This window comes from Monashia sp. HAY1-2A (assembly GCF_056755315.1).
On sequence record NZ_JBNDHY010000014.1, the window covers coordinates 1 to 46,946 of the forward strand.

44 protein-coding genes are annotated in these 46,946 nt (G+C 72.3%); 15 read left to right on the forward strand and 29 right to left on the reverse strand.

Translation table 11 applies throughout. The annotated features are described in order from the left end of the window. Positions 1–344 (reverse strand): radical SAM protein (locus tag ACPYOM_RS03530; RefSeq protein ID WP_481344902.1); only part of this gene is annotated, 344 nt, incomplete at its 3' end. Between the two features lie 33 nt (positions 345–377). Here ACPYOM_RS03530 and ACPYOM_RS03535 point away from each other — a divergent pair. After that, on the forward strand, positions 378–1,322 hold the full coding sequence (locus ACPYOM_RS03535) for an SURF1 family cytochrome oxidase biogenesis protein (protein ID WP_481344903.1): 945 nt from the start codon (positions 378–380) through the stop codon (positions 1,320–1,322). Between the two features lie 34 nt (positions 1,323–1,356). Here ACPYOM_RS03535 and ACPYOM_RS03540 read toward each other — a convergent pair whose 3' ends face one another. The 6 genes from ACPYOM_RS03540 to ACPYOM_RS03565 all read right to left on the reverse strand — a co-directional run bounded on the left by ACPYOM_RS03540 (position 1,357) and on the right by ACPYOM_RS03565 (position 7,333). Next, entirely contained in the window at positions 1,357–3,228 is a 1,872-nt protein-coding gene (locus tag ACPYOM_RS03540) for an ABC transporter ATP-binding protein (RefSeq protein ID WP_481344932.1), read from the reverse strand. Positions 3,229–3,408: 180 nt separating this feature from the next. Continuing rightward, the gene (locus ACPYOM_RS03545) at positions 3,409–4,221 is read right to left on the reverse strand and encodes an enoyl-CoA hydratase/isomerase family protein (RefSeq protein WP_481344904.1); all 813 of its coding nucleotides are present in this window, start codon (positions 4,219–4,221) and stop codon (positions 3,409–3,411) included. A gap of 29 nt (positions 4,222–4,250) precedes the next feature. Further along, complete coding sequence (locus tag ACPYOM_RS03550) at positions 4,251–4,445, reverse strand: hypothetical protein (protein WP_481344905.1); 195 nt, start codon at positions 4,443–4,445, stop codon at positions 4,251–4,253. A gap of 75 nt (positions 4,446–4,520) precedes the next feature. Then, the gene (locus ACPYOM_RS03555) at positions 4,521–6,119 is read right to left on the reverse strand and encodes an ABC-F family ATP-binding cassette domain-containing protein (RefSeq protein ID WP_481344906.1); all 1,599 of its coding nucleotides are present in this window, start codon (positions 6,117–6,119) and stop codon (positions 4,521–4,523) included. A 101-nt stretch (positions 6,120–6,220) separates the two neighbouring features. Beyond that, entirely contained in the window at positions 6,221–6,628 is a 408-nt protein-coding gene (locus ACPYOM_RS03560; RefSeq protein ID WP_481344907.1) for a hypothetical protein, read from the reverse strand. Between the two features lie 69 nt (positions 6,629–6,697). Further along, complete coding sequence (locus ACPYOM_RS03565; protein WP_481344908.1) at positions 6,698–7,333, reverse strand: MFS transporter; 636 nt, start codon at positions 7,331–7,333, stop codon at positions 6,698–6,700. Between the two features lie 152 nt (positions 7,334–7,485). On the opposite strand from ACPYOM_RS03565, the gene ACPYOM_RS03570 reads away from it, so the two are divergent. The 3 genes from ACPYOM_RS03570 to ypfJ all read left to right on the forward strand — a co-directional run bounded on the left by ACPYOM_RS03570 (position 7,486) and on the right by ypfJ (position 10,733). Next, positions 7,486–8,604: a lipid II:glycine glycyltransferase FemX gene (locus ACPYOM_RS03570; RefSeq protein WP_481344909.1), complete on the forward strand. Its 1,119-nt coding sequence runs from the start codon at positions 7,486–7,488 to the stop codon at positions 8,602–8,604. Between the two features lie 6 nt (positions 8,605–8,610). Further along, positions 8,611–9,627 (forward strand): alanine racemase, encoded by a 1,017-nt coding sequence (locus ACPYOM_RS03575; protein WP_481344910.1) that lies wholly within the window; start codon positions 8,611–8,613, stop codon positions 9,625–9,627. A 146-nt stretch (positions 9,628–9,773) separates the two neighbouring features. Next, the gene (ypfJ, locus tag ACPYOM_RS03580; RefSeq protein WP_481344911.1) at positions 9,774–10,733 is read left to right on the forward strand and encodes a KPN_02809 family neutral zinc metallopeptidase; all 960 of its coding nucleotides are present in this window, start codon (positions 9,774–9,776) and stop codon (positions 10,731–10,733) included. Positions 10,734–10,746: 13 nt separating this feature from the next. Here the strand turns inward: ypfJ and ACPYOM_RS03585 are convergent, their stop codons facing one another. The 10 genes from ACPYOM_RS03585 to ACPYOM_RS03630 all read right to left on the reverse strand — a co-directional run bounded on the left by ACPYOM_RS03585 (position 10,747) and on the right by ACPYOM_RS03630 (position 19,704). Continuing rightward, positions 10,747–11,364 (reverse strand): acVLRF1 family peptidyl-tRNA hydrolase, encoded by a 618-nt coding sequence (locus tag ACPYOM_RS03585; protein ID WP_481340724.1) that lies wholly within the window; start codon positions 11,362–11,364, stop codon positions 10,747–10,749. Between the two features lie 25 nt (positions 11,365–11,389). Then, positions 11,390–11,716, reverse strand: coding sequence for a metal-sulfur cluster assembly factor (locus tag ACPYOM_RS03590; protein WP_481340725.1), 327 nt, complete (start codon positions 11,714–11,716; stop codon positions 11,390–11,392). Further along, on the reverse strand, positions 11,713–12,234 hold the full coding sequence (gene sufU / locus ACPYOM_RS03595) for a Fe-S cluster assembly sulfur transfer protein SufU (RefSeq protein ID WP_481344912.1): 522 nt from the start codon (positions 12,232–12,234) through the stop codon (positions 11,713–11,715). The genes ACPYOM_RS03590 and sufU overlap by 4 nt, the downstream gene beginning before the upstream one ends. Further along, a complete protein-coding gene (locus tag ACPYOM_RS03600; protein ID WP_481344913.1) occupies positions 12,234–13,622 on the reverse strand; it encodes a SufS family cysteine desulfurase in 1,389 nt (462 codons plus the stop codon). Before ACPYOM_RS03600 ends, sufU begins: the two co-directional genes overlap by 1 nt. A gap of 5 nt (positions 13,623–13,627) precedes the next feature. Next, positions 13,628–14,401 carry a Fe-S cluster assembly ATPase SufC gene (gene sufC, locus ACPYOM_RS03605; RefSeq protein ID WP_481344914.1) on the reverse strand — a complete coding sequence of 258 codons (774 nt, stop codon included), beginning with the start codon at positions 14,399–14,401 and terminating at the stop codon, positions 13,628–13,630. A 5-nt stretch (positions 14,402–14,406) separates the two neighbouring features. After that, positions 14,407–15,663 (reverse strand): Fe-S cluster assembly protein SufD, encoded by a 1,257-nt coding sequence (sufD, locus tag ACPYOM_RS03610; RefSeq protein WP_481344915.1) that lies wholly within the window; start codon positions 15,661–15,663, stop codon positions 14,407–14,409. Continuing rightward, on the reverse strand, positions 15,663–17,084 hold the full coding sequence (sufB, locus tag ACPYOM_RS03615) for a Fe-S cluster assembly protein SufB (RefSeq protein ID WP_481344916.1): 1,422 nt from the start codon (positions 17,082–17,084) through the stop codon (positions 15,663–15,665). Before sufB ends, sufD begins: the two co-directional genes overlap by 1 nt. Beyond that, on the reverse strand, positions 17,081–17,959 hold the full coding sequence (locus ACPYOM_RS03620; RefSeq protein ID WP_481344917.1) for a helix-turn-helix transcriptional regulator: 879 nt from the start codon (positions 17,957–17,959) through the stop codon (positions 17,081–17,083). The genes sufB and ACPYOM_RS03620 overlap by 4 nt, the downstream gene beginning before the upstream one ends. A gap of 78 nt (positions 17,960–18,037) precedes the next feature. After that, complete coding sequence (locus ACPYOM_RS03625; protein WP_481340732.1) at positions 18,038–19,042, reverse strand: CDP-alcohol phosphatidyltransferase family protein; 1,005 nt, start codon at positions 19,040–19,042, stop codon at positions 18,038–18,040. After that, complete coding sequence (locus tag ACPYOM_RS03630; protein ID WP_481340733.1) at positions 19,039–19,704, reverse strand: phosphatidylserine decarboxylase; 666 nt, start codon at positions 19,702–19,704, stop codon at positions 19,039–19,041. The genes ACPYOM_RS03625 and ACPYOM_RS03630 overlap by 4 nt, the downstream gene beginning before the upstream one ends. Before the next feature lie 147 nt (positions 19,705–19,851). Between ACPYOM_RS03630 and ACPYOM_RS03635 the strand changes: the two genes are divergently transcribed. The 5 genes from ACPYOM_RS03635 (at position 19,852) to ACPYOM_RS03655 (ending at position 24,016) form a co-directional block, all read left to right on the forward strand. Then, the gene (locus tag ACPYOM_RS03635) at positions 19,852–20,562 is read left to right on the forward strand and encodes an ABC transporter ATP-binding protein (protein ID WP_481344918.1); all 711 of its coding nucleotides are present in this window, start codon (positions 19,852–19,854) and stop codon (positions 20,560–20,562) included. Further along, entirely contained in the window at positions 20,559–21,359 is an 801-nt protein-coding gene (locus ACPYOM_RS03640; RefSeq protein ID WP_481344919.1) for an ABC transporter permease, read from the forward strand. The genes ACPYOM_RS03635 and ACPYOM_RS03640 overlap by 4 nt, the downstream gene beginning before the upstream one ends. 86 nt (positions 21,360–21,445) lie before the next feature. Next, complete coding sequence (locus ACPYOM_RS03645; RefSeq protein WP_481340736.1) at positions 21,446–21,928, forward strand: DUF2231 domain-containing protein; 483 nt, start codon at positions 21,446–21,448, stop codon at positions 21,926–21,928. 103 nt (positions 21,929–22,031) lie between these two features. Next, a complete protein-coding gene (locus tag ACPYOM_RS03650; RefSeq protein WP_481344920.1) occupies positions 22,032–22,940 on the forward strand; it encodes a COX15/CtaA family protein in 909 nt (302 codons plus the stop codon). Between the two features lie 32 nt (positions 22,941–22,972). Next, the gene (locus ACPYOM_RS03655) at positions 22,973–24,016 is read left to right on the forward strand and encodes an NUDIX hydrolase (RefSeq protein ID WP_481344921.1); all 1,044 of its coding nucleotides are present in this window, start codon (positions 22,973–22,975) and stop codon (positions 24,014–24,016) included. A gap of 51 nt (positions 24,017–24,067) precedes the next feature. Here the strand turns inward: ACPYOM_RS03655 and ACPYOM_RS03660 are convergent, their stop codons facing one another. Beyond that, a complete protein-coding gene (locus tag ACPYOM_RS03660) occupies positions 24,068–25,042 on the reverse strand; it encodes a heme o synthase (RefSeq protein ID WP_481340739.1) in 975 nt (324 codons plus the stop codon). Positions 25,043–25,346: 304 nt separating this feature from the next. Between ACPYOM_RS03660 and tkt the strand changes: the two genes are divergently transcribed. Genes tkt through pgl form a run of 6 tightly spaced genes read left to right on the forward strand, consistent with a single transcriptional unit; the run spans position 25,347 to position 33,978 of the window. Next, on the forward strand, positions 25,347–27,677 hold the full coding sequence (gene tkt / locus ACPYOM_RS03665; protein ID WP_481344922.1) for a transketolase: 2,331 nt from the start codon (positions 25,347–25,349) through the stop codon (positions 27,675–27,677). A gap of 32 nt (positions 27,678–27,709) precedes the next feature. After that, positions 27,710–28,822 carry a transaldolase gene (tal, locus tag ACPYOM_RS03670; protein WP_481344923.1) on the forward strand — a complete coding sequence of 371 codons (1,113 nt, stop codon included), beginning with the start codon at positions 27,710–27,712 and terminating at the stop codon, positions 28,820–28,822. Continuing rightward, a complete protein-coding gene (locus ACPYOM_RS03675; protein WP_481340742.1) occupies positions 28,819–30,483 on the forward strand; it encodes a glucose-6-phosphate isomerase in 1,665 nt (554 codons plus the stop codon). The genes tal and ACPYOM_RS03675 overlap by 4 nt, the downstream gene beginning before the upstream one ends. Further along, positions 30,480–32,021, forward strand: coding sequence for a glucose-6-phosphate dehydrogenase (gene zwf / locus ACPYOM_RS03680; protein ID WP_481344924.1), 1,542 nt, complete (start codon positions 30,480–30,482; stop codon positions 32,019–32,021). The genes ACPYOM_RS03675 and zwf overlap by 4 nt, the downstream gene beginning before the upstream one ends. Then, positions 32,018–33,250: a glucose-6-phosphate dehydrogenase assembly protein OpcA gene (gene opcA, locus ACPYOM_RS03685; RefSeq protein ID WP_481343776.1), complete on the forward strand. Its 1,233-nt coding sequence runs from the start codon at positions 32,018–32,020 to the stop codon at positions 33,248–33,250. The genes zwf and opcA overlap by 4 nt, the downstream gene beginning before the upstream one ends. Further along, positions 33,247–33,978: a 6-phosphogluconolactonase gene (gene pgl / locus ACPYOM_RS03690; protein ID WP_481344925.1), complete on the forward strand. Its 732-nt coding sequence runs from the start codon at positions 33,247–33,249 to the stop codon at positions 33,976–33,978. Before opcA ends, pgl begins: the two co-directional genes overlap by 4 nt. A gap of 79 nt (positions 33,979–34,057) precedes the next feature. Here the strand turns inward: pgl and ACPYOM_RS03695 are convergent, their stop codons facing one another. The 11 genes from ACPYOM_RS03695 to uvrA form a co-directional block, all read right to left on the reverse strand. Next, on the reverse strand, positions 34,058–34,408 hold the full coding sequence (locus tag ACPYOM_RS03695; RefSeq protein WP_481343778.1) for an RNA polymerase-binding protein RbpA: 351 nt from the start codon (positions 34,406–34,408) through the stop codon (positions 34,058–34,060). Positions 34,409–34,420: 12 nt separating this feature from the next. Next, positions 34,421–34,666 carry a preprotein translocase subunit SecG gene (gene secG / locus ACPYOM_RS03700; protein WP_481343781.1) on the reverse strand — a complete coding sequence of 82 codons (246 nt, stop codon included), beginning with the start codon at positions 34,664–34,666 and terminating at the stop codon, positions 34,421–34,423. Between the two features lie 150 nt (positions 34,667–34,816). Beyond that, entirely contained in the window at positions 34,817–35,629 is an 813-nt protein-coding gene (tpiA, locus tag ACPYOM_RS03705; protein WP_481344926.1) for a triose-phosphate isomerase, read from the reverse strand. After that, positions 35,629–36,837 carry a phosphoglycerate kinase gene (locus ACPYOM_RS03710; protein ID WP_481344927.1) on the reverse strand — a complete coding sequence of 403 codons (1,209 nt, stop codon included), beginning with the start codon at positions 36,835–36,837 and terminating at the stop codon, positions 35,629–35,631. The genes tpiA and ACPYOM_RS03710 overlap by 1 nt, the downstream gene beginning before the upstream one ends. A gap of 94 nt (positions 36,838–36,931) precedes the next feature. Continuing rightward, on the reverse strand, positions 36,932–37,936 hold the full coding sequence (gap, locus tag ACPYOM_RS03715) for a type I glyceraldehyde-3-phosphate dehydrogenase (protein ID WP_481344928.1): 1,005 nt from the start codon (positions 37,934–37,936) through the stop codon (positions 36,932–36,934). A 200-nt stretch (positions 37,937–38,136) separates the two neighbouring features. After that, positions 38,137–39,117, reverse strand: coding sequence for a DNA-binding protein WhiA (gene whiA / locus ACPYOM_RS03720; protein ID WP_481343453.1), 981 nt, complete (start codon positions 39,115–39,117; stop codon positions 38,137–38,139). 139 nt (positions 39,118–39,256) lie between these two features. Beyond that, on the reverse strand, positions 39,257–40,231 hold the full coding sequence (locus ACPYOM_RS03725) for a gluconeogenesis factor YvcK family protein (protein WP_481343454.1): 975 nt from the start codon (positions 40,229–40,231) through the stop codon (positions 39,257–39,259). An 11-nt stretch (positions 40,232–40,242) separates the two neighbouring features. After that, the gene (gene rapZ / locus ACPYOM_RS03730; protein WP_481343455.1) at positions 40,243–41,160 is read right to left on the reverse strand and encodes an RNase adapter RapZ; all 918 of its coding nucleotides are present in this window, start codon (positions 41,158–41,160) and stop codon (positions 40,243–40,245) included. Further along, positions 41,157–43,205 carry an excinuclease ABC subunit UvrC gene (uvrC, locus tag ACPYOM_RS03735; protein WP_481344929.1) on the reverse strand — a complete coding sequence of 683 codons (2,049 nt, stop codon included), beginning with the start codon at positions 43,203–43,205 and terminating at the stop codon, positions 41,157–41,159. The genes rapZ and uvrC overlap by 4 nt, the downstream gene beginning before the upstream one ends. Before the next feature lie 112 nt (positions 43,206–43,317). After that, complete coding sequence (locus tag ACPYOM_RS03740) at positions 43,318–43,788, reverse strand: Rieske (2Fe-2S) protein (protein ID WP_481344930.1); 471 nt, start codon at positions 43,786–43,788, stop codon at positions 43,318–43,320. After that, a partial coding sequence (gene uvrA / locus ACPYOM_RS03745; protein ID WP_481344931.1) for an excinuclease ABC subunit UvrA occupies positions 43,785–46,946 on the reverse strand: 3,162 nt, incomplete at its 5' end. The genes uvrA and ACPYOM_RS03740, both read right to left, overlap by 4 nt.

Genomic DNA, 46,946 nt, shown 5'->3' on the forward strand with positions numbered 1-46,946 from the left:
AGGCCGACGCCGTTGGTCGTCATGGCGATGCGGGGCCGAGGCTCGAGCGCGGCGATGCCGGCGACGAGGTCCACGAGGGAGCGACGCAGGAGGGGCTCGCCACCGGTGAGGCGCACCTGGGTGACGCCGTCGCGGACGAACAGGCCGATGACGCGCAGCATCTCCGCGTCGGTGAGCATCTCGGCGCGCGGCATCCACGGCAGACCCTCCGCCGGCATGCAGTACGTGCAGCGCAGGTTGCACCGGTCGGTGACCGACACCCGCAGGTCGCGCGCCACCCGCCCGAACCGGTCGGCGAGGCCGGTGCCGACGGGCAGCACCGTGGGGTCGGGAAGGCTGGTCATGGCCTCCACTCTAGGCCGGGGTACCGTCAAGACGTGCTCAGACTGTGGTTGACCCGGCGCTGGCTGGTCGGGACCCTCCTCGCGGTCCTCTTCGGCGTCGCGTGCTTCTACCTCGGCCTGTGGCAGTGGCACCGCCACGAGGACAAGCAGGTCAAGGTCGACGCCATCGCCCGCCACTACGACGCCTCGCCGGTCCCGCTGGAGCAGGCCCTCGCGGCAGGCCCGCTCACGCCCGAGCGGCAGTGGACGCGCGTCACCCTGAGGGGCACGTACGCGTCGGGCAGCGACCTGCTCGTGCGCAACCGCACCCTCGACCAGACGGTCGGGTTCGAGGTGCTGACCCCCTTGTCGACCGACGGACACGTCGTCCTCGTCGACCGGGGCTGGGTGCCCAACGCGCAGGACGCCGAGACGACGCCCCCGGCCGACCCCGCCCCCGCGGGCGAGGTCGCCGTGACGGGATGGCTGCGCACCGACGAGCCGAGCCTGGGCCGCGACCTGCCGCACCCCCAGCTGGCGAGCATCGACCTCACCGACGCCCGAGCCCAGGTGCCCGCGCTGAGCCCCCTCGACTGGTACGTCGTCCTCGGCTCCCAGCAGCCCGCCGCGTCGCCGGGCGCCCACCCGGTGCGGCCGCTGCCCCGCCCCGAGGAGGACCTCGGACCGCACCAGGCCTACGCCTACCAGTGGTGGCTGTTCATGCCCGGCGGCGTGGTCTTCGTCTGGTGGGCGATGCGCCGCGAGCTCCTGCTGGCCGACAGCGAGACCGAGGACGGGACCGAGGGCGACATCGAGGGCGACATCGAGGGCGACGGCACATGGCGGCCGGCGCCGGGTGAGGGGTCGGTCGGGCACGTGCCGGTCGGCGTCGACCGCGCCGCCGCTCCCGCCGCCTCGGACCGTCCGTCACGGCCAGCACGTCCGGCCAAGCCGGCCAGACCCAGGAAGGTGCGCATCTGGGACGAGGAGGACGCGTAACCGTCCTCGGGCGCAGATCGCGGGGCGGTGCCGCTCAGACCGCGCGCTCGACGGCCTTCTCGTCGAACTGGGTGGCGTGCAGGTCGGCGTAGAGCCCGCCCCGGGCGAGCAGCTCGGCGTGTCGGCCCGTCTCGACGACACGGCCGTGGTCGAGCACCACGATGAGGTCGGCCTGCCGGATCGTCGAGAGCCGGTGGGCGATGACGATCGACGTGCGGCCCTCGAGGGCGGCGTCGAGCGCGCGCTGGACGGCCACCTCCGACTCGGAGTCGAGGTGGGCCGTCGCCTCGTCGAGCACGACGACGTCCGGCGCCTTGAGCAGCAGCCGTGCGATGGCGAAGCGCTGCTTCTCGCCGCCGCTGAGCCGGTGACCACGGTCACCCACCACCGTGTCGAGCCCCTCGGGCAGCTCCTCGACGAGGTCGCTGATCTGGGCCGCGCGCAGCGCCGTCGCGACCTGCGCCTCGGTGGCATCGGGACGGGCGTAGAGGAGGTTGGCGCGGATCGTGTCGTGGAACAGGTGCGCCTCCTGGGTCACGACCCCGACGCGCTGGCGCAGCGACTCCATCGTCACGTCGCGCAGGTCGAGCCCGCCGATGCGGACGCTCCCGGCACTCGGGTCGTAGAGCCGGGCGACGAGCGCGGTGAGCGTCGTCTTGCCGGCGCCCGAAGGACCGACGAGCGCCACGAGGGACCCCGCGGGCACGTCGAGGTCGATGTCGTGCAGGACGAGACCGCTGCCCCGGCGGTCGCCGGACGCGACCGACTCGAGCGAGGCCAGCGACACCTCGTCGGCGGAGGGGTAGCGGAACGACACGCCGTCGAGCGCGACGCCGAGCGGACCCCTGGGCAGGGCCACGGCGTCGGGTCGCTCCCGGACGAGGGGCTCGAGGTCGAGCACCTCGAAGACGCGTTCGAAGGAGATGAGGGCGGTCATGATGTCCACGCGCACGTTGGACAGCGACGTCAGGGGGCCGTAGAGGCGGGCGAGGAGGGCGGCCAGTGCGAGGAGGGTGCCGACCGAGAGCGTCCCGCCGACGGCCATGACCCCGCCGAAGCCGTAGACCATCGCGGTGGCGAGGGCCGCCACCAAGGTGAGTCCCGCCATGAAGACCGTGCGGTTGACCGCGATCTCGATGCCGATGTCGCGGACGCGTCCGGCGCGCTCGGCGTACTCGGCCTCCTCGCGCGCGGGCGAGCCGAAGAGCTTGACGAGGAGGGCACCGGCGACGTTGAACCGCTCGGTCATCCGGGTGCCCATGTCGGCGTTGACGGTCATCTGGCGGTGGGCGAGCGTCGCGAGACGGCGCCCCATGAGCCGCGCCGGGACGAGGAAGAGCGGCACGAGCAGCAGCGAACCCAGCGTCAGCGGCCAGGAGAGGGCGAACATCGCGCCGACGACGAGCACGACCGACACGACGTTGCTGACGACGTTCGACAGCACCGAGGTGAAGGCCTGCTGGGCGCCGACGACGTCGCTGTTGAGACGCGAGACGAGCGAGCCGGTCTGGGCGCGCGTGAAGAAGGCGATCGGCTGGCGCAGGACGTGGCCGAAGACCTCGGTGCGCAGGTCGTTGATGAGGCCCTCGCCGATGCGCGCGGAGTACCAGCGTGAGACGACCGTGAGCAGCACGTCCACCACCGCGATGGCGGCAACGACCAGGGAGAGCCGGACGACGAGCCCGGAGTCCCTCGGTACGACGCCGTCGTCGACGATCGCCTTGAGCAGGAGCGGGACGGCGACGACGAGGAGCGAGTCGAGGACGACGACGAGGAGGAAGGCCGCGATGGCGCCCTTGTAGGGGCGCGCGTAGCCGAGCACCCGACGCCGGGTGCCGGGCGCGAGGCTCCGCTCGGCGACGGACGAGTCGCGCGACATCGACCGCATCGCCATCCACGGCTGCATCCCCACGGCGACTCCTCCTTGCTCCGCGTCGGCCCTCTCGGACCGGCTGCTCCTCTCCATCCAACCCGCGACCACCGACACCGATTCCCGACACGGGTTCCCGACACCGATTCCCGACACCGTTCACAGCACCCGGCGACGTGCCCCCGCGTCGGAAAGCCCCCGGAGGCCTCGGGGGTGTCAGGACGCGTCGGGAGCGTCGGGACGCATGCGCCCCACCATGCCGAGGAGGAGCCCGGTCTGGGCCTGACGCTCGGCGCGCAGCTGGGTCTCGGCGTCGTTGGTCACGGCGGCGCGCAGCAACGGCTTGAGGGCACGCACCGCCTCGGCGGGGGCCTCGAGGAGGGCCGCGACGAGGGAGGCCGTGGCCTCGTCGAGATCGGCCGCCGGCGCGATCGAGGTCAGCAGGCCCATGGCGTGGGCCTCGGGCGCCGACACCGGTCGGCCCGTGGCACACATCTCCAGAGCCCGGGCGTACCCGACGAGGTGGACGAGCGGACCCGTGCCGCCGAGGTCCGGGACGAGGCCGAGGCTCACCTCACGCATGGCGAACCACGAGTCGAGCGCCGCGACGCGCAGGTCCGCGGCGAGCGCGAGCTGGAGTCCCGCCCCGATCGCGTAGCCGTGCACCTGGGCGACGACGACGGCCGGACACTGCGCCCAGGCCGTGAAGCCCTCCTGGAAGCGCGCGATGCCGTCCTGGACGGACGCGGGGCCGCCGGAGACGAGCGCGAGGACGCTCTCCTCCCCCGGCACGCCCTCGGGCGTGAACATCGCGGTGTCGATGCCCGCCGAGAACGCCGCGCCCTCCCCGCGCAGGACGACGACGCGCACCTCCTCGGGCACCGAGCGGGCCTGGTCGGCGAGCGCCGCCCACAGCGAGGGCGTCTGGGCGTTGCGCCGGTCCGGGTGGTCGAGGACGAGGGTGCGAACGGGGCCGGCCGTCTCGACACGCAGGTGCGGATGGGGCCGGTCGTGCTGCGTCGCGGTCATGCCTCGCAGGCTACCGGCGGGTCACCTCGTCAGGCGGCCGCGGGCAGCCGGGCCGGCAGCACGGCCCGGAGCACGCCCCACCCGGCGACGGACGCCGGCTGGACGACCTCGACCCGGAAGACGCGTGCACAGTCCAGGCACGACCAGGCGGCGGTCGGGTCGGGGAAGGGCGTCACGTCCTCGCCCGCGCAGAACGGGCAGCTGAGGGTGTGGTCGGTCGGCATGTCGAGAAGTGTCACGCCGCCGGGGACGAAAGACAATAACGGTCCATGATGTGACCCATCACAGGCACTTATGAGTCAGGCGAGCGCGATGAGGTCCCGGTAGTCCGGCCCCCAGAGGTCCTCGACACCGTCGGGCAGCAGGAGGATGCGCTCGGGCTCGAGGGCCTCGACCGCGCCCTCGTCGTGGGTGACGAGGACGACGGCGCCTTCGTACGTCTTGAGCGCGCCGAGGATCTCCTCGCGCGAGGCGGGGTCGAGGTTGTTCGTGGGCTCGTCGAGGAGGAGGACGTTGGCGGCCGAGACCACCAGCATCGCCAGCGACAGGCGCGTCTTCTCACCGCCGGACAGCACGCCCGCGGGCTTGTGGACGTCGTCGCCGGAGAAGAGGAAGGACCCGAGCACCTTGCGGACCTCGGTCTCGCCGAGGTCCGGGGCACTCGACTTCATGTTCTCCAGGACGGTCCGCTCGACGTCGAGGTTCTCGTGCTCCTGGGCGTAGTAGCCGAGGCGCAGGCCGTGGCCCGGCTCGACCTCGCCCGTGTCCGGGGCGTCGACGCCGGCGAGCATCCGCAGCAGGGTCGTCTTGCCGGCGCCGTTGAGGCCGAGCACGACGACCTTGCTCCCCCGGTCGATGGCGAGGTCGACGTCGGTGAACACCTCGAGCGACCCGTACGAGCGCGACAGCCCTGAGGCGCGCAACGGCGTCCTGCCGCAGGCAGCCGGTTTCGGGAAGCGCAGCTTGGCCACCTTGTCCTGGACGCGCTCGCCCTCGACGCCGGCGAGGAGGCGCTCGGCACGCTTGGCCATGTTCTGGGCGGCCACGGCCTTCGTGGCCTTGGCACGCATCTTGTCCGCCTGGGCCAGCAGTGCGCCGGCCTTCTTCTGCGCGTTCTGCAGCTCGCGGCGTCGGCGTCGCTCGTCGGTCTCGCGCTGCTGGAGGTAGGTCTTCCAGCTGACGTTGTAGACGTCGAGGGCCGAGCGGTTGGCGTCGAGGTGGTAGACCTTGTTGACCACCGCGTCGAGCATGTCGGCATCGTGGCTGATGACGATGAGCCCGCCCTTGTACGCGCGCAGGTACTCGCGCAGCCACACGATCGAGTCGGCGTCGAGGTGGTTGGTCGGCTCGTCGAGCAACAGGGTCTCGTTGCCGGAGAAGAGGATCCGCGACAGCTCGACGCGTCGCCGCTGGCCACCGGAGAGCGTGCGAAGGGGCTGGGAGAGGATGCGCTCGTCGAGCCCGAGGGCGCTCGCGATCGAGGCTGCCTCGGACTCGGAGGCGTAGCCGCCCTGGGCCTCGAACTCGACCTCGAGGCGCGCGTACTTGCGCATGGCCTTGTCGCGGACCTTCTCGTCGTCGCTGCCCATCCTCACCTCGGCCGCGGCGCGGTCGCGGACGATCGTGTCGAGGCCGCGGGCCGACAGGATGCGGTCCCGGGCGAGGATCTCGAGGTCGCCCGTGCGTGGGTCCTGGGGCAGGTAGCCGACCGCGCCGGTGCGAGTCACGGTGCCCGCGGCGGGCAGCCCCTCCCCGGCGAGGACCTTGGTCAGGGTCGTCTTGCCGGCCCCGTTGCGACCGACAAGGCCGATGCGATCGCCGGAGTCGACGCGGAAGCTGGCGTCCTCCAGCAGCAGGCGCGCCCCAGCACGCAGCTCGATCCCGGTGGCGACGATCACGGCGTTCCTCCTCGATGTGCCGCACTTCGTCAGCGGCCGGACAACCCCACCATTCTAGGAGCGTCGCGAGGGTGCCGCCGACGGGTCGTCCCGCCGCCGGCTCACGTCGTTGCGGAACCAGGCCGGTTGGACGCCGGCGAGGCGGCCGTCGAGGGTGCCCCCGCCGCCCCTGCGGTGCGGTCCCGCACCACGAGCACGATGCCGGCGCCGACGAACGAGAAGGCGGCGCTGACGAGCGCCGCGACGTTCCAGCCGTCGACGAGCCCGGGGCCCGGCGGCCGCGTCGCGTGGCCCGCGGCGAGCACGGAGACGATGGTCACGCCCACGGCCGACCCGATGTAGCGCGCCGTGTTGTTGGCGCCGCTGCCCATGCCGCCCCGGTCCGAGGGGACGCTCTCGACCGCCTCGCGGCCCAGGACCGCGTTGACGAGCCCGCCCCCGGCCCCCGAGACGACGAGCCCCGGCAGCAGACGCGGCCACGTCGTGTCGGTACCGAGGCCGCCGAGCATGAGCAGACCGACGCCGACGCCGCCGAGACCAGCGGCCAGCCGGAGCCGGCCGTCGTACCGAGCCGGCAGTCACCGGGCGAGCAGGGCCGCGGCGACGCTGAACGCCGCCCACACCAGGAACAGCTGGGAGGCGTCCGTGACCCGCATGCAGAGGGCCAGCCCCAGGAAGGCAGGCAGGAAGAACATGAGTCCGATGAGGCCGACGCCGGAGGTGAAGGCCCCGGCGGTTGCACCGAGGAACCGCGGGCTGCGGAAGACCGCGGGCTCCACCATCGGCGCCCGGCCACGGCGCTCGGCGGCGACCACCCCGGCACCACTGAGGACGACCACACCGGCGAGCACCCCGACGGCGGGTCGGGTCCACCCCTGACGGCCGATGACGAGGGCCGCGAGGAGGGCCGTCGATGCCGTCGCGAGGAGCACGGCCCCGAGCGGGTCGAGCCCGCGGGGCGCGGACGCCCGCACCTCCTCGAGCCGGAGCCGTGCCCAGACGGCCAGCCCCAGGCCGGTGAGCGCGAGGAGCCAGAAGACGTCTCGCCAGGACGCCAACGCCTGCAGGTAGGCCGACAGCACGGGGCCCAGGGCGATCCCGGCACCGACGCTCGCCCCCCAGACACCGCTCACCCTGGCTCGGGCCGGACCAACGGGGTGCCAGCGCGCGATGAGGCCGAGGCTCGTCGCGACGACGGCCGCGCACGTGCTCACGACCCGCTCCTGTGTCGGCCGGCCTCACCGCCGGGCCGGGAGGTCCGACGACAGGCCGTCGGACCACTTTACGACCGGGGGCACGGGCGCTCAGTCCTTTCGGCCGAGAGCACCACCGGCCGCATCGATGCGCTCGGGTAGCGTGAGCCCCCGTGACAGCCCCCATCACCGCCCGTGACATCACCGCAGCCGAGCACTTAGCCTGGCTGCGCACGCAGCCGTCCGCGAGCTTCCTGCAGACCCCGGCGTGGGGAGAGGTCAAGCGGGACTGGCGACACGGGTCGGTGGGCTTCTTCGAGGGCGACCGGATGGTCGGCGCGGCGCTCGTGCTCCATCGGTCCCTGCCGCGCATCGGGCGGTCGCTCGCCTACGTCCCGGAGGGTCCGGTCATCGACTGGACCTCCCCGCGTCTCGTCGAGCTGCTCCGCGCACTGCGGGACCACCTCCACGGCAAGGGGGCCTTCGCGCTGCGTCTCGGGCCACCCGTGCCCACGCACCGCTGGCACGCCGCCACCATCAAGGCGGCCATCGCCGACGACGACGTGCGCCGCTACGACGAGGCGACCCCCGACGTCGTCGAGCCCGTCGGCACCGCGGTCGTCGCCGAGCTGGAGCGACTCGGCTTCCGGCACCTCTCGCCCGAGGACGGGTTCGCGGCCGGGCAGCCCGAGTACGTCTTCCAGGTGCCTCTCGCGGGGCGCACCGAGGCCGACGTCCTCGCCGGCATGAACCAGCTCTGGCGCCGCAACGTCAAGAAGACCACCAAGAACGGCGTCACGGTCCGCGTCGGCGACGCGGCCGACCTCGGGACGTTCCACCGCCTCTACGTGGAGACGGCAGAGCGGGACCGATTCACCCCACGGGGACGTGAGTACTTCGAGCACATGTACGCGACGATGTCGGCCGAGGACGCCCAGCGCATCCGGGTGTACCTCGCCGAGCACGAGGGCGATGCCCTCGCCGCGACGATCTGGATCCGCGTCGGTGAGCATGCCTGGTACTCCTACGGCGCCTCGACCGCCGCCAAGCGCGAGCTGCAGGCGTCCACGGCGATCCAGTGGCAGATGATCCGCGACTCCATCGCCGCGGGCGCGACCGTCTACGACCTGCGCGGGATCACCAACACCGTCGCGGCCGACAACCCCCACATCGGGCTCATCCGGTTCAAGGTCGGGACCGGTGGTGAGGCGGTGCGTCTTGCCGGTGAGTGGGATCTGCCGCTGAACCGCTTGCTGTACAAGGCTTTCGACCTCTACATGAAGCGGCGGTGACGGTTCGTGTCCCTGGTGCTGCACGTCGACGGTGAGCGCTGGCGCTCGGCCCACGACCGGTTCGTCGCCGACCGCCCGGGCCTCGTGCCCGTCGTCAAGGGCAACGGCTACGGGTTCGGGCGCGAGCTGCTGTGCGCGGAGGCCGGCCGCCTCGGCGTGCCCATGGTGGCCATCGGCACCTACGCCGAGCTGCCCGAGACCCTCGGCTGGTTCGGCGGCGACGTCCTCGTCATGGAGCCGTACCGGGCGGCCGTCCACGACGGTGTGCCGGAGCTCGCCCACGACCGTGCCGTACACACGGTCACGGCGCGCGAGGACCTCGCGGACCTGCGTGCCGCGAACGCCCGCGCGCGGGTCGTCATCGAGGGACTGACCTCGATGAACCGGTTCGGAACCCCGATGACCGAGGTCGCGGCCCTCGTCGGCGAGGCGGATGCCGTCGGCGTCACGCTGCACCTGCCGCTCGGCAGCGGCCACGTCGAGGAGATCAGCCGGTTCGTCGCCGCCGTCCCCGGCGAGCTGACGTGGTACGTCTCGCACGTCAGCGCGGCGGAGCTCGCCGAGCTGCACCGGCGCCACCCCGGGCTCGAGTTCCGCCCCCGCATCGGCACCGACCTCTGGTACGCCGACAAGGGCTCCTACGAGGTCCGGGCCCACGTCCTCGACGTACGCCGCGTCGGCCGCGGCGCCCGCGCCGGCTACCGGCAGCGTCCGGTGGCGGCCGGCCACCTCGTGGTGGTCAGCGGCGGCACGTCGCACGGCGTCGCCATGGAGAGTCCCGCCTCGGCCGCCACGGCCCGGTCGCGCGCCGTGGCGGTCGCCGAGGGAGTGCTCGAGGCTGCGCACCGCGTCCGGTCGCCCTTCACCGTCTCGGGCACGATGCCTCGCTTCGCGGAGCCGCCCCACATGCAGTGCAGCATCCTCACCCTCCCCGACGGCGTCACTCCGCCGCAGGTGGGCGACGAGGTGACGGTCCGGATGCGCCTGACGACGACGACCCCCGACGCCGTCGTCGTGTCCTGACGCGTGCCCTGACGCGTGTCCGGACGCGAGCCCGGACCCGCCGGTGGGTACGGCCTCACCAGATCGAGACGGACGGGCCCAGGCCCGGCTGACCCAGCGGACCGCGACGCCCCGGGGCGCCGGTCCCGAGCCACAGGAGCAGCCCGATGACCTTCAACGACAACGCGCAGCTGGACACCTCGCAGGTCGAGAGCGGACGTGGCGGCAGCTTCGGCGGCGGAGGCGGGGGGATCCCCGGCGGCATCCAGGTCGGGGGCGGCATCGGCGGCCTCATCGTGCTCGTCCTGCTGCTCATCTTCGGGGGCGGACGGCTCCTCGGCGGGGGCGACTCCGGCGACACCGGCGTCGGGGGCCTGCCGGCCCAGCGGCTCGACAACAGCCAGGTCGCCGCGGCCGGGCAGGTCGACCAGGGAGAGTTCTCCCGGTGCAGGACGGGCGCGGACGCCAACCGGGACGACGTCTGCCTCGTCGTCGCGACGGTCAACAGCGTCCAGGACTACTGGACGAAGACGCTGCCGAAGTACCAGGTGAACTACGAGCCGGCCAAGACGGTCATCTACCAGGGCCAGACACCCTCCGGCTGCGGCACCGCGAACTCGCAGGTCGGGCCGTTCTACTGCCCCCTCGACGGCAAGGTGTACATCGACGCGAGCTTCTTCGCCGAGCTGCAGAGCACGTTCGGGGCAGACGGCGGCCAGCTGGCCAAGGAGTACGTCGTCGCGCACGAGTACGGCCACCACATCCAGGACCTCCTCGGCATCCTCAACCGGGCCCAGCAGGACCCGCAGGGCCCGAACTCCGGCTCCGTGCGCATGGAGCTCATGGCCGACTGTCTCGCGGGCACGTGGGTCAAGCACGCCACCGAGACCACCGACCAGAACGGCACGACGCTGCTCAAGCCCATCACCGAGTCCGACATCAGGTCCGCCCTGTCGGCCGCCGCCGCCGTCGGCGACGACCGCATCCAGGAGAAGATGCAGGGCCGCGTCACCCCGGAGTCCTGGACCCACGGGTCGGCGAAGGCCCGGCAGGCGTGGTTCACGCAGGGCTACCGCACCGGCGACATCAACCAGTGCAACACCTTCGGCGTCGAGTCGGTGAGCTGACGCACCGAGCAGCTCAGGGCGCGTCGGGCTCGGTGAGCTCGACCCACACCGCGCGGCCGCGTCGCAGGGCGCTGTCCAGCACGTCACGGCGTGGGTCGGGCAGGTCGTAGAGCTCGCGCAGCGGCAGGTCGCGCAGCGCCCGCAGGGCCGACGCGTCGAGGACCTGCCGGACGAGGCGCCGGTCGCCGCCGACCACGAGGCCGCGCGGGAGCCCGGGTGCAGCGGAGGCGGGCGACTCGTCGCCGCCGAGCAGCACCCGGCGCGCATGCCCGACGACGGCCTCGACGAGCTCGTCGGCCTGCTTGCCGCGCCGTCGCGCGAACCGCTGCTGCGACCAGCCGCCGGCTGCCGTGCGCGACTGGACGTGCCGCGTCCCGACCTTCGAGCCACGCCACGCGCCGTCGACGGCCAGCCCGACCGCGTACCCACCGCGCCGAACGAGCACGACGCCGAGCGGGTCGTGGGAGAACGGCGTGGCCACGAGGGTGGATCCGTCGGCCGCCCGCGCGGACACGACGACGCCGCCGGGAGCGGTCTCCTCGGCGGCGTCGTAGAGGCCGTGGCGCTCGGCGAACCCGGCCATCCAGCGGTCGAACCGGTCGGGGTCGACCTCGATGACCCGGCTGCCCACGGTCAGGTCGCGTTCAGGGTGCGGCTCAGAGGTTGAAGCCGAGGGCGCGCAGCTGCTCGCGGCCGTCCTCGGTGATCTTGTCCGGGCCCCACGGCGGCATCCACACCCAGTTGATCCGGTGGGAGGCGACGAGGCCCTCGAGCGCCTGCGCGGTCTGGTCCTCGATGACGTCGGTGAGCGGGCACGCGGCGGAGGTCAGCGTCATGTCGATGACGGCGTGCGCCTGCGCGTCGACGGTGATGCCGTAGACGAGCCCGAGGTCGACGACGTTGATGCCGAGCTCGGGGTCGACGACGTCGCGCAGGGCCTCCTCGACGTCGGCGACGTTGGTCGGGGTGGTGGTCTCGGTCATGACGACACTCCCTGGGTCGGTCGGTGGGTGGGTCGGGCAGGTCGGGTGCTGTCAGCGGGGGCGGTGGAGGCCTCGCCGATGTCGACGCCGGCGCGGGCGAGCGCGTCGGTGAAGGCGGTCCAGCCGAGCAGCGCGCACTTGACGCGTGCCGGGTACTTCGCGACGCCGGCGAAGGCGACGCCGTCACCGATGACCTCCTCGTCACCGCTCAGGGTGCCCTTGGAGGTGAGCATCGCGCGCATCGCGGCGAAGGTCGACAGCGCCTCGGCCACGGGTCGGCCGATGACCTCCTCGGCGAGGACCGACGAGCTGGCCACCGAGATCGAGCAGCCCCGGGCGTCGTACGACACGTCGCGCACGACCGCGTCGGCGCCCTCGCCCGCGACCTCGACCCGCAGGGTCACCTCGTCGCCGCACGTCGGGTTGATGTGGTGCACCTCGGCGTCGAACGGCTCGCGCAGACCCGCGTGGTGCGGCCGCTTCGAGTGGTCGAGGATGAGCTCCTGGTAGAGGTCCATCAGCTCGCCTCCCTCGCGTCGTCGGCCTCGCCGCGCAGCGCCCGCGCGTCGTGGCGGGCCTCGAGGTCGGCGTCGGGGTCGGAGTCGAGGTCGGTGCCGGTCACGTCGATGCCGAAGATCCGGGGCACGCGGTCGAGCGCCGCGAGCAGGGCCCGGACGTCGTCGGGACCGTTGTGCACGCCGAACGACGCGCGCGTCGTGGCCGTGGCGCCGAGGACGCGGTGCAGCGGCCACGCGCAGTGGTGGCCGACGCGCACGGCGACGCCGGCGTCGTCGAGCACCTGCCCGACGTCGTGCGCGTGGACGCCCTCGACGACGAACGCGACGGCCCCGCCGCGCTCGACACCGCGTGCCGGGCCGACGACGCGTACCCAGGGGCGCGCGGCGAGCCCGCGTTGGAGCAGGTCGACGAGAGCGGCCTCGTTCGCGTGGACGCGGTCGATGCCGATGGACTCGATCCAGCGCACGGCCGCGGCGAGGCCCACTGCCTGTGCGGCGTTGGGCACGCCGGCCTCGAACTTCTGCGGTGCAGGGGCGTACGTCGAGCGCTCCATCGTGACGAGCTCGATCATCGAGCCGCCCGTGAGGAACGGCGGCATCACGTCGAGCAGCGCACCGCGACCCCAGAGGACGCCGACGCCCATCGGGCCGTACATCTTGTGGCCGCTGAACGCGATGAAGTCGGCGCCGAGCGTCGCGACGTCGACGGGCAGGTGCGGCACCGACTGGCACGCGTCGACGACGACCAGCGCACCGACGGCGTGGGCGCGCTCCGCCAGCTCGGTCACGGGGTTGACCGTGCCGAGCACGTTGGAGACGTGCGTGAAGGCGAAGACCTTGGTGCGCTCGGTGAGCAGGTCGCCGAGCCCGTCGAGGAGCAGGGCGCCGTCCTCGCCGACCCGCACCCAGCGCAGGGTCGCGCCCGTGCGACGGGCGAGCTCCTGCCAGGGCACCAGGTTGGCGTGGTGCTCCATCTCGGTGACGAGGATCTCATCCCCGGGACCGAGCACGAAGCGCTCGTCCTTGGGGTCGTCGGTGGGCGCGGCGTTGGAGAACGCGTACGCGACGAGGTTGAGGGCCTCCGTGGCGTTCTTGGTGAAGACCACCTCGTCGGACGGCGCGCCGATGAACGAGGCGATGGTCGCGCGGGCTGCCTCGAAGTCGTCGGTCGCCTCCTCGGCGAGCTGGTGCGCGCCGCGATGGACCGCGGCGTTGCGCTGCTCGTAGAAGGCGCGCTCGGCGTCCAGGACAGCGGTCGGCTTGTGCGACGTCGCCCCCGAGTCGAGGTAGACCAGCGGCCTGCCGTCGCGCACGGTGCGCGCGAGGATGGGGAAGTCACCGCGGATCGCGGCGAGCTCCCCATCCGTGAACGGCAGGACGTCAGTCATCGGGCTCAGGCCTCCACCACCGCGGGAGCCGCGGTGAGGTAGCGGTCGTAGCCCTCGTCCTCGAGGCGGTCCGCCAGCTCGGGGCCACCCTCCTCGACGATCTTGCCGTCGACGAAGACGTGGACGAAGTCCGGCTTGATGTAGCGCAGGATGCGCGTGTAGTGCGTGATGAGCAGGACGCCGAGGTCGCTCGCGTCCTTGGCGCGGTTGACGCCCTCGGAGACGATCTTGAGGGCGTCGACGTCGAGGCCGGAGTCGGTCTCGTCGAGGATGGCCACCTTCGGCTTGAGCAGCTCCATCTGGAGGATCTCGTGGCGCTTCTTCTCGCCGCCGGAGAAGCCCTCGTTGACGTTGCGCTCGGCGAACGCGGGGTCCATGCGCAGGTTGCCCATGGCCTCCTTGACCTCCTTGACCCACGTCCGCAGCTTCGGGGCCTCGCCGTCGACGGCGGTCTTGGCGGTGCGCAGGAAGTTGCTCACCGTGACACCGGGGACCTCGACGGGGTACTGCATCGCGAGGAACAGGCCTGCACGGGCGCGCTCGTCGACGGTCATGGCGAGGACGTCCTCGCCGTCGAGCGAGACGGTGCCGCCGGTGATGGTGTACTTCGGGTGGCCGGCGATGCTGTAGGCCAGCGTCGACTTGCCGGAGCCGTTCGGCCCCATGATCGCGTGGGTCTCGCCCGACTTCACGGTGAGGTCGACCCCGCGCAGAATCTCCTTGGGGCCGTCCTCGGTCTCGACCGAGACCGTCAGTCCCTTGATCTCGAGCGTGCTCATGTGGGTCAGTTCTCCTTGTTCGTGCTGCGGGTGACAGTGCTGGGGGTCTGCTGGGTGGGAGCGGCGTATGCCGTCGACGCGAGCTCCTCCTCGATGGCCGCGGTGATCTCGTCGCGCAGGTCTCCGAGCGGGATCTCACGGATGATGTCGGCGAAGAAGCCGCGCACGACGAGGCGCTTGGCCTCGTCCTCGGTGATGCCGCGCGACTGCAGGTAGAACAGCTGCAGGTCGTCGAAACGACCTGTCGCAGAGGCGTGCCCGGCGCCCTCGATCTCGCCGGTCTCGATCTCGAGGTTCGGCACCGAGTCGGCGCGGGCGCCGTCGGTCAGGACGAGGTTGCGGTTGAGCTCGTAGGTGTCCGTGCCCTCGGCCGCGGCCCGGATGAGCACGTCGCCGACCCACACGGTGCGCGCGGTCTCGCCCTGGAGCGCGCCCTTGTAGGTGGCCCGGCTCTTGCAGTGCGCCGTGTTGTGGTCGATGTACGAGCGGTGCTCGAGGTGCTGGCCGGCATCGGCGAAGTACACGCCGAGCAGGGTCGCGTCACCACCGGGCCCTGCGTAGCGCACGTTGGCGTTGACGCGGACGACCGCCCCGCCCAACGACACGGCGAGGTGCTTGTAGCGGGCGTCACGGCCGACGAGGGCGTCGTGCTGGGCCAGGTGCTGGGCGTCGTCGTCCCAGCGCTGCACGGACACGAGCGTGAGGTCGGACCCGTCGCCGGTGACGACGGAGAGCAGCTGGGAGTACTGCGCCGAGCCCGTGTGCTCGACGACGACGGTCGCCTTGGAGAAGCGCCCGGCGCGCACGACGAGGTGGCCGTGCACCGGCTCACCGCCGGTGCCGACGAGCGAGAGGCGCACCGGCGCGTCGAGCTCCGCCTCCGCCGGGATGTCGAGCAGCAGCGCGCCGTCGGCAGCCGTGCCGGCGACGACCGCGGCACGGTCCTGGGGCGGGAGGATGCCGAGCCCCTGGGCCTGGCCGGCCGTGATCGTCGACGTCGTGACCCCTTCGGGCAGCTGGCTGCCCACGTCGAGGCGACCCCTCGCACCCTCGGCGAGCAGGCCGGCGAGCTTCTTGACGGGCGTGAAGCGCCAGTCCTCCTCGCGGCCCGAGGGCAGCGGGAAGGCGGCGACGTCGAAGGACGCCGTGCGCTCGGCGCGCGACTGGTCCGGCACGAAGGCCGCGGCGGAGTCGGTGTGGGCACGGTTGGCGGCGTCGGCCACGGAGCTACCCGTGTCGACGAGCGTGTCGGCAACGGACATCAGCCGACGGCTCCTTCCATCTGGAGTTCGATGAGGCGGTTGAGCTCGAGGGCGTACTCCATGGGCAGCTCTCGCGCGATCGGCTCGATGAAGCCGCGCACGATCATCGCCATGGCCTCGTCCTCGGCCATGCCGCGGGACATGAGGTAGAACAGCTGGTCCTCGGAGACCTTCGAGACCGTCGCCTCGTGGCCCATGGACACGTCGTCCTCGCGGATGTCGACGTACGGGTAGGTGTCGGAGCGGCTGATCGTGTCGACGAGCAGGGCGTCGCAGCGCACGGTCGAGGCCGAGTGCGAGGCGCCCTCGAGCACCTGCACGAGACCGCGGTAGGAGGCGCGACCGCCACCGCGAGCCACGGACTTGCTGATGATCGAGCTCTTCGTGTTGGGAGCCGCGTGGACCATCTTGGAGCCGGTGTCCTGATGCTGCCCCTCGCCAGCGAAGGCGATCGAGAGCGTCTCACCCTTGGCGTGCTCGCCCATGAGGAAGACGGCGGGGTACTTCATCGTCACCTTGGAGCCGATGTTGCCGTCGATCCACTCCATCGTCGCGCCCTCCTCGCAGGTGGCGCGCTTGGTGACGAGGTTGTAGACGTTGTTGGACCAGTTCTGGATCGTCGTGTAGCGCACGCGGGCGTTCTTCTTGACGATGATCTCGACGACGGCCGAGTGCAGGGAGTCCGACTTGTAGATCGGCGCGGTGCAGCCCTCGACGTAGTGCACGTAGGAGCCCTCGTCGGCGATGATCAGCGTGCGCTCGAACTGGCCCATGTTCTCGGTGTTGATCCGGAAGTACGCCTGGAGCGGGATTTCGACGTGGACGCCCTTGGGCACGTAGATGAACGAGCCACCGGACCACACGGCGGTGTTGAGCGCGGCGAACTTGTTGTCGCCTGCGGGGATCACCGTCGCGAAGTGCTCGCGGAAGATGTCCTCGTGCTCCTTGAGCGCGGTGTCGGTGTCGAGGAAGATGACGCCCTGCTGCTCGAGGTCCTCACGGATCTGGTGGTAGACGACCTCGGACTCGTACTGCGCGGCGACGCCGGAGACGAGGCGCTGCTTCTCGGCCTCCGGGATGCCCAGGCGGTCGTAGGTGTTCTTGATGTCCTCGGGCAGGTCGTCCCACGTGGCCGCCTGCTTCTCGGTGGACTTCACGAAGTACTTGATGTTCTGGAAGTCGATGCCGGTCAGGTCGGAGCCCCACGAGGGCATCGGCTTCTTGCCGAAGAGGCTCAGGCTCTTCAGGCGCAGCTTCGTCATCCACTCGGGCTCGTTCTTGCGGGCCGAGATGTCGCGCACGACGTCCTCGTTGAGCCCACGGCGAGCTGACGAGCCGGCCACGTCGCTGTCGGCCCAGCCGTACTCATAGGTGCCGATGCCCTTGAGGCCGGGGTTCAGCTCTTCGATGTGGGTGGTCATGAGGAACCTTCCTTGACGTGCGTTCGGTCGTTCCGTGCGGACGTGGTGGCGGACGTGGTGGCGGACGTGCTGGCGGACGTACTGGCGGACGTGGTCGTGCCCGGGCTCGCGGGTGCGGGGCTACTCAGTGCTGCACCGGAGGCAACATCCGGGGCGTCGGCGCTCTTCCGTGCGAGTCCACCCGTCGGGATGAACGTCGTGCACACGTGGTGGCCGCCCGCGAGCGTCGCCAGCCGCTGCACGTGCACCCCGAGGAGCCGGGAGAACGCATCGGTTTCGGCCTCGCAGAACTGGGGGAACTCCTCGGCGACGTGCTGCACGGGGCAGTGGCCCTGGCACAGCTGGACGCCGGCCAGACCTCCGCTGCCGACCGGGCGTGCCGTCGCGGCGAAGCCGTCCTCGCTCAGTGCCTCGACGAGGACGTCGGCGCGGGCGGCGGGGTCGTCACCGACGGCGTCGAGACGCGCCGCGTAGCGTGCCTCGAGGGCGCCGACGCGCTCGCGGGCGAAGGCACCGACAGCGCCGCTGCCGGCCCGCTCCTCGAGGAACCCCAGCACCTCGACGGCCAGCGAGTCGTAGTCGGCCTCGAGGGAGCGGTGACCGACCTCGGAGACGACGTACGCGCGGGCCGGTCGGCCGCGACCCCGCCGCTGGCCGGCCGGCTCGTGGGGCACGACGGCGCCCTGCTCCACGAGGGCGTCGAGGTGGCGCCGGACGGCGGCCGGGGTCAGGTCGAGGTGACGGCCGAGCTCCGCGGCCGTGACGGGCCCGTCGGAGGAGACCATGTGGAGCACGCGCGAGCGCGTCCGGGACTCGAGCGGCGACACGTGGTCGCCGTCCCTGCCCTCGCGCGGTGCATGCTCCGGGAAAAACACAACACCATTGTGACGTAATTGCTCGTGGAAGTGCCAGTTAGGTCCGCCTAACCGGCGACGTCGACCGGTATGCGAGGTTCACTCCTCCTCGTCGCGCTCGCGCCGCTCGGCGGCGTCCTCCTCGTCGTCGTCCCCGTAGCCGTCGTCACCGTACGGCCGGTCGTACGCGTCGAAGCCGTCGCCCGCGTCCTCCTCCTCCGGCGTGGGCTCCGGCGGCATGATCACCGACGGCAGCCTCGTGCGGGGCGGGGCCACGGCGTCGGGCCCGAACCACCGGCGTCGCAGCGGGGCGGTGACCCAGCCCAGCGGGCAGGTGAGGACGTAGCCGTAGGCGACGACCATTCCGGTGGCCCCGGGGAAGAACACGAGCCCGAGCACGAGCAGCACGCCGAGCGGGACCGAGATCCGCAGGTGCCGCGGCGAGAGCAGGTCACGGAAGGACCGGAACCGGAACGAGGAGGCCATGAGGGCGGCGGGCACGACGCCCGCGGCGACCGGCAGCAGCGGTGCCCAGTCGTAGAGCGGTTCGCCGATGGCCATGACGGTGGCGATGACGACACCGGCGGCGCCCGGGCTCGCGAGGCCCACGAAGTATCGCTTGTCGGCGAGCGGGTCGATGGTGACGTTGAAGCGGGCGAGGCGGTAGGCCGCGCAGGCCAGCCAGAACATGGCGCCGGCCCAGGCCCAGACCGGGTGCGCGGGCAGGGCCCACGTGTACACGAGGACCGCGGGCGCGATGCCGAAGGAGATGAGGTCCGCGAGCGAGTCGAACTGCAGCCCGAAGGGGGTGATGGCCCCGACGGCGCGGGCCACGGCGCCGTCGCAGATGTCGAGGACGATCGAGATTCCGACGAGCACGGCCGCCGCGCGGAACTCCCCCTGGAAGGACAGCAGCACGGAGGAGAAGCCGCAGAGCATGTTGCCGAGCGTGAACAGGCTGGGCAGCACGGCGCGGGCGCGCACCCGCGGGTTGAGCCGGCTCCACGGGACGACGCGCGCCCCGGTGGACGAGACGAGACGGATGCCGCGGGTGACGCGGTCGCGCCGTCGTGGTCGCGACCCTGCTGCTGGGTCGCCGGTCACGACGCGTCCGTCGCGGGGAAGCGGCCGAGGACCGTCTCGCCGCCGACGGCCCGCTTGCCCTTGGTGACCTCGAGCACGACCTCCGGCGGGACGAAGACGTCCATGCGCGAGCCGAACTTCATCAGGCCCATGCGCGCGCCGGTCGGTACCTCGTCCCCGGGTGCGACGCGGGTGACGATGCGGCGGGCGAGCTGGCCCACGAGCTGGCGGTAGACGACGCGTCGGACGGTGCCGCCGACCTCGCGCTCGACGACGATCTCGCTGCGCTCGTTCTTCGTGGCGCTCTCGGCCCGGTAGGCGGCGAGGAAGCGGCCCGGCGTGTGGGTGACGTCGACGACCCGGCCGCCGTACGGCGAGCGGTTCATGTGCACGTCGAGCAGGGACAGGAAGATGCTGACCTGCTGCCACTGCCCGGCCGGGGCGAGGCCCGGCTGCGGCTCGCCGACGTGCATGACGATGCCGTCGGCCGGCGCGAGCACGACGTCGGGGTCGCCGACCGGGGTGCGGTCGGGCGTCCGGTCGGGGTCGCGGAAGAAGAGGGTGACGCCCGCGGTGAGCAGGCCGAGGGCGAGCGTCGTCCGCGGCCGGCGGGCGAGCGCCGCGACGACGGTCGGTACCGCGGCCATGGCGGTGAACGGTCGGGCGGCGGGGTCGATCTTCACGGGGTGGTCACTCCGGCTTCTCGGTTCTCGGTGGCGTGGAGGGGGCGAGGCGGCGAGGGCTCGGCCGGGACGGTACCGCCTCGGGGCGTCCTGCGCTGGCCGGTGCGGTGACGGGGCCTCCCGCCACCGAGCCTAGACTCATCAGCCATGACCGCCGAGGTGACACTGACCGACCTGCACCGCTCGTTCGGCGACGTCACGGCCCTCGACGGCCTCTCGTGGAGCGCACCGGCGGGCCGTGTCACCGCGGTGCTCGGCCCGAACGGAGCCGGCAAGACGACCGCCATCGAGTGCGCCGTCGGCCTCGGGCGCCCCGACGCCGGCTCGGTGCGGGTGCTCGGCACCGACCCGTGGGACGCCTCGCCGGACCATCGCTCCCGCGTGGGCGTCATGCTCCAGGCCGGCGGTCTGCCCAACGGCACCCGACCGATGCGCCTGCTGCACCACCTGGCCCGGCTGTACGCCGAGCCGGCCGACGTCGACGCCCTGGCCCGGCATCTCGGCATCACCGACTTCGCCCGCACGACGGTCCGGCGGCTGTCCGGCGGCCAGAAGCAGCGGCTCTCCCTCGCTGCCGCGCTCCTCCCCCGGCCCGACGTGCTCTTCCTCGACGAACCGGCGGCCGGCCTCGACCCGCACGGACGCCTCGACGTCTGGGACCTCGTCGCCGCGCAGCGCGACGCCGGCGTCACGGTCGTCGTCACGACGCACTCCTTCGAGGAGGCCCAGCGCCTCGCCGACCACCTCGTCATCATGAACGCCGGGCGCACGGTCGGCGAGGGCACGCTCGACGAGGTGACGGGCGGCCGAGCCCTCGAGGACGTCTACTTCAGCCTGACCCGGAGGGGGGCCGCATGACCGCCGCGCCGACGCCCACGCCCTCCCCGGCCGGTCCGGCGACCGGGAGCCGGCGCGGTGCCGCCCCGGCCCGGCAGCGGGTCCTCGCCCAGGCCTCCTTCGAGGTCGGCAACCTGCTGCGCAACGGCGAGCAGCTCCTCGTCTCCCTCGTCCTGCCGGCGATGGCGCTCGTCGGTCTCGCCGTGACGAGCACGCCCTCCCTGGGTGCCGGGCGCCGCATCGACCTCGCCACCCCCGGTGTCCTGGCCCTGTGCGTCGTGTCGGCCGCCTTCACGGCCCAGGCGATCGCCACGGGTTTCGACCGGCGCTACGCGGTGCTTCGCTACCTCGGCGTCACACCCCTCGGGCGCGGCGGCCTCGTCGTCGCCAAGGCCCTCGCGACCCTGGCCGTCGAGGTCGTGCAGCTGCTCGTCGTCGCAGCGCTCGGCCTCGCCCTCGGGTGGCGACCGGAGCCCGTCGGCGTCGTGTGGGCGCTGCTGTTCGTCGTCGCCGGCACGTGGGCGTTCGTCGCGCTCGCCATGCTGCTCGCGGGCACGCTGCGCGCCGAGGCCGTGCTCGCCCTCGCCAACCTCGTGTGGGTGCTCCTCCTCGGCCTCGGCGGGGTCGTCGTCCCGCGCAGCGAGCTGCCCGCCGGGCTGTCGCACGTCGCCGGGGTGCTGCCGTCCGCCGGACTGGCCGACGGGCTGCGGAGCGCCCTCGTGCACGGGTCGCTGAACCTCGGCGCCCTCCTCGTCGTCCTCGCGTGGGGCGTCGTCGCGACCGTGCTCGCGGCGCGCTTCTTCCGGTTCGACGACTGACCGACCCGGCGCTCCGCGACCGCGCGGGGAGTGCCGGGCACACGCGAGAGCACTGGGCGCCGGCGTCGGCCCAGGGAGAGGTGACCGTGTTCGACTTCGTCTTCGGGCTGCCGATGCACATCCTCGTCGTCCATGCCGTCGTGGTGCTGGGACCGTTGTCCGCGCTCGCGGCCGTCGGCTACGCCGTCCGCCCCGGCTGGCGCCGCGTCCTGCGCTGGCCCACGGTCGTCGGCGCGCTCCTGACCGGCGTCTCCGCGTTCGTGGCGGCCGAGAGCGGCGAGCAGCTGCTCCGACGCGTCTCGCAGGTCCGGGCGGCCACGACCGACGCGGGCCTGCTCGCCGAGCACGTGGAGTGGGGTGACCGCGCCAAGCTGCTCTGCCTCGCCTTCATGGTTCTGACGCTCGCCCTCGTCCGGTTCGTCCGGCCACCCGAGGAGGACGCACCGCGGACGCACCCGCTCGACGCCGTCCTCGGCGTCGTCACGGTCCTCGCGGCCGCAGCGGCGACGACGACGATCGTCCTCGCCGGGCACGCCGGGTCGCAGGTGGTCTGGAGCGGGCTCGGCTGAGGCCGGTTCCTCCACGAGGCGGCGCTGCCCGTACCCTCGTGTCGTGTCGACGCATGTGTCCGCCCCCGCTCCATCGACGGACGCCCCGACGAGGCTGTCCCGGATGCTGAGGCCGCTCCGGCTCCCCTCGGTGCCCGGGCGGTGGGTCCGGCCGCTGCTCGTCGCCAACCTCGTCGGTGAGATCGGCATCGTGGCCACGGGCGGCATCGTGCGCCTCACCGGCAGCGGCCTGGGCTGCTCGACCTGGCCGGAGTGCCAGCCGGGGTCGTTCACCCCGGTCCGCACCCCGGCGAGCTCGTTCCACGACCTCGTCGAGTTCGGCAACCGCACGCTGACGTTCGTCGTCGCCGTCCTCGCCCTCGTGTCGGTGTGGGTCGTCGCGACGCACTGGCCGGCCCGTCGACGGCTGCAGGTGGTGGCGGTGGGTGTCCTCGCGGGCATCCCGGCCCAGGCGGTCCTCGGCGGCATCACCGTCCTGACGGGCCTCAACCCGTGGTTGGTCATGGGGCACTTCCTCCTGTCGATGGCGCTCGTCGCGCTGTCGACGGCCCTGGTGCGCGGTGCGCTCGACGAGCAGGACGGCCCGGGCGAGCTCGTCGTGCATCCCCTCGCGCGGCGCGTCGCCCACCTCACGGCCGCCGTCGGCACCGTGGTGCTCGTCCTCGGCACCGTCGTCACCGGCTCGGGGCCGCACTCCGGCGATGCCGACCGGCCGGCGCGCACCGGGTTCGACCCGCGCTTCGTGTCGTGGATGCACGCCGACGCCGTCATGCTCTTCTCCGGCCTCGTCGTCGCGACGCTGGTGGCGGTCCGCATCACGGCCACGACCGACCGGGCCCGCCGCTGCTTCGACCTCGTGCTCGTCGTGACCGTCGTCCAGGGCCTCATCGGCTACACCCAGTACTTCACCGGTCTGCCCGAGGTGCTCGTCCTGCTCCACATGGTCGGCGCGGCGCTGCTGACCACCGCCCTCACGTGGGGCGTGCTGTCGACGCGTCGCTCCCCCGTCTGAACGAACCCGTCCGCGCTGCCTAGGCTGGGCGCGTGAGCGAGCAGCCGACACTCCGTGACGGCGACCTCGTGCTGCGCCCCTGGCGTGCCGAGGACAGCGAGGTCACGCGCGAGCTGCACGACGCCGAGATCGCCCACTGGTTCGACGTTCCCGACGTCGTGCCGCCCGCCGACGAGCACCTCGCCTGGATCGGGCGCACCCACGACGAGTGGGCCGACGACCGGGCCAAGGCGACCTTCCTCGTCGAGTGGCACGGCCGGCCGGCGGGCTCGGTCGACGTCCGTCGCTCGCAGCCCGGCGTCGGCGTCCTGTCGTGGGCCATCTACCCGTCCTCGCGCGGCCGCGGGCTGGGCTGGCGCGCCGTGCGGCTGCTCGTCGAGTGGGCCTTCGACGAGCTCGCCCTCGAGCGCGTCGAGGCCCACGTCGACCCGGCCAACCGCGCCTCGCTGCGCACCGCCCTCCGGGCCGGGCTGCTGCGCGAGGGGCTGCTGCGGGGCAACACCACCCTCGGCGGCACCCGCACCGACACCGTCGTGCTCGGCCGCCGCCGCGGCGACCCGGCCCCCGACACGCGCGACGGGTTCACCGCGATGCTGGACTCGACCCTGCCGACCAAGCGCGCCATCGCGCAGGGCGTGCTCCGCTCCCCCGACGGCCGGCTGCTGCTGCTCGAGCTGGTCTACAAGCGCGACTGGGACCTGCCCGGCGGCGTCGTCGACCGGCACGAGTCGCCGGCGGCCTGCGTCGTGCGCGAGCTGCGCGAGGAGCTCGCGCTCGACGTCACGGTGCGGTCCCTGCTCGCGGTGAACTGGCTGCCGGCGCTGCACGGCTGGGCCGACGCCACCGTCTTCGTCTTCGGTCTCGGCACCCTCGACCCGAGCCTCCTCGACCCGGCGCGGCTGCAGCGTCGGGAGGTCGCCGCCGTGCACTGGAGCGAGCCGCACGAGTGGGCCGCCCGGGTCGCGCCGTACAACCGGCGCCTGCTCGAGGCCCTGCTCCCCTCGGGCCGGAGCGGGAGCGATGCGCCGACGCTCTATCTCGAGGACGGCCGGCCGGTCGTGACGTCGGGCACGTGAGGGGGCCGACGGATGGCTGCGGCCGGCTCCTGCCCGCCCGACTCAGCCGGCTCAGCCCAGACCGGGCAGCGGCAGGTGCCAGATGGGGTCGAGCGCGACGCCGACGAACAGCAGCGTCAGGTACGTGATGGAGAAGTGGAACAGACGCATCGGCTTGAGCACGTCGTGCGCCACGCCGGCCCGCGCCCGGGCCAGCAGGCGGTGCGCCTCGGTGAGGAACAGCACGCCGGACACGAGGGCCGCGACGGTGTAGACCCAGCCGACGCGCTGGACGGGGACCAGCGCGAGCGAGGCGAGGACCATGGCCCACGAGTAGAGGACGACCTGCTTGGCGACGACGACGAACCGCTCGACGACCGGCAGCATCGGCACGTGCGCCGCGGAGTAGTCCTCCTTGTAGCGCATCGACAGCGGCCAGTAGTGCGGCGGCGTCCAGAAGAAGATGACGAGGAAGAGGATGAAGGCCGACCAGCTGACGGTGCCGGTCACGGCCGACCACCCGATGAGAACCGGCATGCAGCCCGCGGCCCCACCCCACACGATGTTCTGCGCCGTGCGCCGCTTGAGCAGGAGCGTGTAGCCGAAGACGTAGAAGAGCAACGCCGCGAGGGCGAGCCCGGCGCTCAGCCAGTTGACGAGCAGGCCCAGCCACAGCGTCGACACGACGGTCAGGGTGACCCCGAAGACGAGCGCGCCCGTCGGTGAGACCGTGCCCGTGACGAGGGGGCGCCGGCTCGTGCGGTGCATGACGGCGTCGATGTCGCGGTCGATGTAGCAGTTGAGCGTGTTGGCCGCACCGGCCGAGAGCGTGCCGCCGACGACGGTCGCCACGACGAGCCAGAGGTTCGGCACGCCCTGCTGCGCGAGGAACATGACGGGGATCGTCGTGATGAGCAGCAGCTCGATGATCCGCGGCTTCATCAGGGAGACGTACTGCCCGACGAGGAACTTCAGCCCACTGCCGTCCGGACCGTGCAGCGCCGAGAGGTCGGCGCGGGGGTCCACCGTTGTCACTGAGATCCTCACCGCTGGTTCGTCGCTCGGACCACCGGGTACGCACCACGAGGTACAGAGCATTGCGTCGCAAGTCTAGACCGTCGTCCGTTCGACCAGACACCGCACCGTCGCCGTCGAGCCCGCCGTCGAGTCCGCCGTCGAGTCCGCCGTCGAGTCCGCCGCCCAACCCAGGTCCCACGGCGACCTGGGCGGACCGTCCACGAGACCCGCGGCCCGACGCGTGACCACCCAGCGGGCGTGGTGTCGTGGCTCACAACGGCGGGACTAGGCTCGTGGCGTTACGCGATCCACCTCGTCCGAAGGAGACCGGTCCGTGTCCAGCACCGCCACGAAGGCGAAGAGCCCCACCCGTTCGAGGTCGACGAAGAGCCCGAAGGACCTGCTGGCACAACGAGACCCGGGCCTGCCTCGTCCGGTGGCGAAGAAGGCCGGCTGGACCGACCTCGACATCCGCGCCGTCGACACGACCCGCCTGCTCGCCGCCGACGCCGTGCAGAAGGTCGGCAACGGGCACCCCGGCACGGCGATGTCGCTCGCCCCGCTGGCCTACCTGCTCTACCAGAACGTCATGACCCACGACCCGTCCGACCCGAGCTGGCTCGGACGCGACCGGTTCGTCCTCTCCTGCGGCCACTCGAGCCTGACGCAGTACATCCAGCTCTACCTGTCCGGCTACGGGCTGTCCCTCGACGACCTCAAGGCGCTCCGGACGTGGGGCTCGCAGACGCCGGGCCACCCCGAGGTCCACCACACCAAGGGCGTCGAGATCACGACCGGCCCGCTCGGCTCGGGACTCGCGTCGGCCGTCGGCATGGCGATGGCCCAGCGCCGCCAGCGCGGGCTGTTCGACCCCGACGCCAAGCCGGGCACGAGCCCGTTCGACCACCACGTCTACGTCATCGCCTCCGACGGCGACATGCAGGAGGGCGTGACCCACGAGGCCTGCGCGCTCGCCGGCCACCAGGAGCTCGGCAACCTCACGGTCGTCTACGACGCCAACCAGATCTCCATCGAGGACGACACCGACATCGCGTTCAGCGAGGACGTCGCCAAGCGCTTCGAGGCCTACGGCTGGCACGTCGTCGAGGTCGACTGGCGAAAGGACGCCGACGGCGCCACCTACGTGGAGGACGTCGACGCGCTCCTCGCCGCGATCCGCAGCGGTGACTCGGTGCGCGACAAGCCGACGCTCGTCGTCCTGCACACCATCATCGCCTGGCCGGCGCCGACGAAGCAGAACACCGGCAAGTCGCACGGCTCGGCCCTCGGCGACGCCGAGGTCGGGGCGACGAAGGAGCTGCTCGGCTTCGACCCGAAGAAGAGCTTCGTCGTCGAGCCGGCCGTCCTCAAGCACGCCCGCGACGTCGTCAAGCGCGGCAAGGCGGCCCACCGCGAGTGGGACGCCTCGTTCCGCGCGTGGCGCAAGGCCAACCCGGATCGCGCCGAGCTGCTCGACCGCGTCCTGGCCAAGGAGCCGCCGAAGGACCTCAGGCGCGCCCTCCCGACGTTCCCGGCCGACGCCAAGGGCATCGCGACCCGGGCGGCGTCCGGCAAGGTCCTCGGCGCCCTCGCCGACGTCATGCCCGAGCTGTGGGGCGGCTCGGCCGACCTCGCCGAGTCGAACAACACGACGATGGAGGGCCAGCCCTCGTTCGTCCCCACCGGCAAGCAGACCCGCGAGTGGAAGGGCGGCCCGTACGGGCGCACCCTGCACTTCGGCATCCGCGAGAACGGGATGGGCATGATCCTCAACGGGATCGCCCTCGAGGGTCTGACCCGACCGTACGGCGGCACCTTCCTCGTCTTCTCCGACTACATGCGCCCGGCCGTGCGCCTCGCCGCGATCCAGCAGGCGCCGGTCACCTACGTGTGGACGCACGACTCCATCGGGCTGGGCGAGGACGGCCCGACGCACCAGCCCATCGAGCACCTGGCCGCCCTGCGCGCGATCCCGGGCCTCGACGTCGTCCGTCCGGCCGACGCCAACGAGACCGCGGCCGCCTGGGCCCAGATCCTCACCCGCGCGGAGGGCCCCGCCGCGCTGTGCCTGACCCGCCAGGCCGTCCCGACGTGGGACCGCTCGAGGTACGGCAAGGTCAGCGGCGTCGCCAAGGGCGCCTACGTCCTCGTCGAGGAGTCCCGCGCCGGTGAGCCCGACGTCATCCTCATCGCCACCGGTTCCGAGGTGCAGCTGGCGGTCGAGGCCGCCGAGAAGCTCGAGAAGGGCAAGGTCTCCACGCGCGTCGTGTCGATGCCGTGCCGGGAATGGTTCGAGAAGCAGAGCCGTTCCTACCAGGACAAGGTGCTGCCCCCCGCGGTCCGCGCCCGCGTCAGCGTCGAGGCCGGGGTGTCGATGGGCTGGCACGACCTCGTCGGTGACGCTGGCCGGATCGTCAGCATCGAGCACTTCGGGGCCTCGGCGGACTACCAGACGCTGTTCCGCGAGTTCGGCATCACCGCCGACGCCGTCGTCAAGGCTGCCAAGGACTCGCTCAAGGCGGCCGCCGGGTCGGCCGGCTCCGGCCGGACCGCCCCGCGCGTCACCGAGACGAACCCGCGACGCGCCGAGCAGAGCGCCGCCACCGACGTCATGGGCACCGACGTGGCCTCCGGCGCACACGCCGCGTCCGCCGAGGCCAACTGACCCGACGACCCAACCAGAAGGGGACAGACACCATGAGCAACCCGAACACCCAGGCCCTCACCGACGCCGGAGTCTCGATCTGGCTCGACGACCTCTCCCGTGAGCTCATCGAGACCGGCAAGATCTCCGAGCTCATCGAGGAGCGCAACGTCGTCGGCGTCACGTCGAACCCGTCGATCTTCCAGTCGGCGCTGTCCAAGGGCGACCGCTACAACGAGGACCTCGCCGCGCTGACCGCGGCCGGCAAGGACGTCGAGGACGTCGTCTTCGAGCTGACGACCGAGGACGTCCGCAACGCCGCCGACCTCTTCCTGCCCCTCTACGAGAGCAGCAAGGGCGTCGACGGGCGGGTCTCCATCGAGGTCGACCCCCGTCTGGCGCACGACACCGACAAGACGGTCGAGCAGGCCAAGCAGCTGGCGGCCGCCGTCGACCGTCCGAACGTCCTCATCAAGATCCCGGCGACCAAGGCGGGCCTGCCGGCCATCACCGCGGTCACGGCCGAGGGCATCAGCGTCAACGTGACGCTCATCTTCTCCCTCGAGCGGTACAGGAGCGTCATGAACGCCTACCTCGAGGGCCTCGAGAGGGCGCACGCCAACGGCCACGACCTGTCGACGATCCGTTCGGTCGCCTCGTTCTTCGTCTCCCGCGTCGACACCGAGATCGACAAGCGTCTCGACGCCATGGGGACCGACGAGGCGAAGGCGCTGCGCGGCAAGGGCGGCATCGCCAACGCGCGCCTCGCCTACCAGGCCTACGAGGAGGTCTTCTCGACCCCGCGCTGGACCAGCCTGGCCGACGAGGGCGCCAACCCGCAGCGTCCGCTCTGGGCCTCCACGGGCGTCAAGGACAAGGCCTACCCCGACACCATGTACGTCACCGAGCTCGTCGCACCGGGCGTCGTCAACACGATGCCGAGCGCCACCCTCGAGGCCACCGCCGACCACGGCGAGATCCGGGGCGACACGGTGACCGGCGCCTACGAGGAGTCCTCGAAGGTCCTCGACGACCTCGACGGCATCGGCATCTCGTACACCGAGGTGACCGACCTCCTCGAGCAGGAGGGCGTCGACAAGTTCGAGAAGGCGTGGGGCGACCTGCTCGACGGCGTGCGAGCCGAGATGGACAAGGTCCGGGCATGAGCTCGATCTGCGTCACCGCGTCCGGCGCGGCGGCCGAGGCGATCGCGGCGCACGTCGACACCCTGGTGTCCGACCGCGTCGCGAGCCGGCTCTTCGAGCAGGACCGGACGCTCTGGGGCGAGGCCGCCGAGGCCGAGGCGGGCATCCGTCTGTCCTGGACCGGGCTGGCCCGGTCCTCGCGTCCGCTCGTCGGCCAGATCGCCGCGCTGCGCGACGAGCTGGCCGGCGAGGGCCTGACCCACGTCGTGCTCTGCGGCATGGGTGGCAGCTCGCTCGCGCCCGAGGTCATCTGCGCCACGGCCGGCAAGGACCTCGTCGTCCTCGACTCGTCCGACCCCGACTACGTGCGCCGTGCCCTCGCCGACGACCTCGAGCACACCGTCGTCGTCGTCTCGAGCAAGTCCGGCTCCACGGTCGAGACCGACTCGCAGCGCCGCGCCTACGAGCAGGCGTTCACCGACGCCGGCATCGACCCGGCCGAGCGCATCGTCGTCGTCACCGACCCGGGCAGCCCGCTCGACGGTGAGGCCCGCGAGAAGGGCTACCGCGTCGTCAACGCCGACCCGAACGTCGGGGGCCGCTACTCGGCCCTGACCGCCTTCGGCCTCGTGCCGAGCGGCCTCGCCGGTGTCGACGTCGAGGCGCTCCTCGACGAGGCGGAGTCCGTCGCCGACGTCCTGTCGGCCGACGACGACGCCAACCCCGGGCTGCGCCTCGGTGCCGCGATGGGTGGCACGACGCCGCTGCGCGACAAGCTGGTCCTCGTCGACGACGGCTCGGGCATCGTCGGGTTCGCCGACTGGGCCGAGCAGCTCATCGCCGAGTCCACCGGCAAGGACGGCACCGGCGTGCTACCCGTCGTCGTGGGCAGTGCCGACGACCCGGAGGTGCGCTGGCCCGCCGCGGACGTCACGGTCGCCCGACTCGTCGGCGACGACGACGACGGTACGCCGGACTCCACTGTCGCAGAAGGCGGTTCGGAGGTCCGCGTCGGCGGGTCGCTCGGCGCGCAGCTGCTGCTCTGGGAGGTCGCCACCGCCGTCGCGGGCCGCCTCCTCGGCATCAACCCCTTCGACCAGCCCGACGTCGAGAGCGCCAAGAAGGCCGCCCGCGCACTCCTCGACCAGGGCACCGCGTCGGCCGACGCCCCCGCCGCGACCGACGGCGCCGTCGAGATCCGCGCGGTCGGTGGGGGTGACGGTGCGTGGCTCGGCGACGCGTCGACCGTGCCCGCTGCGCTCGACGCGCTCTTCGCGCAGCTCGACCCCGAGCGCGGCTACGTCGCGGTCATGGCCTACCTCGACCGGCTCGCCGACGCGGACCTGGCGGACACCCGCGCCGCGCTCGCACGCCGCACCGAGCGGCCGACCACCTTCGGCTGGGGCCCGCGGTTCCTCCACTCCACCGGCCAGTTCCACAAGGGCGGCCCCGCCGTCGGCGTCTACGTGCAGGTCACGACGGCGCCCACGCAGGACCTGCCGATCCCCGGCCGGGACTTCACCTTCGGCGACTTCATCGCCTCGCAGGCCGGCGGCGACGCCGCGGTCCTGGCCGACCACGACCGCCCGGTCCTGCGGCTGCACCTGACCGACCACGACGCCGGTCTGGCCCAGGTGCGCGACGCGTTCGGGCAGGGGTCGACCGCGGGAGGGCATGCATGACGCCGGCGCGAGTCGCCCACGGGCACAACCCGCTCCGCACGGCCGAGGACAAGCGGCTGCCCCGCATCGCGGGTCCCTGCGGCCTCGTCCTCTTCGGCGTGACGGGCGACCTCGCCCGCAAGAAGCTCATGCCGGCGATCTACGACCTCGCCAACCGCGGACTGCTCCCGCCGGGCTTCTCCCTCATCGGGTTCGCCCGGCGCGACTGGGCCACGCAGGACTTCGGCCAGGTCGTCCACGACGCCGTCAAGCAGCACGCCCGGACGCCCTTCAGCGAAGACGTCTGGCGCAACCTGTCCGAGGGCTTCCGGTTCGTGCCGGGCACCTTCGACGACCCGGACGCCTTCGACCTGCTCGCCAAGACGGTCGAGGAGCTGGACCGGGACCGCGGCACCGGCGGCAACCACGCGTTCTACCTGTCGATCCCCCCGGCCTTCTTCGCCACCGTGTGTGAGCAGCTCGAGCGGTGCGGCCTGACCCGGGCCGAGGGCGACAGCTGGCGACGCGTCATCATCGAGAAGCCGTTCGGCCACGACCTCAAGAGCGCCCAACAGCTCAACGACATCGTCGAGGGCGTCTTCCCGCCCGACGCCGTCTTCAGGATCGACCACTACCTCGGCAAGGAGACCGTCCAGAACCTCCTCGCCCTGCGCTTCGCCAACCAGCTGTTCGAGCCGGTGTGGAACGCCAACTACGTCGACCACGTGCAGATCACGATGGCCGAGGACATCGGCATCGCCGGCCGGGCGGGCTACTACGACGGCATCGGGGCGGCCCGCGACGTCATCCAGAACCACCTGCTCCAGCTCCTCGCCCTCACCGCGATGGAGGAGCCGGTCTCCTTCGACGCCAAGGACCTTCGCGCCGAGAAGGAGAAGGCGCTCTCGGCCGTCCGGCTGCCTGCGAACCTCGACACCGGCGCGGCCCGCGGGCAGTACGCCGCCGGGTGGCAGGGTGCCGAGGAGGTCGTCGGCTACCTCAGCGAGGACGGCGTCGACCCGGACTCGCACACCGAGACCTTCGCCGCGGTGACCCTCGAGGTCGACACCCGACGCTGGGCCGGCGTGCCGTTCTACCTGCGCGCCGGCAAGCGGCTCGGCAAGCGCGTCACCGAGATCGCCGTCGTCTTCAAGCGGGCGCCGCACCTGCCGTTCGAGCACACGGCCACCGAGGAGCTCGGCCAGAACGCCATCGTCATCCGCGTCCAGCCCGACGAGGGCGTGACGCTGCGGTTCGGCTCGAAGGTGCCGGGCTCGCAGATGGAGGTGCGTGACGTGACGATGGACTTCGGCTACGGGTCCTCGTTCACCGAGGCCTCTCCCGAGGCGTACGAGCGGCTCATCCTCGACGTCCTCCTCGGCGACCCGCCGTTGTTCCCCCGCCACGAGGAGGTCGAGCTGTCCTGGCGCATCCTCGACCCGCTCATGGCGCACTGGGCCAAGGACGGCAAGCCGGAGCAGTACCCGGCCGGCACGTGGGGGCCGCCGTCGGCCCACGAGATGCTGAAGCGGGACGGACGTCACTGGAGGATGCCGTGATCAGGGACCTGACCGACACGACGACCACGGGCATCAGCAAGACGCTCGTCCGCCTCCGCAACGAGGTCGGCGCCATGGCGCTCGGCCGGGTCCTGACGCTCGTCATGGTCGTCGAGGACACCGACGCCCAGGAGGCCATCGACGCCGCCAACCAGGCCAGCCGGCAGCACCCCTGCCGCATCATCGTCGTCATCCCCGGTGAGCGGCGCGGCAGGAACCGCCTCGACGCGCAGATCCGCCTGGGCGGCGACGCCGGCGCGAGCGAGATCGTCGTCCTGCGGCTCTACGGCGCGCTGGCCGGGCACGGGCCGAGCGTCGTCGTGCCGCTCCTGCTGCCCGACTCCCCCATCGTCGCGTGGTGGCCGGGCAAGGCGCCCGACGACGTCGCCAAGGACCCCATCGGCGCCATGGCACAGCGTCGGATCACCGACGCCGCCCTGCACCACAACCCGCGGCTCATGCTCAAGAAGCGGGCGGCGACGTACGCACCGGGCGACACCGACCTGTCGTGGACCCGACTCACGCTGTGGCGCGGGCTGCTCGCCGCCGCCCTCGACCAGCCGCCGTACGAGCCGATCACCGGGGCCGTCGTCAGCGGCGCCCCGGACTCGCCGTCCTCCGACCTGCTCGCGGCCTGGCTCACCCGCCGCCTCAAGGTGCCGGTGCGGCGCGTGTCGACGCCTCGGGGCTCGGGCATCAGCTCGGTGCGCCTGGAGCGGCGCAGCGGGCCCATCGACCTCGTCCGTCCCGGCGACGTCGTCGCGACGCTGTCGCAGGCAGGCCAGCCGGACCGGCGGATCAACCTGCCCCGGCGCGAGCTGCCCGAGTGCCTCGCCGACGAGCTGCGCCGGCTCGACCCCGACGAGGCCTACGCCGAGGCGCTGTGCCGCGGCCTGTCCGACCTGCAACCGGCCCGGCTGTCGGCCGCCGCGGCGGCCAAGGCCGGCAAGGCCCCCGACCTCGCGGAGGCTCGCCGGCTCGCCGCGCGCCTCGGCCACGACGAGTCCGCCCAGGACGCCAGCGCCATGATCACCGCGCCTCCGGCCCCCGGGACGGCCGAGACCGCGCAGGTCAAGGAGGCGACGGCCCGCAAGCTCGCCGGCAAGCGGACGCCGCGCGAGAAGGCCACAGCCAGGGCGCGCAAGAAGTCCGACGCGTCGACGGCCAAGCGGACCGCTGCGGCGACGGCGACCACCGGGCCCGCGACGGCGAAGAAGGCGTCCTCGTGAGCGAGCCCCGCGTCGTCGTCCACCCGGACAAGCAGTCGCTCGCCGATGCCGCCGCCGCTCGCCTGGTCACCGCCCTGCTCGACGCCCAGGCCCGCTCCCCCGAGGCCCAGGTTGCCCTGACGGGTGGGTCGATGGGGTCGGCGGTGATCGCCTCGCTGGCGCAGGTCCCCGGCCGCTCGGCCGTCGACTGGTCACGCGTGCGGGTCTGGTGGGGCGACGAGCGCTACCTGCCCGCCGGTGACCCCGACCGCAACGACACCCAGAACGACGAGGCGGGCCTGACCACCCTCGGCCTCGACCCGGCGAAGGTGCACCGGGTCGCCGGGCCGGACGCGTCCGAGAACGCCGAGGCCAGTGCCGCGGCGTACGCCGCGTCGATCCGTGAGTTCGGCCAGCAGGCCTGGGACGTCGTCCTGTTCGGCGTGGGGCCTGACGGGCACGTCGCCTCGCTCTTTCCGCACCACCCGGCCCAGGGCATCGGGGACGCGATCGCCGTGGCGGTCCACGAGTCACCGAAACCGCCGCCCGACCGGGTCAGCCTGACCTTCGAGTGCTTCGAGCGAAGCCACGAGGTGTGGTTCCTCGTCGCAGGTCCGGACAAGGCCGAGGCGGTGGCCGCCGCGCTCGCCCCCGGCACCGACCGCTGGGACGTCCCCGCGGCGGGCGTCCGCGGCACCGACGCGACGCTGTGGCTCGTCGACGCCGACGCCGCCTCCGGGCTCGGCTGAGCCGGCACCCCACGGGAACGACGGAGGGCCCGGGACGTCGTCCCGGGCCCTCCGTCGTGCGTCGGTGGTGACCGTCAGGTCACTGGATGAGGCCGCGCTCCCGGAGCGTGCTCAGGGCCTCGTCGAGGATCGCTGCGCCGTCGGCGTCGCTGCGCCGCTCCTTCACGTACGCGAGGTGCGTCTTGTACGGCTCGACCTTCGGCGGGGCGGGGGGGTTGTCCTTGTCCTGGCCCGCGGGGAAGCCGCAGCGGGGGCAGTCCCACGTCTCCGGCACGACCATGCCTGGCTCCTCGGCGAAGCTCGGCCGGGTCTCGTGCCCGTTGGAGCACCAGTAGGAGATGAAGACGCGGGGGGCGGCGTCGCCGCGCTCGGCCTCACCCATCGGGCCCGCGCCGACCCGGCTTCCACGAATGGCGTTACCACTGGCCATGGCGTGCTCCTCTCAGCTCGCGAAACGGGCCAACAGGCCCAGGCCGATGATCGCCGTCGCCCAGACCACGGCGACGGCGACGGTGAAGCGGTCGAGGTTGCGCTCGGCCACCGACGAGCCACCGAGGGACGTCGACATGCCCCCGCCGAACATGTCCGACAGGCCACCACCCTTGCCCTTGTGCAGCAGGATGAACAGGGTCAGGACCAGGCTGGACAGGACCAGCAGGACCTGGAGCACGATGCGAACCGCATCCACGGGGGTCACTCCATCTCGTCGGGGTCGTCGGCGCTCGGGTCTCGTGCCGTCCGCTCGCGCGGCCGGTCCCCGGCGCTCGGGACAGGATACCTCCCGGGCCCGCCACGGCCGAACGGCCGCGGCGGGCGGGAGGTGCGGTGACGCGAGCGGTCAGCCGGCGGTCACGTGGTCGCGGTAGCGGCAGATCGACGCGAACTCGGCCGGGTCGGTCGAGGCGCCGCCGACGAGGGCGCCGTCGACGTCGTCCTGCGCCATGATGGCGGCGACGTTGGCGGCCTTGACGCTGCCGCCGTAGAGGACGCGGACGCCGTCGGCGACCTCGGCCCCGTAGAGCTCGGCGAGCAGCGCCCGGATCGCGGCACAGACCTCCTGCGCGTCGTCCGGGGTCGCGACCTCGCCGGTCCCGATGGCCCAGATGGGCTCGTAGGCGATGACGATGGTGGCGGCCTGCTCGGGGGTGACGCCGTCGAGGTCCTCGCGCAGCTGCGCGACGACGTGCTCGACCTGGCGGCCCTCCCGACGCACGTCGAGCGCCTCGCCGCAGCACAGGATCGGCGTCAGGCCGTGGGCGTAGGCCGCCCTGACCTTGGCGTTGACGACCGCGTCGGTCTCACCGTGGCCCTCGCGCCGCTCGCTGTGCCCGACGACGACGTAGGTGCAGCCGAGCTTGGCGAGGAACGCGCCCGAGATGTCGCCGGTGTAGGCGCCGGACGCGTGCGGAGAGAGGTCCTGGGCGCCGTAGCGCAGATCGAGCTTGTCGCCCTCGACGAGGGTCTGCACGGAGCGCAGGTCGGTGAAGGGCGGCAGCACGGCCACCTCGACCGCAGCGTGGTCGTGCTTGGCGTCACGCAGCGTCCAGTCCAGCTTCTGCACGAGGTGCGTCGCCTGGAGGTGGTCGAGGTTCATCTTCCAGTTGCCGGCCATGAGCGGGATGCGACCCGCGGGCTTGGTGTCCTTGGCCATCAGGCGTCGTCCTCCTCGAGAACGGTCAGTCCGGGCAGCTCCTTGCCCTCGAGGTACTCGAGGCTGGCGCCACCACCGGTGGAGATGTGGCCGAAGTCGGAGTCCTCGAAGCCGAGCTGGCGCACCGCGGCCGCCGAGTCACCACCACCGACGACCGTGAGGGCGCCCCGGGCCGTGATGTCGACGAGCGCCTGGGCCAGCGACTTCGTCGCGGCGGCGAACGGCTCCATCTCGAACGCGCCCATCGGGCCGTTCCAGAAGACGGTCCGGCAGTCGGCGAGCTTCTCGGCGAAGAGGCGGCTCGACTCGGGACCGATGTCCAGGCCCATCCGGTCGGCCGGGATCGCGTCGACGGCGACGACGTCGTGGTCGGCGTCGGCGCTGAACGCGTCGGCGGCGACGACGTCGACGGGCAGGACGATCTCGACGCCATCCTGCTCGGCCCGCTCGAGGTAGCCCTTGACCGTGTCGACCTGGTCGGCCTCGAGCAGGCTCTTGCCGACCTCGTGGCCCTGGGCGGCGAGGAAGGTGAAGACCATGCCGCCCCCGATGAGGAGACGGTCGGCCGTGCCGAGCAGGTTGCCGATGACGCCGAGCTTGTCGGACACCTTGGCCCCTCCGAGCACGACGGCATACGGCCGCTCGGGGTCCTTGGTGAGGCGGCGCAGGACGCCGACCTCGGTCTGGACGAGGCCACCGGTGGCGTGCGGGAGGAGCCGGGCGACGTCGTAGACCGACGCCTGCTTGCGGTGGACGACGCCGAAACCGTCGGACACGAAGGCGTCTGCGAGAGAAGCGAGCTCGCCGGCGAACTCGGCCCGCTCCTCGTCGGTCTTGGCGGTCTCCCCGGCGTTGAAGCGGAGGTTCTCGAGGAGCAGCACCTGCCCGTCCTGCAGGGCGGCGGCCTTGGCCTTCGCGTCCTCGCCGACGGTGTCCTCGGCGAAGGCGACCTCGCGGCCGAGCACCTCGGCGAGGCGCTTCGCGACGGGCGCGAGGGAGTACCTGGCCTCGGGCGCGCCCTTGGGCCGGCCGAGGTGGGCGCAGACGATGACGCGGGCGCCGGCGTCGGCAAGGCCCTGGATCGTCGGGGCGGAGGCGCGGATGCGGCCGTCGTCGGTGATCGTCGAGCCGTCGAGCGGCACGTTGAGGTCGGACCGGACGAGGACGCGCTTGCCGCGCACGTCCCCGAGGTCGCTGGTGGTCTTCACGCGGTATGCCTCTTCAGTGGTTGGGGTCAGCCGGACACGGAGACGGCCACCGCCCCGGCGTGTCGATGACAGCCGAGGGCGGTGGCCGGGTGGCTCAGAGGGACGCGCCGACGAGCTTCACGAGGTCGACGAGGCGGTTGGAGTAGCCCCACTCGTTGTCGTACCAGCCGACGACCTTGACCTGGTTGCCGATGACCTTGGTGAGGCCGGCGTCGAAGATGCACGAGGCGGGGTCGGTCTCGATGTCCTTGGAGACGATCTGGTCCTCGGTGTAGACGAGGTACCCCTTGAGCGGACCCTCGGCGGCGGCCTTGACCGCGGCGTTGACCTCCTCGACGGTGGTCTCGCGGCCGGCCTCGAACGTCAGGTCGGTGGCCGAGCCCGTGGGCACGGGGACACGGAGGGCGTAGCCGTCGAGCTTGCCCTTGAGCTCGGGCAGGACGAGCGAGACGGCCTTGGCGGCGCCGGTCGTCGTGGGGACGATGTTGAGCGCGGCCGCGCGGGCGCGACGGAGGTCCTTGTGCGGGGCGTCCTGCAGGTTCTGGTCCTGCGTGTACGCGTGGATCGTCGTCATGAGGCCCTTGACGATGCCGAACTCCTCGTGGAGGACCTTGGCCATCGGCGCGAGGCAGTTCGTCGTGCACGAGGCGTTCGAGATGACGGTGTGCTGGTCGGCGTCGTACAGGTCGTCGTTGACGCCCATGACGATGGTGATGTCCTCGTTCTTGGCCGGCGCCGAGATGACGACCTTCTTCGCGCCGCCGGCGACGTGCGCCTTGGCCTTCTCCGCGTCGGTGAAGAAGCCGGTGGACTCGACGACGACGTCCGCACCGACGCCGGCCCAGTCGATCGCGGACGGGTCGCGCTCCTCGAAGACGCGGATGGCCTTGCCGTCGACGGTGATGGACGTCTCGTCGTAGGACACCTCGCCGGGGAAGCGCCCGAGGATCGAGTCGTACTTGAGCAGGTGGGCCAGGGTCTTGTTGTCCATGAGGTCGTTCGTGGCCACGACCTCGATGTCGGCCCCGGACGCCACGATGGCGCGGAAGAAGTTGCGGCCGATGCGGCCAAAGCCGTTGATACCAACGCGAACGGTCACTGCTGTGCACCTCTTCGGTGAGACGGTGTGAGGGTGTGTCGGACGTCGTCAGACGACCTTCGTCCGACGGGAGGGCCGCGACGCTGCGACCTCGGTCACAGTCCACCCTAGTCGCTCCCCCGAGGCGCCGAGTCGGCAGTCTCAGGGCGTGGAGAGGCAACCCGGGCGGCGCGCGTTGCCGGGCGGATGCCGCGCCGGGCTCAGCTCTCGAGCATCTCCGGCGTCAGGTTGGCCTCGGTGCCGGGGACGCCGAGGTCCTCGGCCCGCTTGTCGGCCATCGCCAGCAGGCGTCGGATGCGGCCCGCGACGGCGTCCTTGGTCATCGGCGGCTTGGCGAGCTGGCCGAGCTCCTCGAGGCTGGCCTGCTTGTGCTCGAGCCGCAGCCGGCCTGCCTCGCGCAGGTGCTCGGGGACCTCCTCGCCGAGCAGCTCCATGGCGCGCTCGACGCGGGCACCGGCGGCGACCGCGGCGCGCGCGGAGCGGCGCAGGTTGGCGTCGTCGAAGTTGGCGAGGCGGTTGGCCGTGGCACGCACCTCGCGCCGCATCCGGCGCTCCTCCCAGGCGAGGACCGCGTCGTGGGCGCCGAGGCGCGTCAGCATGGCGCCGATGGCGTCACCGTCGCGGATGACGACGCGGTCGACCCCCCGCACCTCGCGGGCCTTGGCCTGGATGCCGAGGCGACGCGCCGCCCCCACGAGGGCGAGGGCGGCCTCGGGGCCGGGGCAGGTCACCTCGAGCGCCGACGAGCGGCCCGGCTCGGTCAGCGACCCGTGCGCGAGGAAGGCGCCCCGCCAGGCCGCCTCCGAGTCGCACGTCGCCGCGCTGACGACCTTCGGCGGCAGCCCCCGGACCGGGCGGCCCCGCGTGTCGATGAGGCCGGTCTGGCGCGCGAGGGTGGCACCCTCCTCGACGACCCGGACGACGTAGCGCGAGCCGCGGCGCAGCCCGCCGGCCGCGAGGACGAGGACGTCGCTCCGGTGGCCGTACACCTCGCCGATGTTGCGGCGGAGTCGGCGCGCGGCGTTCGCGGTGTCGAGCTCGGCCTCGACGACGATCTGCCCCCCGATGATGTGCAGCCCGCCGGCGAAGCGCAGCATGGTCGACACCTCGGCCTTGCGACAGCAGGGCTTGGTCACCTCGAGGCGCGAGAGCTCGTCCTTCACCTTCGCTGTCATGGCCATGCGGCACATCCTGCCACCCTGATCAAGCACCCTCGGCCGCAGAGGGGTGAGCGATGCGCCATGGCGCCTCGTGGCGGCCACCCGGGCGGTTCGTCACGGTTCGTCCCCACCGTGCTGGCGAGGTCGGGCGAGGAGGTCCTCAGGCGATGACGTCCCGCAGCGCGGCCGCGAGCCGGAGCGGGTCGTGGACACCGGGTGCACCGCGCGCGGAGACCGGCGCCACGACGAGCTCGGCACCGAGCTCCGCCGCCGCGGCCCGCAGCGACGGCTCGTCGACGACGACGCTCGGGTCGGCGAGGACGACGTCGAGGCGCAGGTGCGGCGCGTTCGCGGCGAAGGAGGCCAGGTGGTCCTCGGCGCGGAAGTCCCGGGTCTCGCCCTTGTGCACCTCGAGGTTGAGGTTGAGCAGGCGCCTCGCCCGCGTGGCGACGAGGGCGTCGGCGAGGTCGGGCACGAGCAGGTGGGGCATGACCGAGGTGAACCACGACCCGGGCCCGAGTACGACCCAGTCGGCCTCGGCCACCGCGCCCAGCGCCTCGGTGCAGGGCGCCGGGCAGGTCGGCACGATGCCGATGGAGGACACGATGCCGGGTGAGGACGCGACGCGGTGCTGCCCGTGGACGGTGACGGCCTCACCCGGGCGGTCCGGGTCGTGGCCGACGATCTCGGCGACGATCTCGAGCGGCTCGGCGGCCATCGGCAGGACCCGGCCGCGCGCGCCGAGCAGCCGGCCGACGAGGTCGAGTCCCCGGACCGTGTCGCCGAGCAGCTCCCAGATGGAGACGATCATGAGGTTGCCGAGCGCGTGGCCCCGGAGGTCGCCGTCGCCGCCGAAGCGGTGCTGGAGGACGTCGCGCCACGTGTGCCCCCAGTCGCTGTCGTCGCACAGCGCCGAGAGGGCCATCCGCAGGTCGCCGGGCGGCAGGACCTCGAAGTCACGGCGCAGCCGGCCGCTCGACCCGCCGTCGTCGGCGACGGTCACGACGGCCGTGACGTCGTCGGTGAGCAGGCGCAGCGCGCTCAGCGTCGCCGAGAGGCCGTGCCCGCCGCCGAGCGCGACGATGCGCCGCTGCTGGGACGGGCCGAGCGCGACGCGGGGGGCGGGCAGGGTCACGCGTCCACCGTTCACTCGCGGCCGAGGTCGCGGTGCACGACGAACGTGTCGACGCGGTCGTGGCCCCGCAGCCGCCGGCTCAGCGCCTCGGCGGTGGCGACGGACCGGTGCTTGCCGCCCGTGCAGCCGACGGCGACCGTGACGTACCGGCGCCCCTCGCGGACGTAGCCACCGATCATCGTCTCGAGCAGGTCGGCGGCGCGGTCGAGGAACTCCTCGGCACCGGGCTGCTTCATGACGAACTCGGCCACCGGCTCGTCGCGGCCGGTGAGGGCCCGCAGCTCGGGCACCCAGTAGGGGTTGGGCAGGAAGCGCATGTCGAAGACGACGTCGGCGTCGAGGGGCAGGCCGTACTTGAAGCCGAAGGACATGACGGCGATGCGCAGCTGCACCTTGCGGTCACCGGCGAACAGCGAGGACAGCTTGGCACTGAGCTGGTGCACGTTGAGCCCAGAGCTGTCGATGACGACGTCGGCCGACGAACGCAGGTCCTGCAGCAGCTCGCGCTCGTGCTGGATGCCGTCGAGGAGGCGGCCGCTGCCTTGCAGGGGGTGCGGCCGGCGCACGCTCTCGAAGCGTCGGACGAGCGCCTCGTCGGTGGCGTCGAGGAACACCAGGCTCGGCCGCTCCCCCCGCTCGCGTGCCGCGGAGATGGCCTCGTCGAGGTGGCCGAACCACCCACCGGCCCGGACGTCGACGACGACCGCGACCTGCTGGTGGCTCGCGTCGGGGTTGTGCGCGAGCGCGGCGTCGCGCAGCTCGGCGAGGTGACCGAGCAGCTGCGGTGGCAGGTTGTCGACGACGAGCCACCCGAGGTCCTCGAGCACGTTCGCCGTCGTGCTGCGGCCCGCACCGCTCATGCCGGTGACGATGACGATCGGAGCGTCCGCGAGGGAGGCCAGGTCGGCGGTCCTGCTGTCGGCGGTCATTCGAGGACTTCTCCCGTCGTGAGGTTCACGGCTGGCTCCTGCGGTGCACCCTCAGCCAAGTGGGTCACGACCGCCGAGGCAAGCGACGGGCCGATGCCAGGTACCGCCATGATGTCCGTCGCGTCCGCGGCCCGAAGCCGTTTGACCGACCCGAAGTGGCGCAGCAGCGCCTTCTGCCGGCTCGACCCGAGGCCCGGGATGCCGTCGAGGGCGCTCGTGGTCATCGCCTTGGACCGACGCTGCCGGTGGAAGGTGATGGCGAACCGGTGCGCCTCGTCGCGCAGGCGCTGGAGCAGGTACAGGCCCTCGCTGGTGCGGGGCAGGATGACCGGGTGCTCGGTGCGTGGGACCCAGACCTCCTCGAGCCGCTTTGCCAGCCCCACGAGCGCGACCTCCTCGATGCCGAGCTCGTCGAGCACCGCCTGCGCCGCGTTGACCTGGGGCAGGCCGCCGTCGACGACGACGAGGCTCGGCGGGTAGGCGAAGCGACGCGGGCGACCGGTCTCGGGGTCGATGGGCCCCGACGCGGCAGGGGTGTCGTCGGCGGTGCCCTCCGTGTCCTCGGTGCCGGCGAGGTCGCCGTCCGCCTCCGCCTCCTCGAGGTACCGGCGGAACCGCCGGGTCAGCACCTCGCGCATCGCGGCGGTGTCGTCGACGGTCACCGTGCCGTCTGCCGCGGCCTCGAGTGCGACGGCCGCGCCCGTCGTGCCCGCCCTGCCCGCCGTGCCACGGACGATGAAGCGTCGGTACTCGCTCTTGCGGGGCAGGCCGTCCTCGAAGACCACCATCGAGGCCACGACGTTGGTGCCCTGGACGTGGCTGACGTCGTAGCACTCGATGCGCAGGGGTGCCTCGTCGAGCTCGAGGAACTCCTGCAGATCCTGGAGGGCCTGGCTGCGCAGCGTCAGGTCGCCGGCTCGAGCCACCTTGTGCCGGGCCAGGGACTGCTCGGCGTTGCGGCGGACGGTCTCCATGAGGGTGCGCTTGTCACCCCGCTGGGGGATGCGCACGTCGACCCGCGCGCCGCGGACCGACGAGAGCCACTCGACGACGGCCTCGCAGTCCTCGGGCAGGGTCGGCACGAGCACCTCGCGCGGGACCGTCTCGCGGTCGGCGTCGCCGTAGACCTGCTGGAGCAGGTGGCCGACGAGGGCCGGCAGGTCCTCGCTCTCCTTCTCCACGACCCAGCCGCGCTGGCCCCGGATGCGGCCGCCACGGACGTGGAAGACCTGGACCGCCGCCTCGAGGTCGTCGTCGGCGAGCGCGAAGACGTCGGCGTCGGTGGCGTCGCCGAGGACGACGGCCTGCTTCTCGAGGGCCTTGCTGATCGCGCCGATGTCGTCGCGAAGGCGCGCCGCCTGCTCGAAGTCGAGGTCGGCCGCGGCCTCGCGCATGCGGGTTTCGAGCCGCTTGACGAACCGGGTCGTGTTGCCGGCCATGAAGTCGCAGAAGTCCTCGGCGATGGCGCGGTGCTCCTCGGGCGTGACCCTGCCGACGCACGGTGCCGAGCACTTGTCGATGTAGCCGAGCAGGCACGGCCGGCCGCTGGCCGCCGCGCGCTTGTACACGCCGGAGGAGCACGTGCGCAGCGGGAAGACGCGCAGCAGCAGGTCGAGGGTCTCGCGGATGGCCCACGCGTGGCCGTACGGACCGAAGTAGCGCGTGCCCTTGCGCTTGGCCCCACGCATCACCTGCGCCCGCGGGACGGGCTCGCCCATGGTCACGGCGAGGAACGGATAGGACTTGTCGTCGCGGTACTTGACGTTGAACCGGGGGTCGAACTCCTTGATCCACGAGTACTCGAGCTGGAGCGCCTCGACCTCGGTGCGCACGACGGTCCACTCGACCGACGCGGCCGTCGTGACCATCGTGGCGGTGCGTGGGTGCAGCGCCGTGATGTCCTGGAAGTACGAGGAGAGCCGCGGGCGAAGCGATTTGGCCTTGCCCACGTAGATGACGCGACCGTGCCCGTCGCGGAACCGGTAGACGCCCGGATCGGTCGGGATCTCCCCCGGCTTCGGTCGATAGGTCGTCGGGTCGGCCACGGCTCCACCCTATGTCGGGCCACCGACGGCCCGGTCCCCTCCCTCTCGAGCGCGGCGGCCAGACCGAGGTGACCGAGGTGCCCGACGTGACCGGTCGCCGGGCCCGTGGGACTCAGCCGACGGTGAAGCCCGAACCGCTGACGGTGACGGTCTTCGGGCTCAGGCCCGTCGGCGCCGGGCCCGACACGACCTCACCGGTGGCGAGGGCGAAGTGGCTCTGGTGACACGGGCACACGAGCTGGCCGCCCTCCACCGCGGACACCGCGCAGCCCTGGTGCGGGCAGGTGGTGTCGAAGGCCTTGAAGGTGCCCGCCTGGGGCTGGGTGACGACGGTCTGGGTGTCCGGGAAGAACTTCGCGCCGCCGACCGGCACCTCCGACGTCGGCGTCGGCGTGGCCGATCCACCGGCACCGCCTGCCGCACCGCCGGAGGTGCCGGTCGGGACGGGCGGGCTGCTGCAGGCGGCGAGCGCACCCGCTCCGGCGACCGCTCCGGCGACGGCGCCGGCGGCGCGCAGCACGCCGCGGCGTCCGGGCAGGCACGCGCCCGCGTCGGTACCGCCGTCCTGGTCGTGCTCGGTCATGCCTTCCTCTTTCGCGTCGTGGTGCTCGGCGACGTGCGGGCGGTGCTCACGGTGGAGGCCGAGGACGTCTTCTTCGCGGCGGCGGTCGTGACACCCCCACGGGTGCGGCCGCCGGTCGCGCCGCCCTTGGTGGGGCTGCCCTTCGCGGCTGTCGTCATGGTCCGCGTCGAGCCTGAGCCTGCCCCGGTAGTCCGCTGGGAGCGGGCCGAGGACGTGGACCCCGTCGAGGAGCTCGTCGAGGAGCCCGTCGAGGACCCCGTCGATGAGCTCGCCGCGGAGCCCTTGGAGGACGTCTTTGAGGACGAGGCCTTCGAGGCCCGCGTCGTCGTCCGCGCGGTGCGCTCGAGGATCGGCTTGAGGAAGCGGCCGGTGTGGCTGGCCGCGACCTCAGCGACCTCCTCGGGGGTGCCCTCGGCGATCACGGTGCCACCGCCCGAGCCGCCCTCGGGCCCCATGTCGATGATCCAGTCGGCGTTCTTGATGACGTCGAGGTTGTGCTCGATGACGATGACGGTGTTGCCCTTGTCGACGAGGCCCTGGAGCACGTCGAGCAGCTTGCGGATGTCCTCGAAGTGCAGCCCGGTGGTCGGTTCGTCGAGAACGTAGATGGTGCGGCCGGTGGAGCGCTTCTGCAGCTCGCTCGCGAGCTTCACGCGCTGGGCCTCGCCACCGGACAGGGTCGGTGCCGGCTGGCCGAGGCGCACGTAGCCGAGGCCGACGTCGTTGAGGGTCCGCAGGTGGCGCGCGATCGCGGGCACCGCCTCGAAGAAGTCCGCGGCCTCCTCGATCGGCATGTCCAGGACGTCGGCGATCGTCTTGCCCTTGAAGTGGACCTCCAGCGTCTCCCGGTTGTACCGGGCCCCGTGGCACACCTCGCACGGGACGTAGACGTCGGGCAGGAAGTTCATCTCGATCTTGATCGTGCCGTCGCCCGAGCACGCGTCACAGCGACCGCCCTTGACGTTGAACGAGAACCGGCCGGGTTGGTAGCCCCTGACCTTGGCCTCGGTCGTCTCGGCGAAGAGCTTGCGCATGTTGTCGAAGACGCCGGTGTACGTCGCCGGGTTCGAGCGCGGGGTGCGGCCGATCGGGCTCTGGTCGACGTGGACGACCTTGTCGAGCTGGTCCAGCCCGGTCACGGTCTTGTGCCGGCCCGGGACGTGCCGGGCACCGTTGAGCTTGTTGGCGAGGACGTTGAAGAGGATGTCGTTGACGAGCGTCGACTTGCCCGAACCCGAGACGCCGGTGACCGCGACGAGGTTGCCGAGCGGGAAGCTGACCGTGACGTCCCGCAGGTTGTTCTCGCGCGCCCCGGTGACGGTCACCTGCCGGCCGTCGTGGCCGCGGCGCACCGGCGGCGTCGGGATCTCGCGCCGGCCGGACAGGTACATGCCGGTCAGGGAGTCGGGGTGCTCGAGCAGGCCCTTGACCGGGCCGGAGTGCACGACGTGTCCGCCGTGCTCCCCGGCGCCCGGACCGATGTCGACGACCCAGTCGGCGGTGGCGATGGTGTCCTCGTCGTGCTCGACGACGATGAGCGTGTTGCCGAGGTCGCGCAGCCGCGTCAGGGTCTCGATGAGCCGGTGGTTGTCGCGCTGGTGCAGGCCGATCGAGGGCTCATCGAGCACGTACAGCACGCCGACGAGGCCCGAGCCGATCTGCGTGGCGAGCCGGATGCGCTGCGCCTCGCCGCCGGACAGCGTGCCGGCCGGCCGGTCGAGCGAGAGGTAGTCGAGGCCGACGTCGAGGAGGAACCCCAGACGGGCGTCGATCTCCTTGATGACCCGCTCGGCGATCTGCTTCTCGCGGGCCGTGAAGTCGACGGTGTCGAGGAACCCGGCCGCCTCGCTGATGGCCAGGGCACACACCTCGGCGATGTTCTTGCCGCCGACGAGCACGGCGAGCGACTCGGGCTTGAGGCGGGCGCCCTTGCAGACGGGGCACGGGACCTCGCGCATGTAGCCCTCGTACCGCTCGCGGCTCCAGTCGGAGTCGGTCTCGGAGTGGCGCCGCTTGATGAACGGGACGACACCCTCGAAGCCGGTCGTGTACGAGCGGTCGCGGCCGTAGCGGTTGCGGTAGCGGACGTGGACCTTGTAGTTCTGCCCGTGGAGCAGCGCCTCGCGGGCCCGTTCGGGCAGCGCCCGCCACGGCACGTCCATCGAGAACTTCATGTCCTCCCCGAGCGCGCTCATGACGCGCTGGAAGTACTCGGCCGACCCGGAGCCCTGGGCCCACGGCTGGATGGCCCCCTCGGCGAGGGTCAGGTCGTCGTCGGGCACGACGAGCTCGGGGTCGACCTCGAGCTCGGTGCCGATGCCGGTGCACGTCGGGCACGCACCGAACGGGGAGTTGAAGGAGAACGACCGTGGCTGCACCTCGTCCATGCCCAGGGGGTGGTTGTTGGGGCAGGCCATCTTCTCGGAGAAGCGGCGCTCGCGGTCCTTGTCCTTGGCGTCACGGTCGACGAAGTCGATGACGAGGACGCCTCCGGCCAGGCCGAGCGCGGTCTCGACGGAGTCGGTGAGGCGTCGCTTGGACCCGGCGTCGTCGCCCTTGGCCACGAGCCGGTCGACGACGACCTCGATGGTGTGCTTGCGCTGCTTCTCGAGCTTGGGGGCCTCGGTGAGCGAGACGACCTCGCCGTCGACGCGGGCGCGGGAGAACCCCTTGGTCTGCAGCTCGGCGAAGAGGTCGACGAACTCGCCCTTGCGCCCCTGGACCACGGGGGCGAGCACCTGGAACCGGGTGCGGTCCTCGAGCGTGAGCAGCTGGTCGACGATCTGCTGGGGCGACTGCCGGGTGACCGGCTCACCGCACACCGGGCAGTGCGGGCGGCCCGCACGCGCGAACAGCAGACGCAGGTAGTCGTAGACCTCGGTGATGGTGCCGACCGTCGAGCGCGGGTTGCGGTTGGTCGACTTCTGGTCGATGGAGACGGCGGGCGAGAGCCCCTCGATGAAGTCGACGTCGGGCTTGTCCATCTGGCCGAGGAACTGCCGCGCGTACGCGGAGAGTGACTCGACGTACCGGCGCTGCCCCTCGGCGAAGATCGTGTCGAACGCGAGGCTCGACTTGCCTGACCCGGACAGCCCGGTGAAGACGACGAGGCTGTCCCTGGGGAGGTCGACCGAGACGTCGCGCAGGTTGTGCTCGCG

What these genes read in the sequence shown, in the direction of transcription:
- ACPYOM_RS03540 (WP_481344932.1), bottom strand. Translation starts at nt 3,228, where the DNA reads ATGCAGCCGTGGATGGCGATGCGGTCGATGTCGCGCGACTCGTCCGTC.
- ACPYOM_RS03545 (WP_481344904.1), bottom strand. Translation starts at nt 4,221, where the DNA reads ATGACCGCGACGCAGCACGACCGGCCCCATCCGCACCTGCGTGTCGAG.
- ACPYOM_RS03550 (WP_481344905.1), bottom strand. Translation starts at nt 4,445, where the DNA reads ATGCCGACCGACCACACCCTCAGCTGCCCGTTCTGCGCGGGCGAGGAC.
- ACPYOM_RS03560 (WP_481344907.1), bottom strand. Translation starts at nt 6,628, where the DNA reads ATGCTCGGCGGCCTCGGTACCGACACGACGTGGCCGCGTCTGCTGCCG.
- ypfJ (WP_481344911.1), top strand. Translation starts at nt 9,774, where the DNA reads ATGACCTTCAACGACAACGCGCAGCTGGACACCTCGCAGGTCGAGAGC.
- ACPYOM_RS03590 (WP_481340725.1), bottom strand. Translation starts at nt 11,716, where the DNA reads ATGACCGAGACCACCACCCCGACCAACGTCGCCGACGTCGAGGAGGCC.
- sufU (WP_481344912.1), bottom strand. Translation starts at nt 12,234, where the DNA reads ATGGACCTCTACCAGGAGCTCATCCTCGACCACTCGAAGCGGCCGCAC.
- ACPYOM_RS03600 (WP_481344913.1), bottom strand. Translation starts at nt 13,622, where the DNA reads ATGACTGACGTCCTGCCGTTCACGGATGGGGAGCTCGCCGCGATCCGC.
- sufC (WP_481344914.1), bottom strand. Translation starts at nt 14,401, where the DNA reads ATGAGCACGCTCGAGATCAAGGGACTGACGGTCTCGGTCGAGACCGAG.
- sufD (WP_481344915.1), bottom strand. Translation starts at nt 15,663, where the DNA reads ATGTCCGTTGCCGACACGCTCGTCGACACGGGTAGCTCCGTGGCCGAC.
- sufB (WP_481344916.1), bottom strand. Translation starts at nt 17,084, where the DNA reads ATGACCACCCACATCGAAGAGCTGAACCCCGGCCTCAAGGGCATCGGC.
- ACPYOM_RS03635 (WP_481344918.1), top strand. Translation starts at nt 19,852, where the DNA reads ATGACCGCCGAGGTGACACTGACCGACCTGCACCGCTCGTTCGGCGAC.
- ACPYOM_RS03640 (WP_481344919.1), top strand. Translation starts at nt 20,559, where the DNA reads ATGACCGCCGCGCCGACGCCCACGCCCTCCCCGGCCGGTCCGGCGACC.
- ACPYOM_RS03650 (WP_481344920.1), top strand. Translation starts at nt 22,032, where the DNA reads ATGCTGAGGCCGCTCCGGCTCCCCTCGGTGCCCGGGCGGTGGGTCCGG.
- tal (WP_481344923.1), top strand. Translation starts at nt 27,710, where the DNA reads ATGAGCAACCCGAACACCCAGGCCCTCACCGACGCCGGAGTCTCGATC.
- ACPYOM_RS03675 (WP_481340742.1), top strand. Translation starts at nt 28,819, where the DNA reads ATGAGCTCGATCTGCGTCACCGCGTCCGGCGCGGCGGCCGAGGCGATC.
- zwf (WP_481344924.1), top strand. Translation starts at nt 30,480, where the DNA reads ATGACGCCGGCGCGAGTCGCCCACGGGCACAACCCGCTCCGCACGGCC.
- ACPYOM_RS03695 (WP_481343778.1), bottom strand. Translation starts at nt 34,408, where the DNA reads ATGGCCAGTGGTAACGCCATTCGTGGAAGCCGGGTCGGCGCGGGCCCG.
- tpiA (WP_481344926.1), bottom strand. Translation starts at nt 35,629, where the DNA reads ATGGCCAAGGACACCAAGCCCGCGGGTCGCATCCCGCTCATGGCCGGC.
- whiA (WP_481343453.1), bottom strand. Translation starts at nt 39,117, where the DNA reads ATGGCCATGACAGCGAAGGTGAAGGACGAGCTCTCGCGCCTCGAGGTG.
- rapZ (WP_481343455.1), bottom strand. Translation starts at nt 41,160, where the DNA reads ATGACCGCCGACAGCAGGACCGCCGACCTGGCCTCCCTCGCGGACGCT.
- ACPYOM_RS03740 (WP_481344930.1), bottom strand. Translation starts at nt 43,788, where the DNA reads ATGACCGAGCACGACCAGGACGGCGGTACCGACGCGGGCGCGTGCCTG.